This is a genomic window from Ectobacillus ponti (genome assembly GCF_024294785.1).
Lineage (GTDB): Bacteria > Bacillota > Bacilli > Bacillales > Bacillaceae_G > Ectobacillus > Ectobacillus ponti.
This window is the reverse complement of record NZ_JANCLT010000002.1, coordinates 115,343-171,671: the sequence shown is the minus strand read 5'-3', so window position 1 is coordinate 171,671 and position 56,329 is coordinate 115,343. Positions and strand designations below refer to the sequence as shown.

58 protein-coding genes and 1 riboswitch (2 of these 59 cut by a window edge) are annotated in these 56,329 nt (G+C 52.7%); of the genes, 43 read left to right on the top strand and 15 right to left on the bottom strand.

Annotated elements, in window-relative coordinates; translation table 11 throughout:
* The 10 genes from NK662_RS04320 to NK662_RS04275 form a co-directional block, all read left to right on the top strand.
* On the top strand, positions 1-1,185 hold the 3' portion of the coding sequence (locus NK662_RS04320) for a cache domain-containing sensor histidine kinase (protein WP_254757681.1). Its footprint begins 597 nt before the window's first position; only the last 1,185 of its 1,782 coding nucleotides appear in the window; the start codon falls outside the window, past its left edge; it ends in the stop codon at positions 1,183-1,185.
* Positions 1,175-2,260 carry a helix-turn-helix domain-containing protein gene (locus tag NK662_RS04315; protein ID WP_254757680.1) on the top strand — a complete coding sequence of 362 codons (1,086 nt, stop codon included), beginning with the start codon at positions 1,175-1,177 and terminating at the stop codon, positions 2,258-2,260. The genes NK662_RS04320 and NK662_RS04315 overlap by 11 nt, the downstream gene beginning before the upstream one ends.
* Before the next feature lie 325 nt (positions 2,261-2,585).
* On the top strand, positions 2,586-4,091 hold the full coding sequence (locus tag NK662_RS04310) for a sugar ABC transporter ATP-binding protein (protein WP_254757679.1): 1,506 nt from the start codon (positions 2,586-2,588) through the stop codon (positions 4,089-4,091).
* Complete coding sequence (locus NK662_RS04305; RefSeq protein WP_254757678.1) at positions 4,084-5,103, top strand: ABC transporter permease; 1,020 nt, start codon at positions 4,084-4,086, stop codon at positions 5,101-5,103. Before NK662_RS04310 ends, NK662_RS04305 begins: the two co-directional genes overlap by 8 nt.
* A gap of 3 nt (positions 5,104-5,106) precedes the next feature.
* Positions 5,107-6,120, top strand: a complete 1,014-nt coding sequence (locus NK662_RS04300; protein ID WP_254757677.1) for an ABC transporter permease — start codon at positions 5,107-5,109, stop codon at positions 6,118-6,120.
* Positions 6,121-6,170: 50 nt separating this feature from the next.
* Entirely contained in the window at positions 6,171-7,229 is a 1,059-nt protein-coding gene (rhaS, locus tag NK662_RS04295; RefSeq protein ID WP_254757676.1) for a rhamnose ABC transporter substrate-binding protein, read from the top strand.
* A gap of 52 nt (positions 7,230-7,281) precedes the next feature.
* On the top strand, positions 7,282-7,596 hold the full coding sequence (gene rhaM, locus NK662_RS04290; RefSeq protein ID WP_254757675.1) for an L-rhamnose mutarotase: 315 nt from the start codon (positions 7,282-7,284) through the stop codon (positions 7,594-7,596).
* 178 nt (positions 7,597-7,774) lie between these two features.
* Positions 7,775-8,392, top strand: coding sequence for a LysE family translocator (locus tag NK662_RS04285; RefSeq protein ID WP_254757674.1), 618 nt, complete (start codon positions 7,775-7,777; stop codon positions 8,390-8,392).
* 252 nt (positions 8,393-8,644) lie between these two features.
* On the top strand, positions 8,645-9,157 hold the full coding sequence (locus tag NK662_RS04280; RefSeq protein WP_254757673.1) for a hypothetical protein: 513 nt from the start codon (positions 8,645-8,647) through the stop codon (positions 9,155-9,157).
* A gap of 1 nt (position 9,158) precedes the next feature.
* Positions 9,159-9,800: a PspA/IM30 family protein gene (locus NK662_RS04275; protein ID WP_254757672.1), complete on the top strand. Its 642-nt coding sequence runs from the start codon at positions 9,159-9,161 to the stop codon at positions 9,798-9,800.
* A 176-nt stretch (positions 9,801-9,976) separates the two neighbouring features.
* On the opposite strand, the gene NK662_RS04270 is transcribed toward NK662_RS04275, so the two are convergent.
* Positions 9,977-11,425 (bottom strand): glycoside hydrolase family 1 protein, encoded by a 1,449-nt coding sequence (locus NK662_RS04270; protein ID WP_254757671.1) that lies wholly within the window; start codon positions 11,423-11,425, stop codon positions 9,977-9,979.
* Between the two features lie 190 nt (positions 11,426-11,615).
* Here NK662_RS04270 and NK662_RS04265 point away from each other — a divergent pair, with 190 nt between their 5' ends.
* Positions 11,616-12,350 (top strand): MurR/RpiR family transcriptional regulator, encoded by a 735-nt coding sequence (locus NK662_RS04265; protein WP_254757670.1) that lies wholly within the window; start codon positions 11,616-11,618, stop codon positions 12,348-12,350.
* 36 nt (positions 12,351-12,386) lie between these two features.
* On the opposite strand, the gene NK662_RS04260 is transcribed toward NK662_RS04265, so the two are convergent.
* Entirely contained in the window at positions 12,387-12,581 is a 195-nt protein-coding gene (locus NK662_RS04260; RefSeq protein ID WP_254757669.1) for a hypothetical protein, read from the bottom strand.
* Positions 12,582-12,844: 263 nt separating this feature from the next.
* Positions 12,845-13,888: a LacI family DNA-binding transcriptional regulator gene (locus tag NK662_RS04255; protein WP_254757668.1), complete on the bottom strand. Its 1,044-nt coding sequence runs from the start codon at positions 13,886-13,888 to the stop codon at positions 12,845-12,847.
* Positions 13,889-14,216: 328 nt separating this feature from the next.
* On the opposite strand from NK662_RS04255, the gene NK662_RS04250 reads away from it, so the two are divergent.
* The 12 genes from NK662_RS04250 (at position 14,217) to NK662_RS04195 (ending at position 27,305) form a co-directional block, all read left to right on the top strand.
* The gene (locus NK662_RS04250) at positions 14,217-15,650 is read left to right on the top strand and encodes an L-fucose/L-arabinose isomerase family protein (RefSeq protein ID WP_254757667.1); all 1,434 of its coding nucleotides are present in this window, start codon (positions 14,217-14,219) and stop codon (positions 15,648-15,650) included.
* A 14-nt stretch (positions 15,651-15,664) separates the two neighbouring features.
* On the top strand, positions 15,665-16,513 hold the full coding sequence (locus NK662_RS04245) for a transketolase (protein WP_254757666.1): 849 nt from the start codon (positions 15,665-15,667) through the stop codon (positions 16,511-16,513).
* A 1-nt stretch (position 16,514) separates the two neighbouring features.
* Positions 16,515-17,459 (top strand): transketolase family protein, encoded by a 945-nt coding sequence (locus NK662_RS04240; protein WP_254757665.1) that lies wholly within the window; start codon positions 16,515-16,517, stop codon positions 17,457-17,459.
* Complete coding sequence (gene glpK / locus NK662_RS04235; RefSeq protein ID WP_254757664.1) at positions 17,456-18,976, top strand: glycerol kinase GlpK; 1,521 nt, start codon at positions 17,456-17,458, stop codon at positions 18,974-18,976. The genes NK662_RS04240 and glpK overlap by 4 nt, the downstream gene beginning before the upstream one ends.
* Positions 18,977-19,092: 116 nt before the next feature.
* Positions 19,093-20,718: a DUF5605 domain-containing protein gene (locus NK662_RS04230; protein WP_438503591.1), complete on the top strand. Its 1,626-nt coding sequence runs from the start codon at positions 19,093-19,095 to the stop codon at positions 20,716-20,718.
* An 89-nt stretch (positions 20,719-20,807) separates the two neighbouring features.
* Entirely contained in the window at positions 20,808-22,106 is a 1,299-nt protein-coding gene (locus NK662_RS04225; RefSeq protein ID WP_254757662.1) for an ABC transporter substrate-binding protein, read from the top strand.
* A gap of 128 nt (positions 22,107-22,234) precedes the next feature.
* Positions 22,235-23,101, top strand: a complete 867-nt coding sequence (locus NK662_RS04220; RefSeq protein WP_254758023.1) for a carbohydrate ABC transporter permease — start codon at positions 22,235-22,237, stop codon at positions 23,099-23,101.
* A gap of 18 nt (positions 23,102-23,119) precedes the next feature.
* A complete protein-coding gene (locus NK662_RS04215; protein ID WP_254757661.1) occupies positions 23,120-23,947 on the top strand; it encodes a carbohydrate ABC transporter permease in 828 nt (275 codons plus the stop codon).
* A 160-nt stretch (positions 23,948-24,107) separates the two neighbouring features.
* A complete protein-coding gene (locus NK662_RS04210) occupies positions 24,108-25,013 on the top strand; it encodes an ROK family protein (RefSeq protein ID WP_254757660.1) in 906 nt (301 codons plus the stop codon).
* Positions 25,014-25,069: 56 nt separating this feature from the next.
* The gene (locus NK662_RS04205) at positions 25,070-25,549 is read left to right on the top strand and encodes a PaaI family thioesterase (protein ID WP_254757659.1); all 480 of its coding nucleotides are present in this window, start codon (positions 25,070-25,072) and stop codon (positions 25,547-25,549) included.
* A gap of 145 nt (positions 25,550-25,694) precedes the next feature.
* Positions 25,695-26,336: a histidine phosphatase family protein gene (locus tag NK662_RS04200; RefSeq protein ID WP_254757658.1), complete on the top strand. Its 642-nt coding sequence runs from the start codon at positions 25,695-25,697 to the stop codon at positions 26,334-26,336.
* A 15-nt stretch (positions 26,337-26,351) separates the two neighbouring features.
* Positions 26,352-27,305 (top strand): AraC family transcriptional regulator, encoded by a 954-nt coding sequence (locus NK662_RS04195; protein WP_254757657.1) that lies wholly within the window; start codon positions 26,352-26,354, stop codon positions 27,303-27,305.
* A 235-nt stretch (positions 27,306-27,540) separates the two neighbouring features.
* Here NK662_RS04195 and NK662_RS04190 read toward each other — a convergent pair whose 3' ends face one another.
* A complete protein-coding gene (locus NK662_RS04190; RefSeq protein WP_254757656.1) occupies positions 27,541-28,518 on the bottom strand; it encodes a LacI family DNA-binding transcriptional regulator in 978 nt (325 codons plus the stop codon).
* 154 nt (positions 28,519-28,672) lie between these two features.
* Here NK662_RS04190 and NK662_RS04185 point away from each other — a divergent pair, with 154 nt between their 5' ends.
* From NK662_RS04185 to rhaA, 4 genes are all read left to right on the top strand, one after another.
* The gene (locus NK662_RS04185) at positions 28,673-29,446 is read left to right on the top strand and encodes a Cof-type HAD-IIB family hydrolase (protein WP_254757655.1); all 774 of its coding nucleotides are present in this window, start codon (positions 28,673-28,675) and stop codon (positions 29,444-29,446) included.
* Positions 29,446-29,589 carry a hypothetical protein gene (locus tag NK662_RS04180; RefSeq protein WP_254757654.1) on the top strand — a complete coding sequence of 48 codons (144 nt, stop codon included), beginning with the start codon at positions 29,446-29,448 and terminating at the stop codon, positions 29,587-29,589. Before NK662_RS04185 ends, NK662_RS04180 begins: the two co-directional genes overlap by 1 nt.
* Positions 29,590-29,716: 127 nt before the next feature.
* Complete coding sequence (gene rhaB / locus NK662_RS04175) at positions 29,717-31,132, top strand: rhamnulokinase (RefSeq protein ID WP_254757653.1); 1,416 nt, start codon at positions 29,717-29,719, stop codon at positions 31,130-31,132.
* Entirely contained in the window at positions 31,129-32,385 is a 1,257-nt protein-coding gene (gene rhaA, locus NK662_RS04170) for an L-rhamnose isomerase (protein WP_254757652.1), read from the top strand. Before rhaB ends, rhaA begins: the two co-directional genes overlap by 4 nt.
* Before the next feature lie 169 nt (positions 32,386-32,554).
* Here the strand turns inward: rhaA and NK662_RS04165 are convergent, their stop codons facing one another.
* Together NK662_RS04165 and rhaD are read right to left on the bottom strand one after the other, a co-directional pair.
* Entirely contained in the window at positions 32,555-33,319 is a 765-nt protein-coding gene (locus NK662_RS04165; protein WP_254757651.1) for a DeoR/GlpR family DNA-binding transcription regulator, read from the bottom strand.
* A gap of 49 nt (positions 33,320-33,368) precedes the next feature.
* A complete protein-coding gene (rhaD, locus tag NK662_RS04160) occupies positions 33,369-34,181 on the bottom strand; it encodes a rhamnulose-1-phosphate aldolase (protein WP_254757650.1) in 813 nt (270 codons plus the stop codon).
* A gap of 155 nt (positions 34,182-34,336) precedes the next feature.
* On the opposite strand from rhaD, the gene NK662_RS04155 reads away from it, so the two are divergent.
* A complete protein-coding gene (locus NK662_RS04155) occupies positions 34,337-34,894 on the top strand; it encodes a sugar O-acetyltransferase (RefSeq protein ID WP_254757649.1) in 558 nt (185 codons plus the stop codon).
* Between the two features lie 33 nt (positions 34,895-34,927).
* Here NK662_RS04155 and NK662_RS04150 read toward each other — a convergent pair whose 3' ends face one another.
* Positions 34,928-35,755 (bottom strand): pentapeptide repeat-containing protein, encoded by an 828-nt coding sequence (locus tag NK662_RS04150; protein ID WP_254757648.1) that lies wholly within the window; start codon positions 35,753-35,755, stop codon positions 34,928-34,930.
* 128 nt (positions 35,756-35,883) lie between these two features.
* Positions 35,884-36,855 (bottom strand): magnesium/cobalt transporter CorA, encoded by a 972-nt coding sequence (gene corA / locus NK662_RS04145; RefSeq protein ID WP_254757647.1) that lies wholly within the window; start codon positions 36,853-36,855, stop codon positions 35,884-35,886.
* A 511-nt stretch (positions 36,856-37,366) separates the two neighbouring features.
* Positions 37,367-37,530: riboswitch (M-box (ykoK) riboswitch) on the bottom strand.
* A gap of 118 nt (positions 37,531-37,648) precedes the next feature.
* Between corA and NK662_RS04140 the strand changes: the two genes are divergently transcribed.
* From NK662_RS04140 to NK662_RS04120, 5 genes are all read left to right on the top strand, one after another.
* Positions 37,649-38,326, top strand: coding sequence for an MgtC/SapB family protein (locus NK662_RS04140; protein ID WP_254757646.1), 678 nt, complete (start codon positions 37,649-37,651; stop codon positions 38,324-38,326).
* 175 nt (positions 38,327-38,501) lie between these two features.
* A complete protein-coding gene (locus NK662_RS04135; RefSeq protein WP_254757645.1) occupies positions 38,502-38,768 on the top strand; it encodes a CD3324 family protein in 267 nt (88 codons plus the stop codon).
* Between the two features lie 93 nt (positions 38,769-38,861).
* Positions 38,862-39,497: a FusB/FusC family EF-G-binding protein gene (locus NK662_RS04130; RefSeq protein WP_254757644.1), complete on the top strand. Its 636-nt coding sequence runs from the start codon at positions 38,862-38,864 to the stop codon at positions 39,495-39,497.
* An 85-nt stretch (positions 39,498-39,582) separates the two neighbouring features.
* A complete protein-coding gene (locus NK662_RS04125; protein ID WP_254757643.1) occupies positions 39,583-40,674 on the top strand; it encodes a DNA polymerase IV in 1,092 nt (363 codons plus the stop codon).
* Between the two features lie 154 nt (positions 40,675-40,828).
* Positions 40,829-41,116, top strand: a complete 288-nt coding sequence (locus NK662_RS04120; protein ID WP_254757642.1) for an ArsR/SmtB family transcription factor — start codon at positions 40,829-40,831, stop codon at positions 41,114-41,116.
* A gap of 97 nt (positions 41,117-41,213) precedes the next feature.
* On the opposite strand, the gene NK662_RS04115 is transcribed toward NK662_RS04120, so the two are convergent.
* On the bottom strand, positions 41,214-42,092 hold the full coding sequence (locus NK662_RS04115; protein ID WP_254757641.1) for a sulfite exporter TauE/SafE family protein: 879 nt from the start codon (positions 42,090-42,092) through the stop codon (positions 41,214-41,216).
* Positions 42,093-42,355: 263 nt separating this feature from the next.
* Between NK662_RS04115 and NK662_RS04110 the strand changes: the two genes are divergently transcribed.
* The 8 genes from NK662_RS04110 to NK662_RS04075 all read left to right on the top strand — a co-directional run bounded on the left by NK662_RS04110 (position 42,356) and on the right by NK662_RS04075 (position 48,628).
* Positions 42,356-43,534 carry an efflux RND transporter periplasmic adaptor subunit gene (locus NK662_RS04110; RefSeq protein WP_254757640.1) on the top strand — a complete coding sequence of 393 codons (1,179 nt, stop codon included), beginning with the start codon at positions 42,356-42,358 and terminating at the stop codon, positions 43,532-43,534.
* On the top strand, positions 43,531-44,223 hold the full coding sequence (locus NK662_RS04105) for an ABC transporter ATP-binding protein (RefSeq protein WP_254757639.1): 693 nt from the start codon (positions 43,531-43,533) through the stop codon (positions 44,221-44,223). The genes NK662_RS04110 and NK662_RS04105 overlap by 4 nt, the downstream gene beginning before the upstream one ends.
* Complete coding sequence (locus NK662_RS04100; RefSeq protein WP_254757638.1) at positions 44,207-45,409, top strand: ABC transporter permease; 1,203 nt, start codon at positions 44,207-44,209, stop codon at positions 45,407-45,409. The genes NK662_RS04105 and NK662_RS04100 overlap by 17 nt, the downstream gene beginning before the upstream one ends.
* 12 nt (positions 45,410-45,421) lie before the next feature.
* A complete protein-coding gene (yknW, locus tag NK662_RS04095) occupies positions 45,422-46,108 on the top strand; it encodes a YknW family membrane protein (RefSeq protein WP_254757637.1) in 687 nt (228 codons plus the stop codon).
* 152 nt (positions 46,109-46,260) lie between these two features.
* Complete coding sequence (locus NK662_RS04090; protein ID WP_254757636.1) at positions 46,261-46,551, top strand: ArsR/SmtB family transcription factor; 291 nt, start codon at positions 46,261-46,263, stop codon at positions 46,549-46,551.
* 67 nt (positions 46,552-46,618) lie between these two features.
* Complete coding sequence (locus NK662_RS04085) at positions 46,619-47,533, top strand: LCP family glycopolymer transferase (RefSeq protein WP_254757635.1); 915 nt, start codon at positions 46,619-46,621, stop codon at positions 47,531-47,533.
* 126 nt (positions 47,534-47,659) lie between these two features.
* Positions 47,660-48,154 carry a DoxX family membrane protein gene (locus tag NK662_RS04080; RefSeq protein WP_254757634.1) on the top strand — a complete coding sequence of 165 codons (495 nt, stop codon included), beginning with the start codon at positions 47,660-47,662 and terminating at the stop codon, positions 48,152-48,154.
* Positions 48,155-48,226: 72 nt separating this feature from the next.
* Positions 48,227-48,628 carry a DUF4359 domain-containing protein gene (locus NK662_RS04075; RefSeq protein WP_254757633.1) on the top strand — a complete coding sequence of 134 codons (402 nt, stop codon included), beginning with the start codon at positions 48,227-48,229 and terminating at the stop codon, positions 48,626-48,628.
* 17 nt (positions 48,629-48,645) lie between these two features.
* Here NK662_RS04075 and NK662_RS04070 read toward each other — a convergent pair whose 3' ends face one another.
* Both NK662_RS04070 and NK662_RS04065 read right to left on the bottom strand, forming a co-directional pair.
* Complete coding sequence (locus tag NK662_RS04070; protein ID WP_254757632.1) at positions 48,646-48,861, bottom strand: DUF2922 domain-containing protein; 216 nt, start codon at positions 48,859-48,861, stop codon at positions 48,646-48,648.
* A gap of 297 nt (positions 48,862-49,158) precedes the next feature.
* Positions 49,159-49,383, bottom strand: coding sequence for a DUF1659 domain-containing protein (locus NK662_RS04065; protein ID WP_254757631.1), 225 nt, complete (start codon positions 49,381-49,383; stop codon positions 49,159-49,161).
* A 226-nt stretch (positions 49,384-49,609) separates the two neighbouring features.
* On the opposite strand from NK662_RS04065, the gene NK662_RS04060 reads away from it, so the two are divergent.
* On the top strand, positions 49,610-50,254 hold the full coding sequence (locus NK662_RS04060; RefSeq protein WP_254757630.1) for a PspA/IM30 family protein: 645 nt from the start codon (positions 49,610-49,612) through the stop codon (positions 50,252-50,254).
* Positions 50,255-50,523: 269 nt separating this feature from the next.
* Positions 50,524-51,003, top strand: coding sequence for a VanZ family protein (locus tag NK662_RS04055; RefSeq protein WP_254757629.1), 480 nt, complete (start codon positions 50,524-50,526; stop codon positions 51,001-51,003).
* Positions 51,004-51,014: 11 nt separating this feature from the next.
* Here NK662_RS04055 and NK662_RS04050 read toward each other — a convergent pair whose 3' ends face one another.
* The 4 genes from NK662_RS04050 to NK662_RS23535 form a co-directional block, all read right to left on the bottom strand.
* Positions 51,015-53,756 (bottom strand): DEAD/DEAH box helicase, encoded by a 2,742-nt coding sequence (locus tag NK662_RS04050; protein ID WP_254757628.1) that lies wholly within the window; start codon positions 53,754-53,756, stop codon positions 51,015-51,017.
* Positions 53,743-55,368, bottom strand: a complete 1,626-nt coding sequence (locus NK662_RS04045; RefSeq protein ID WP_254757627.1) for a hypothetical protein — start codon at positions 55,366-55,368, stop codon at positions 53,743-53,745. The genes NK662_RS04050 and NK662_RS04045 overlap by 14 nt, the downstream gene beginning before the upstream one ends.
* An 87-nt stretch (positions 55,369-55,455) precedes the next feature.
* On the bottom strand, positions 55,456-55,746 hold the full coding sequence (locus NK662_RS04040; protein ID WP_254757626.1) for a DUF3910 family protein: 291 nt from the start codon (positions 55,744-55,746) through the stop codon (positions 55,456-55,458).
* A gap of 91 nt (positions 55,747-55,837) precedes the next feature.
* Positions 55,838-56,329 carry the 3' portion of a 3D domain-containing protein gene (locus NK662_RS23535; RefSeq protein WP_279663557.1) on the bottom strand. Its footprint extends 96 nt past the window's final position, so the window shows 492 of its 588 coding nt (coding positions 97-588); its start codon lies beyond the right edge, outside the window; it ends in the stop codon at positions 55,838-55,840.

The window sequence follows — 56,329 nt, the reverse complement described above, 5'->3', positions numbered from 1 at the left end:
TTTATCGCAGTGGATACAGACTTTATCAAACACGCAGTAGAGAATCTGGAGCAGAAAAACAAGTCGGATATGTGGCTGATGACGGCGGACGGGCACATTCTCTATGATACAAACCCGAAGCTGGTCGGCTCTGTGGATGCTGCGGCCGCCAAGTATCCCAGAATCAATGGGAGCTTCCGGTCTCCGGCTGAGGATAAGCTGATCAGCACCCATACGCTTGCGGGTCTGTCCTGGACCCTGGTCCACAGCGTCAAGGTGGAGCATTTGACGGAAAATACGAATCAGCTGCGCAATGTGCTCGTCATTCTGTTTCTTCTGTTCGTGTGCATCAGCACACTGCTTTGTGTCATCATGGCCTGGAACGTTTCGGATCCCTTGTCCCGCTTGACCAGGCTGATGAAGCGGGTGGAGAAGGGAGAGTTTGATGTGGATTTCTCTGTTGCTTCAAAGGACGAGATTGGTATTTTGGCGCACGGATTCAACTCCATGATCGCAAGGATTAAACAGCTGATCCAGGAAAACTACCAAATTGCCCTGCAGCAAAAGGAGGCGCAGCTGTACGCTCTGCAATCACAAATCAATCCGCACTTCATCTATAACACGCTGGAAACCATTAGTATGGCGGTGGAAACGGGGCAGGACCGTGTGGTGGTCAAAATGGTCACGCTGCTCGGGCGGATGCTCCGCTATTCCATCGGCAACAAATCCTCCTTTGTTCCCATCGCACAGGAGCTGAAGCATACGCAGGACTACTTGACCATCCAGAAAATCCGCTTTGAAGACCGGCTTTCGTTTCAGGTGGCGGCGGAGCTGGATGTCACGAAATACATAGTGCCGAAGTTCATCCTGCAGCCCGTCGTGGAGAATTCCGTGAAGTACGGCCTGGAGCAGGAGGAGGACGTGCACATTGAAATCCGGGTGTACGAGGAGGACGGCGGCATTGTGTTTCACATCCAGGATAACGGCCCCGGCATGGAGGAGGCTGTGCTGCAGCGGCTGCAGGAGGAGCTGGAGCGGGAGCAGCAGGTGAAGCGGGACGGCAGCTTCGGGCTGATGAACGTCCACACAAGAGTCCGGATGACCTTCGGCGCCCCGTACGGCATGCGTGTCACCAGCGGCGGGCAGGGCACGACAGTCCTCATTACAGTTCCGGCACAAAGGGAGGAGGAGCAGTATGCATCATGATGCAATTCGGGTTGCCATTGCCGATGATGAAAGCATGATCCGCAACGGCATTCAGCGGCTCGTGTCCTTGCACGGGGACGGCTGGGACATTGTCGGCAGCTTTAAAAACGGGAAGGAGCTGCTGGAGAGCGGCCTGCAGTTCGACCTGCTGATTACAGATGTGAAAATGCCGCTGATGGACGGGCTGACGCTCATCCGGGAGCTGCGGCGGCAGATGGCGTTTGAGGCCATCGTCATCAGCGGCTTCGACGATTTTCCCTATTTGCAGACGGCCATCCGCGAGGGAGCGGCGGACTATATCCTAAAGCCGATTGATCGTGAGGAGTTCTTCGGCTGCCTGTCCAAGGTGCAGGCGAAGATCAGGGGGGCAAAGAAGCAAGGCTTTGTGATGTGGACGCCAAGCCTTGAGGAGCAGCAGCGCATCCATGCCCGCGGCAATCAGACTGTGCGTGCGGAGGACCTGATGGGGCAGCTACTGCCCGCAGTGGAGCAGGTGGACCGGCAGGCGGCGGAGCGGCTGCTGCAGCGCTTTTTCCAGCAGCTGAATCAAGCTTCTCTGCAAGAAATTGAGAAGTGCATCCAGTCCCTGTATGTGCAGACCGTCTCGCTGCTTGTCAAGGACGGATCCCTGCAGGAGGTGGATGTATCGTGGGATGGCAGCCGCTTGTCCACGCTCGCGCAGGTGCAGGAGTATGCCCGCGTGTGGCTGGGGCACATCATGAACCTGCTGGAGAACCGCTACCGCCAGCGCAAGGCTGACCCGATTGCCCTGGCCAAGCAGTGGATTGCACAGCATTTGCACGAGAGCATCACCATTGAGCGGATTGCCAAAGAGGTATACATGAATACAACCTACCTCTCCGAGCAATTCAAGAGCCAAACAGGAGAAACCGTGCTGGATTACGTCACGCGCCTGCGGCTGCAGAAGGCGAAGGAGCTCCTGCTGCGGTCGGATTTGAAGGTGTACGAAATCTCCCAGCAGGTCGGCTATGCGGATACCAAATACTTCAGCAAGCTCTTCAAAAAGCACTTTGGCGAGCTGCCTTCGCAGTTTAAGGAGAAGCTGCAGCAGTGAGGTGCGGTGAATTGTAGGAAGAGGCGCTTGATTTGCAGGAAAGGTCAGCTGAATTGTAGGAAAGCAGCTGCGACTGTCGGGAAACGAGCTGAATTGTAGAAAGAGGCGCTTGATTTGTAGGAAAAGTCAGCTGAATTGTGGGAAAGTCCGTTTGAATTGCAGGAAAGCGAACGCGACTGTCGGGAAACGAACGGATGAAATATAGAAAGCTTCCGAAGAATGCCCCACCCCAACCGAAGGCTCTCTCCTTTTAGGAGAGGGCCTTTTCTCATAGTATGAATGTAAGCGGATTCAGAAATAGTTGCGTGAGAGTAGGGGTGAGAGAATGTCTGAATTTGTATTGGAGCTGCGGGGGATCACCAAGATCTTTCCTGGTGTCAAAGCGTTGGATGATGTCCACTTCCAGCTGAAGCCGGGTGAGATCCATGCCCTGATGGGGGAGAACGGTGCAGGGAAGTCTACTTTTATCAAAGTCATCACCGGCGTGCATGCGCCCGATGCCGGGGAGATGTATATAAACGGGGAACAGGTGGCGTTCAAGAATCCGAATGAGGCGCAGGATAAGGGAATTGCCGCAATTTATCAGCATGTCACCAATTACCCGGACCTCAGTGTGACAGAGAATATTTTCATGGGGCACGAGAAGCGGACAGAGCGCCTGAAGCGGCTGCGCTGGAAGGAAATGCACGCGGAGGCGAAGCAGATTTTGCAAAGTCTTGGCTCAGATATTGATCCGAAAACCGAAATGGGTGCCCTCAGTGTCGCCCAGCAGCAAATTGTCGAGATTGCCAAGGCCATTTCCACAAACGCTAAAATCATCATCATGGATGAACCAACAGCGGCCCTCACTGCCCGGGAGAGCGAGGAGCTGTACAAGATTGCCGAGGGCCTGCGCGACCAAGGGGCCTCCATCATTTTTATCTCCCACCGCTTCGAGGATATGTACCGTCTCGCCAGCCGGGTCACGGTGTTTCGGGATTCCAAATACATCGGCTCCTGGGGTGTAAAGGACATCTCCAATGAAGACCTCATTGTCGCCATGGTCGGCCGGAAAATTACGCAGGCCTTTCCGCAGCGGAAGAGCGCTGTCGGCGAAGAGGTGCTGCGGGTGGAGGGCCTGGGCCGAACAGGGTACTTCGCCGACATCTCCTTCAGCCTTCATCAAGGGGAGATTCTCGGCCTGACCGGACTCGTCGGCGCGGGGCGGACGGAGGTGTGCCAGGCGCTGTTCGGGATTGAGGGCTTTGACAAGGGCAGTGTGTATTTTAAAGGAAAACAAGTGCGGATCAAGAGTCCGCTGGAGGCCATGGAGCTCGGCATCGGTTATCTGCCGGAGGACCGGCAGCTGCAGGGGCTCGTGCTCGATTGGGGCATTGGCCGAAATATCACGCTGCCGGCGCTGAAGCGTCTGGCGAAAAAAGGCTGGCTGAACGAAAAGGCGGAACATGAGCTGGCCAAAATGCTGGCGGAGAAGGTGGACGTGAAAGCCAACAGCATCTTCGACCTGGCGAGCTCACTCTCAGGCGGCAATCAGCAGAAGGTGGCAGTGGCGAAGCTGCTCACATCGAATCTCGATGTTATCATTCTGGATGAGCCGACAAAGGGCGTGGATGTCGGCGCCAAGTTCGCAATCTATGAAATTATCAATGACCTGGCTGCCCAAGGCTATGGTGTCATCCTCATTTCCTCCGAAATGCCGGAGATCTTGGGGCTCAGCGACCGCATCGTTGTCATGCGGGAGGGCAGAGTCGCCAAGACCTTGGGCAAGCATGAGGCAACACAGGAAAGCATCCTGGAGGCAGCCATGATGGAGGTGAAGCAGCATGCCTGAAACAACGCTGGAAAAATCAATCCCGACGACCTCCTGGCTGGCGGCTGTCGCCAAGTTTCGGGAGCTCGGCCTTCTCGTATTCATTGTCCTGCTTTCCATCATGGTGCAGCTGAGAAATAAAAGCTTTTTGACCGTAGAAAACCTGAACGATATGGTGACCAACACCGCTATTCTCAGCATTCTGGCGGTCGGCATGATGATCGTCCTCATTACACGGGGCATCGATTTATCCATCGGCGCTGTCATCGCGCTGTCCGGCATGATTGCCGCCAAGACCGTCAGCGCCAATCCGGGATTGAATCCGGTTGTGGCCATTCTGCTTGGCATCGCCATCGGCATTGCCTGCGGCATCGTGACCGGTGTGCTGATTGCGAACGTGGGGCTGCTGCCCATCATTGCTTCGCTGGCGATGATGAACATTTTCCGGGGACTTACCTTTACGATCAGCAATGGCAAGTGGATCAGCTCCTATCAGATGTCCGAAAGCTTTGTCGGCATCGCAACCGGCAAGCTGCTCGGCATCAACAATCTGATTGTCATTGCCATTGTCATCTACGCCATCTTTTATTACTTCCTGAACCATACAAGAACCGGCCGGCAGATTTACGCAGTCGGCAGCAATCCCGATTCCGCCAAGGTGAGCGGCATCAGCCAAACAAAGATTCTCCTGTTTGTGTATATCATCATGGGCGGCCTTTCGGGCTTGTCCGGCGTGCTTTGGGTTTCCAAGTTTGCTTCCGCGCAGGGAGATACGGCTTCCGGCTATGAGCTGACCGTTATCGCCGCCTGCATCCTCGGCGGTGTCAGCATCGCCGGCGGCTCCGGCAAAATTTCCGGCGTGATCCTCGGAGCGGTTTTACTCGGCATCCTGAACAATGCACTGCCGCTGTTGAACGTATCGCCGTTCTGGCAGTCCGGCATTCAGGGCGCGATTATCCTCATCGCCGTCATCACGAACGTCCTCGTCAAACGGGGCGTCGAGCGGAACAATCTCTTGAGGAGGAAGATCTAAGCCATGGAACAAAAACCAGTCCTGCAAGAATCGTATACAAAACGCAGCATTGCCGGCAAGCAGGCCTTTTCGGCAAAGGGCTTCTTCCTGCAGTGGGAGTGGATGCTTGTGCTCATCCTGCTCCTGGTCATCGGCATCAACACCAGCCTGTCCCCTTACTTTTTAAGCCCGGGAAGCCTCCGGGACGGGACGATGGCTTTTCTCGATAAAGCCTTTATCGTGTTTCCGATGGCACTTGTCATGATTCTCCGCGATATTGACATCTCGGTCGGCTCGACGGTGGCGCTGTCCTCCGTTGTCATGGCAACGGCCTACAACAAGCTCGGCATTCCAATGGGGGCAGCTCTCCTCATCTGCCTGGCGGTCGGGGCGCTATGTGGCTTCATCAACGGCTACCTCATTGTAAAATTTAAAGAATTGTCCGCGGTTATCATCACGCTCGGCACCATGATCCTCTACCGCGGCATTGCCTATATCATTTTGGAAAACCAGGCCTCCGGCAACTTTCCGGAGTGGTTCAAGCTGTTCGGCTGGGGCTATGTGAATGGCATCCCGCTCATTCTCATCCTGTTTGTCATCGCGGCCGCTGTATACAGCCTGCTGCTGCATAAGACCACGTTCGGCCGGCAGATTTACGCGATCGGAAACAACCCGACCGCGAGCCGCTTTTCCGGTGTGCAGCTTGATAGAATCAAGATTATTGTATTCACCCTGACCGGTCTGATGGCCGCAGTCACCGCCATTTTTCTGGCATCCCGCATGGGCAGCACCCGCCCGAATGTGGCGAATATGTATGAGCTCGACGTCATCGCCATGGCAGCACTTGGCGGCATCAGCACCGCCGGCGGCAAAGGCCGGATGGCCGGCACCATCATCGCCATTTTTATCATCGGCTATTTGCAGTACGGTCTGGGTCTCATCAACATTTCATCGCAGACATTGCTCATCATTATCGGCCTGCTGCTGATTTTCGCGGTGGCGGTTCCGAAGCTGAAGGTAAGGCGCAAAACACGGTAGCCATACAGCCTCAGGCTGTGTGTACATACAATGTAAAAGGGGGAAACAGCGTGAAGAAGTGGTTAGGTATTTTTACAGCTCTTATCATGATGTTCGCTGTGTTGACGGCTTGTAACGTAAGCACGAGCACAAGCACGAAGGAAGAGAAAACGACCAGCTCGACAGACAAGAAGAGCGGGCCGAAAAAGCATGCCATTGTCTTTAAAAACACAGGCAATCCGTACGGCGAGAAAATGATGGAAGGCTTTGAAAAGGCAGTGAAGGAAGCGGGCGGCGAAGCCATCCTGCGTTCTCCGGACCAGCCGACAGCGGAAGGCCAAATCCAAATCATCGAGCAGCTGATTACACAAAAGGTTGACTCCATCACGATTGCGGCCAACGATAAGGATGCACTGGAGCCGGTTTTGAAAAAGGCCATGGACCAAGGCATTAAGGTGCTGTCCGTTGACTCTGCAGTAAACGAAAAGAGCCGCATGGTCCACGTGAACCAGGCAAACCCTGAAGAAATCGGCAAAGGCCAAGTGAAAGCCATTGCGGAAATGATTGGCGGCAAGGGCGAAATCGCCATCCTGAGCGCGACGTCTCAAGCAACAAACCAAAACACTTGGATTGAGTACATGAAGAAGGAACTGGAAAAGCCTGAATACAAGGACATCAAGCTTGTAAAAGTGGCTTACGGTGACGACCTGCGCGACAAGAGCGTATCTGAAGCAGAAGCACTGCTGAAGTCCTATCCGAACCTGCAGGGCATCATTGCGCCGACAACAGTAGGGATTGCTGCTGCGGGCAAGGTCATCACTGACAAAGGCTTGATTGGCAAAGTGAAGCTGACGGGTCTTGGCCTGCCAAGCGAAATGGCCACTTACATTGAAAATGGCGCCTGCCCTTGGATGTTCCTCTGGAACCCGATTGATGTTGGCTATGCAGCCGGCTACACAGCTGCTGCGCTGACAGACGGCAAGATTACAGGCAAGGTCGGCGACAGCTTCGAAGCCGGCAAGATGGGCAAGCAAACGGTAGTAGAGGACGGTAAGGGCACACAAGTGATGCTCGGTGAGCCGTTCAAGTTTGACGCCAAGAACATTGGCGAGTGGAAGAAGGTTTACTAATTCGGTGAGCTTGCGGGTCGTCCCGCAAGCTTTTCCCAATGAGGAGGAGACTATGATACGAAAAGGTTTTATCATGAGCGTATATCCGGATTGCCACGAGGAATATGAAAAACGCCACAATGAAATTTGGCCGGAGATGGTAGAGATGCTGCGGGCACACGGGGCGCACAGCTATTCCATTTTCCTGGAGCCGGCTACAAGCAAGCTGTTCGGCTATTTGGAGATTGCAGACGAAGCGCTTTGGAGCAAGAGCGCCGAGACGGCCATCTGCCGGAAGTGGTGGGATTATATGGGGGATATCATGGAAACGAACCCGGACAACAGCCCGGTGGTGACGGAGCTGGTGGAGGTATTTCACCTGGATTGAAACTGGAACAAAAATCTTTGAAAATGGAACAATCTTTTTCAAAAATGAAACAATTCCTGGAACCAGCTTCTCATGAAGAGGAAATTTTGGCGGATATCTGCAGAAATCCCTTCTCTAAATCTTCCTCTCATCTGGTATGATAGCAAAAAGCCAACTTTTGGGAAGGGAGAGCTTGAACATGTCTCATTATCCTCTTTTTATCGCAATGGCCATGCTGCTTATCATTTTGCCTGGGCCGGATACAGCCCTGGTCACACAAAACACCCTCACGCACAGCAGGAAGGGCGGCTTCCGCACCGCACTGGGCATTTCCACAGGCATCCTCATTCATACGCTTGCGGCTGTCTTGGGCATCTCGGCCATCATTGTGAAGTCAGCAGTATTGTTCTCCATTTTTAAATATGCAGGCGCTGTGTACTTGATTTATTTGGGATGCATGTCTCTCTGGTCCACCAGAAAGAAGGGTGCCACACGCGAAGAAGCCCCCCCATACAAGGGGAAATCAGGGTTTCAGCAGGGATTTCTGACCAACCTGTTAAATCCGAAGGTGGCGGTGTTTTTCCTTACGTTCCTGCCCCAATTCCTTGACGGCGGCAGCAATACGTTCCTGCAGCTGCTGATGATGGGGCTGACCTACGGCGTTCTCACATTTGCCTGGTTTCTCATGTACATTTACCTTGTGGACCGGATCAACGCCTGGATGAAAAAGCCTTCCACCCAGCAGTGGATTGGGGGCGTCAGCGGCCTCGTCCTCATTGGATTTGGCGTGAAGCTTGTGCTGGAAAAACGACAATAACGAATGTGTGCCAAACGGGCATAACCTGACTTTCTTTGTCCACGCTGGCAGTGTGTGCAGGGATGGTCAGGTTTTTTCTTTACGTGGACATGATTTGGAATAATAAGGAAAAGGTGCCGAACAAGGCATCTTTTTTTATGCTTGAAAAAGAGTTAAGAGAATGTTAAGGCATGTCCGGCATAATCAGTCTTGTAAGCAAGAACAACATATACAAAACACACACTGGTTTTCATAAATAAGGAGGAATGACAGATGAAGAAGAATTGGTTATTTTGGCTCCCAGTTGGAGCGGCGGCAGTTTGGGCAGGCTCCCACTTCTTGGGCTTTGGCGGACACGGACATGAAATGATGCAGGGTGCGCAAGGTATGATGCAGGGCGGCCACGGGGCAGCACAAGGAGGAGCTGGCGCAGCACAGGGCCACGGCATGGGACATGGTGGCAGAGGCGGTTTTGGCTTCGGCTGGTCGAAAGCGGTGATCGGCGCAGGGCTTGCGATTCTTGGTATCTCTCTTCGCAAGAGCGCAGGCGAAACAACATGGAAGAAGTGGGCGGGCTACGGCTTATTGGCAGCAGGCCTCGTGGCAATCGCAAAACCAATCCTGCCGGTGTTGGCAATTGGTGCAGGCGCGTACTGGCTGTACAAGAAGAAGGGCTCCTCCAAGAAGGAAGACTTCGTGACAGTGCCAGTTGAAGCAGCGATTGTAAGCAGCAACGCGGCAGCATTGGACGCATGGGAACACAACATCTCTAAGGAGGACAAATAAAATGGGTATCTTCAAACGGATCAGCAGAATGGTTCAGGCAGATGTACATGAATTGTTGGACAAGGCGGAACATCCGATCAGCATGCTGAACCAGTACATGCGGGAGCTGGATGAGCAGGTAAACAAGGCAAAGGACGCGCTGGCACAGCAGCTGTATCTCGAAAAGCGCCAGGAGCAGCTGGTGGCGGAAACAGCGGCAGTGGCGGCAAAGCGTACACGCCAGGCTGAGCTGGCAGTTGCAAAAGGCGAAGATGCAATGGCGAAGCTTGCCCTGCAGGAAAAGCTGCAGGCAGAGACTCGATTAAATCTGTTCAAGGAGCAGCTGGAGGCCATGAAGCAGCAGACTGTTGCAATCAAAGAGCAGATTGATACCTTGCTGGAGAAGTACAGTGAATTGTCCTATAAGCGCCTGGTACTCGTATCCCGCGCTCATGCAGCAAAGGTACAGCAGCAAACGCAAGCAGCCATCGCATCCTTTAACGCGGACAGCGCGGTGAAAGGCTTTAACCGTGTGGAAGACTACGTGCAGAAGCTGGAAGCACAGGCGGCAGCAGGTGCCTACTTCGTGCCGGCGCCTGTTTTGAACCTGGATTTGCAGGAAGCGGTAGAGCGTGAATTGGCGAAGCTGAAGGAAGCAAAATAAGGAATCGCAGACATCCCCTCCCCCTTTGTCTGTTGATATATATGGAAGTCTGGGCAGCCAGGCTTCCTTTTTTATGTTTGAGTTGTGGATTGACCAAGAGAAACAGAATCTCAAGTCTCTATACAAAAGTCAGCTTGTCCGCTAAAAAAGGCGCCCCTCCAAAGGGCGCCTCCTCCTTACAGCTCTTCGCCGTTTGTGGCAATGACGTTCTTATACCAGTCGAAGGATTTCTTCTTCGTTCTGGCCAGTGTGCCGTTGCCGTAATCATCCTGGTCTACGTAGATGAAGCCGTAGCGCTTGGACATCTCGGACGTGCTGGCGGAGATGAGGTCAATGCAGCCCCAGGTTGTGTAGCCCATCAGCTCCACGCCATCGAGAATGGCTTCGCCCATTTGGTCGATATGGGCACGCAGATAGTCGATGCGGTAGTCATCGTTGATGGAGCCGTCCTCTTCCACCTTGTCGTAAGCGCCGAGTCCGTTTTCCACGATGAACAAGGGCACCTGATAGCGGTCATACAGCTTTTTCAGGGTGATGCGCAGGCCCTTCGGATCAATCTGCCAGCCCCAATCGGATGCTTCCAGATACGGATTTTGAATGCCGCTGAAGAAGTTGCCCTTCTCCATGCGCTTGCCCGGCGCGCCGCTTGCCACCATGGTCATGTAGTAGCTGAAGGACAGGAAATCCACAGTATGCTGTCGCAGAATCTCTTCATCGCCCGGAAGCATTTCAATGTGAATATCATTCTCGCGGAAATAGCGGTTCATAAAGCTTGGGTAAGAGCCGCGCACCTGTACGTCAGTGAAGAACAGATTGGATTGGTCGACTTCCAATGCAGCCAGGATATCGTCTGGATTGCAGGTTTCAGGGTATGCTTCCAGACGGGCCAGCATGCAGCCAATTTGGGAACCCGGAATGATTTCATGGCAGGCTTTTACAGCGCGGGCACTTGCGACAAATTGATGGTGAAGCGCCTGATAGATGGCTTGCTCCTTATGTGCCACACGGCCCACAAGAATGCCGCTGCCGATATACGGCGAGAAGGCGGAGATATTGATTTCGTTGAACGTCAGCCAGTATTTCACCTTGTTTTTGTAGCGCTTGAACACCGTTTCTGCATAGTGCACGAAAAACTCTACGAGGCGGCGGTCAGTCCAGCCGTTGTACTTCTGTACGAGGTGAAGCGGAATTTCATAGTGTGACAGGGTGACAAGCGGCTCAATGCCGTATTTCTGCAGTTCATCAAACACTCTGTCGTAGAAAGCTAAGCCTTCTTCGTTCGGTTCCTGCTCGTCGCCATTTGGAAAAATGCGCGGCCAAGAAATGGACAGGCGGAAGGTTTTAAAGCCCATTTCCGCAAACAGCGCGATATCCTCTTGGTAGCGGTGGTAGAAGTCAATGCCGCGGCGTTTCGGGAAATTGCCCTTGCCGCTGTCCGCCAGCAGCTTCTCCAGCTCTTCGTCGCTTCTTACATCCATTTCCACATCATGCTTCCGCTCTTCCTTTGGCACAAATTGCACCATATCGAAAATAGAGAGGCCTTTGCCGCCCTCGTTATAAGCTCCTTCAAATTGGTTGGCCGCAGTCGCGCCGCCCCATAGAAATCCTTCTGGAAAACGTCCCATGTCAGTTCCTCCTCATTTTGTAGCTCTACGAATATAGTAGCCCAATCGGAATGGGCTGCATATAAGCGGGGCGCATTCTGTTCGCTGTGACGGCGAAAGTCATCCGTGACAAGGATGTCACACAGCGTTTCTTTTGGGCGTGCTGTGTTAGAATGGAAACAGACTATGTGGACAGAGGAGAATATCGTATATGTTTTCAAGAGACATCATTGCTTCCTTTAATGAACTGGAAACCTCTATATACAGCTATATTTGCCAAAACGGCGACAAGGTTGCGTACATGCGGATCCGCGAACTGGCGGATGCGACCCATGTTTCCACCGCCACCATTCTGCGCTTTTGCAAAAAGCTGCATTGCGACGGCTTTTCTGAATTCAAGGTGAAGCTGAAAATGCATTTGGGAGAGGGCGAGAAGGAGAAGATCCGGAGTGCCCGGCATTCTGTTATGGAGTTTTTTGAACGGACCCTGCAGGGCGGAATAGAGGAAAAGATTGATGAGGCCGCCAGTCTGATTGCCGAGGCGGACAGCGTCCTGTTCATCGGGATTGGCAGCTCAGGCATTCTGGCTGAATATGGCGCCCGGTATTTTTCAAGTCTTGGAAAATTCTCTGCCTATATCAAGGATTTCTCCTTTCCGCTGCATGCCAAGCTGCGCGACAACAGTGTGACCATTGCCCTGTCTGTCTCGGGGGAGAATCCTTTCACTGTCACCCATCTCCATCAGCTGAAGCAGGAGGGCAGCAAAATCATCAGCATTACCAACGATAAGCTTTGTACGGTTGCCAAAATCTCCGATATTCATATCCCGTATTTTGTGACAGAAGAGTTTCTGGGGCAGACAAACATTACGACGCAGGTGCCGGTGGTGTATATCCTGGAGGCAATGGCACGGGAAATTTATCAGCTGCAGCAAACACAAGGATGATAGAGAGGCACCTCTTCCCCGGAGGTGCCGTTTCTCTTAAAGGCCACGGCAGGCTTTCAGCTTGGCTTCCAGACCTTGCAGGTGCTTGTACACATCCTGCAGCCCCTTGTCCTTCTGCCAGCTCATTCGCTCATATCGGCGGATTTGATTTGCCACCAGTGTCGACAGAAGCAGCAGGTCGCCATCATCGAACGGCTGTGCAGACTTCTTCTGTGTAGGTTCTGTATTCAACTTCCAGGTCCCCCGTTCTAAAAAGAGTATGTATAGAGCCCGTCTTATTCTCCATTGTATACGAGTGCCCCGGCAATGAATAGAAGGGAAATTCATTATATTGAACAAGGCCAGGATTCTTTTTAAAGCGTTGGACATGGAAATGGGGCTTGTATGAGGCCTGGCTGATCCACCGCAGTAGAATATAAGACTATAAAGAACAGCCCTCTGATTCTTGCATTCACAATCGGGGGGCTGTTCATTGTATAGGCATCCTGAACTGTTCAGCGTAAAGGAGATGTACAGGATGCACGTTCAACCAATTCTGTATCAATTAAGGTCTTGGACCTGGAGCCCGCTTTTCCTTCAATAATTTGAATGAGCTGATCCACCGCTACAGAAGCCATCTTTTCCTTATCCACATGAATCGTTGTCAGCTCGGGGCTAATAATCTGTGATTCTGTAATGTTGTCGAATCCAATGACAGAAATCTCAGCCGGCACGTGTATGTCGAGCTCTGACAGCGATTTAATGGTGCTGATTGCCAAGTAATCACATTCGCAGAATAGGGCAGTAGGCAGTTTATCACGCTGCTTGAGCACCTGCTCCTTAAATTTGTCCTGGGAGGTAATGGTATTGGCAGACATACTGAAGCAGTTTTCTTCCGATAACATAAGTCCATGCTCCTCAAGGGCCTGCAGAAATCCCTTCTTTCGCATATCAAAGTTGTAGATTCTAGAATCTGCCTGTACATAGCCGATGTCGCGATGGCCCTGTTCAATTAAATATTGGGCTGCACAGTAAGCGCCGTAGACGTTATTCATATCCACGAAGTTCACATTCAATGTCTCGAAGCAGGTATCCAAAACAACCAGATTCGGCTGAAGCTCAGCGACGTACTTCAGCTGTTCGTATGTCAAATTGGTTCCCAATACAATCATTCCATCGGATGCATTGTTTTTCACAACCCGTTCCATTTCCTCGTAAAACTGGTCGTTCCGCACAGAGGAAAACAAAATGGAATATTCCTTTGAACGAAGGTGTTCTTGAATATAGTGAATTAATTCTGTGAAGAAAGGGCGGTTTTGGTACTGTTCCACTACAATTCCCGAATTGACGCATGCGACAAATTCAATCACTTTTTTAGTTGGGGGATAAGAGGAATCTGGTTTTGGCGCGGGCCGAGAGAAATAACCAGCCTCTTTAGCAATGTTCAGTACCTTTTCTCTAGTATCATTGCTGATCCCCGGCTTATCATTCAAAGCTAAGGAGACTGTAGCTTTTGATACGTTTGCCATTTTGGCAATATCCTCTATTCGGAGCTTCATATACAAACACCTCAGGTTATCTTTTTCTATTCTTTACCAATTTATTTTAAATGAATTACTAACATTATAGCAAATCGAGATAAAAAAAGTAAGTTTACTTTCTGAAAAAAGTTTAGCTATGTTTAGTTTATTTAAGTGATAACTACGATTTTTGAGCGTTATTTTAAAATTTATGGCTTTTTTAGTTGGTTTTTCTAAACTTTTTTATAAAAGTGTTGACTGAATTCTCAGTAAATTGTATGATTTTTTTAAACAAAAACCTAATTTTTAGTAATTTTAGAGGTTGGTTTTATATTTTTGAAGGTACATCCAAATAGGGGGAGCCAGAATGAAAAAGCTGAAGATTGGTTATGCGCCAACGAGACGTTTTGTGTTCAGTGCCGAGGATGCGTTCCGGTACAAGGTCATGATCAGGGAGAAAATTGAGAGCTTTGGTCTGGATATTGAGCTTGTGGATTTAGAAGGTCTCAACAAGGAAGGCTTGTTATATGACGACCATATTAACGCGGATCAAATCGCGAATCGTTTCAAGCAGGAGCACGTGGATGCTGTGTTTTTTCCGCATTGCAACTTCGGTACGGAAGATACTGTTGCCCGCGTCGGGAAAGCATTAGGAAAGCCTGTACTGTTGTGGGGACCACGGGATGAGTCACCTCTGGAAGATGGAATGCGGCTGCGTGATACACAGTGCGGCTTATTCGCAACAGGAAAAGTGCTTCGCCGCTTTAATGTGCCGTTCAGTTACATAACCAACAGCCGTGTAGATGACCCGGTATTTGAAAGAGGCTTCGGGAACTTCGTGTCAGCAGCGAATGTCGTACGGCAATTCCGTAATTTGCGCATTCTGCAAATCGGACCGCGGCCGGCTTCCTTCTGGACCATGATGTGCAATGAGGGGGAACTGCTGGAGCGGTTTGGAATTGAAGTGCATCCTATTACGCTTGTGGATATTCAAAGAGCAGCCAAACGGGTGGCGGCCGGAAACTCTGCAGAGCTGAAGGATGCCATGGACTATATTAAGGAAAAGCTGGACTGGTCGGAGGTAACAGAGGAGGATGTAAGACGCATTGCCGGCCTGAAGGTGGCCATGAAGCAGTATGCAGAGCAAACAGGCAGCACAGCAATCGCGATTCAGTGCTGGTCCGCGCTGCAGGAGGCCATTGGCATTATGCCATGCTTGGCAAATGCGATTTTGACAGATGAACAAATTCCGGTTACTTGCGAAACGGACATTCACGGCGCCATCACCTCTGTTATGATGCAGGCGGCTTCCATGAATCAGGCACCGACCTTCTTTGCCGACTTGACTGTCCGTCATCCTGAAAATCAAAATGGCGAGCTGCTGTTTCATTGTGGGAACTTCCCTGTGTCATTGTCAGTTGAGGAGAGACCGAAGCTGCGCAAGCACTTCCTGTTTGATGACCATGCTCCCGGCACGCATGAAGGACAGATTAAAGGCGGCGGTATGACGCTGGCCCGTTTTGATGGTGACCATGGTGAGTATCAGCTGTTCCTCGGCAAGGCACGGGGCATTGAAGGGCCTTACACCCGCGGTTCCTATGTATGGGTGGAAGTGAATGACTGGCCGTTGTGGGAAGAGAAGCTGGTGAAAGGGCCATATGTCCATCACTCAGTGGGAATTCATGCAAATGTTATTCCGGCATTATATGAAGCCTGCAACTACATTCCCGGCCTAACGCCTGATCCTGTGGATCCGACAGAGCGTGAAATTCAAGCCTGGCTGCGGGGCGCAGGGCTGTAAAGAGGGGGATTCACGTGAGAATCAGAGAACTTGAGACCAAGGCAGTACAGATTCGCATGGATGTACTGAATATGATTCATCAGGCTAAAACAGGCCATACAGGCGGCTCATTAAGCAACACTGATATTTTGACAGCCCTCTACTATCATGTCATGAAGGTAGATGCCCATAACCCAAAATGGGAGGAGCGGGACAGGTTTATTGCGAGTAAAGGCCATTCGGTGGAATCGCTTTGGTGCATCCTGGCAGACCTTGGCTTCTTTCCAAAGGAAGAACTGCAAACCTTCAGCCAGTTTGGCACGCGGCTGATTGGCCATCCGAACAATAAAGTGCCGGGCATTGAAATGAATACCGGCGCACTTGGGCACGGGCTGGCGGTAGGTGTCGGCATGGCGCTTGCAGCCAAGCGGGATCGAAAGGATTATCGGGTGTTTTGCCTGATGGGGGATGGCGAACAGGCGGAAGGCTCCGTCTGGGAAGCCGCAATGGCAGGCGCGCATTACAAGCTTGATAATCTAGTAGGCATTATTGATCGGAACAAACTGCAAATCAGTGGTTCCACTGAGGATGTTATGGGGCTTGAGCCGTTGGAGGAAAAATGGAGTGCCTTTGGCTGGCATGTTGTATCCATCGATGGTCATGATATGAAAGCGCTTGTAGAGGCGCTTGTGGATGCGCCGGAAATCAGCGGCAAACCGACTTTGGTCATGGCTAACACAGTAAAGGGAAAAGGCGTATCCTTTGCTGAGAATGTGCCGCACTGGCATCATCATGTGCCGAATGAGAAGGAGCTGCGGGAAGCGTTGGCTGAACTGTCCTGCAGGCTGGAGCAATTGAAGAGCCAAGAAGGGCAGGTGCACTAGGATGAATCAGGTTGCCAACCGTCAAGTCATTTGCGAAACATTAATGAAGCTTGCAAAAGCGGATCCGGATATCATGGTGGTTACCAGCGACTCCCGCGGATCAGCGGCAATGGGGCCATTCGCCAACACCTTTCCTGAGCAGTTCGTGGAGGTCGGCATCGCGGAGCAAAATATTGTTGGAATCTCCGCGGGACTTGCACACAGCGGGAAAAAACCGTTTGTTACTTCGCCGGCTTGCTTTCTCAGTATGAGAAGCATCGAACAAATTAAAGTGGATGTGGCTTATTCAGGAACAAATGTCAAGCTGGTTGGCATCAGCGGGGGCATCAGCTACGGCGCGCTTGGTATGTCGCATCACTCTGTTCAGGATATCGCGGTGGCCCGGGCCATTCCGGGATTGGCCATTATTCTTCCTGCCGACCGCCATGAGACGAAGAAAATGACCGAGGCGCTGGTCAAGTATGAAGGTGGCGTCTATGTAAGGATTGGCCGCAATCCAGTCGAGGATTCCTATGAATCTGATGCGTACGAATTTCAAATCGGCAAGGCGGTCACGATGAGGGAAGGCTCTGATCTTACAATTATCGCTGCGGGCGAAACGGTGCGTGTGGCTCTAGATGCTCAGGAAGCCCTGCAAAAGGAAGGGATACAGTGCCGTGTGCTGAACATGCACACCATTAAACCGTTGGATGAAGAAGCTGTCATTCGGGCTGCGAAGGAAACAGGCTTCCTGATTACAGTGGAGGAGCACAGCATATATGGCGGGCTCGGTGCAGCTGTGGCGGAAGTGGTCACACAAAACTGCCCGGTTCCCATGAGAATTCTAGGTATCCCGGATGAACCTGCCATTGCCGGCAAGACGGATGAGGTCTTCCGCCATTATGGAATCAGCGCCAAAAATATACAGAATATTGCGTTGAATATGCTGGAGAAGCAAAGAGGATGACTGCTCAGAAGGCGTATATGGTAGCTGTTGATCAGAGTACTTCCGGCACAAAAGCCATTCTTGTGGACCGTTCCGGGCGCATGGCCGCCCGGGCCTCCCTGGAGCATAAGCAATACTATCCGCAAGCGGGATGGGTGGAGCACGATCCAGCGGAAATTTATGAGAACGTGAAGCAAGCCATTCAAACAGTTTTAAGGGAAGCTGCTGTTGAGCCGGCACAGCTGGCGGCACTTACCATTACAAACCAACGTGAAACAGCGGTCATTTGGGACCGTACAACGGGCGAACCCATTTTTCATGCCATTGTCTGGCAATGTCAGCGGACAGCGGCATTGTGCCGGTCCTATCAGCTTGCAGGATATGAACCAATGGTGCAGACCAAAACAGGTCTGATGCTGGACCCATACTTCTCTGCCTCCAAATTCCAGTGGATTTTGGATCACGTGGAGGGTGCCCGCGAGAAAGCGGCCGAAGGGAGGCTGTTAGCCGGAACAATCGACAGTTGGCTCATATGGAAGCTGACTGGCGGAAGCGTCCATAAAACAGATTACACAAATGCAAGCCGTACCTCTTTGTTCAATATTCATACGCTTACGTGGGACCGGGAGCTGTGCGAGCTCTTTCATATCCCGATCAGCATGCTTCCTGAAGTGGAGTTTTCAGATGCTATATTTGGCTTTACAAATGACAAGGCATTATGCTCTGAGCAAATTCCAATCTCCGGTGTAATTGGAGATTCTCAGGCTGCCTTGTTCGGAAATGGCTGCTTCCATACTGGTATGGCCAAAGCAACCTATGGCACCGGTACATCTGTGCTGATGAATGTGGGAAATAAGCCGGTATTTGCCGGCAATAAGCTGGTGGCTGCCATTGCATGGGGCATGAACGGGACAGTGACCTACGCGCTGGAGGCTGTTATACGGACCTCCGGTGACAGCATTAAATGGGTGCGCGACAATCTTGGCTTGTTTCAAACCTTCCAAGAGATGGAGCAGCTGTTGGCAGAGGTATCAGGAAACGAAGGTGTGTATCTTGTCCCTGCATTTGTCGGGCTCGGCGCCCCTTATTGGGATCCGGATGCCCGGGCTTCCATTACCGGGATGAACAGAGGAACAAGAAAAGCGCACGTGATTCGGGCGGCTATTGAGAGCATTGCCTATCAGGTGCGTGACGCAGTGGAGCTCATGCAAGCTGAATCAGGTGTACAGCTGAAGGAGCTGCGCGCTGATGGCGGGGCATCTGATAATGCCGCATTGATGCAATTCCAAGCAGATGTGCTGGCCAAAACAGTTATGAAATCACATGTAACGGAGCTTTCCGCAATGGGGTCTGTATACATAGGCGGCTTTGGAAGCGGCTTTTGGGAGTCGCTCAGTGAAATTGAAGCGCAGCGTATGCCGTACGAAGTCTATGAACCGCTGATGCCGGAAGCTGAGAGGGAGCAAAACTATCAAGGCTGGAAGCGTGCGGTGGCATCTGTATTGAAGCAAAAATCACTAGGGGGACTGAACTCTTGAACTTCACAACTGAAACAAGATTAGGCAATGTTTTGGCGAATCAGGAAGCCGCAGCTATATTGAAAGTGCATATTCCGCAAGTGTTCTCTCTGCTGCTGGACCCAAGCCTGGGTACGATGATCAAAGCCTCGACCCTGCCGCAGTTGGCTGCGTTTTTTCCAGAGGTATCGGCAAATGCAGAAGTAGTGGAAGTGTTGCAAAAGGATCTGAGAGGGGTACCGGAGCAGGCGGAGCAGGAGATACTGCCTTCTGCTGACTACGAGGAGAGCACCGTGCCTGTCGGTTCAGCTGCCGTCTCGTTCCCGGACAAAGCGGGAAAATGGAGTATTTTCGAGCTGGAGCTGCAGGGGCCAAGCCATGGAAACCCGTTTGTGGATGTGGCTCTTGGCGCCTCGTTCACCTTGCATGGCCGGGACGTGGCAGTATCGGGCTTCTATGATGGAAACGGCGTGTACCGTGTGCGCTTCATGCCGGACGAAGAAGGGGTATGGAGCTTCAAGACAACAAGCTCAGCCCGGTCGCTGGACGGAGTTGAAGGCCGGTTTGTATGTGAAGCGCCCCTGGAGGGAAATCATGGCCCTGTCCGTGTGAAAAACACCTTCCATTTTGCTTATGAGGACGGCACATTGTATATTCCGGTGGGCACAACCTGCTATGCATGGACAAACCAGCCGGATGAGCTGGTGGCCCAAACACTGGAAACGCTGAAAACAGCGCCATTTAATAAAATGCGCATGTGTGTCTTTCCAAAGGCCTATGCGTTTAATACGAATGAGCCGCCGCATTATGCGTTTGAAGGGTCCCTCGAGGAAGGCTGGGATTTCACCCGGTTTAACCCGGCATTCTTTCAGCAATTGGAAAAAAGAATTGAAGCGCTTGGCGAACTTGGCATAGAGGCGGATCTCATTTTATTCCACCCCTATGACCGCTGGGGATTCGCTGATATGAGCAAGGCTGCGGATGACCGTTATTTGCGGTATATCGTATCCCGCTTGTCCGCCTACCGCAATGTCTGGTGGTCCTTGGCAAATGAGTACGATCTCATGTGGGCGAAGGAGCTGGAGGACTGGGAACGCTTTGCCCGCATTACGGCAGAACATGATCCGTATCACCATCTCATTTCCATCCATAACTGCCTGCAGTTTTACGATTACAGCCGTCCATGGATTACACATTGCAGTATACAGCGGATTGATGTGTATAAAACGGCGGAGAGCACAGATGAATGGCGGAAGCAGTGGAATAAGCCGATCGTCATCGATGAATGCGCTTATGAAGGGGACATTGACCAGGGCTGGGGCAACATTTCAGGGGAAGAAATGACGCGCCGCTTCTGGGAGGGCGCCGTCCGGGGAGGCTATGTCGGACATGGGGAAACCTATCTGCGCGATGATGAGGTGCTGTGGTGGTCGAAGGGCGGCCAGCTGCATGGCAGCAGCCCGGCCCGGATTTCTTTCTTGAGAAGAATCATGGAAGAGGGTCCGCAGGAAGGGCTGAATCCGATGCAGCTATCTTGGGATGTACCGTCAGCAGTAGTCCCGGATGAATATTACCTGTTTTATTACGGGTTTAATCAGCCGAAATTCCGGGAGTATCGCATGAAGCCGGGGACGCTCTATAAGGTGGAAATCATTGATACATGGAATATGACAATTGAAGAAGCTGCAGGCAATCATGAAGGTGTGTTTCGAATTGAACTTCCAGGCAGACCGTACATGGCAGTCAGAATGACCAAGGCCTGACAGCGCCAGCAGCCCTGAAAGGGGGGATTTTGCCGGCCAAAACCGGCTGGCAATCAGGCTTGTAAAATGATAACACAGGGGGAATCGGGATGAAAAAGAAATTACTTGCTGGTGTATCCGGCATGATGTTGTTCGCGGGGCTTTTGTCCGGTTGCAGTTCCAGCTCTACCAGCAGTTCCAGCTCCAGCAGCAGTGCAACTGATGCTGGTAAGGATGGGAAAGTAAAAATTACATTGTGGGATATAAAGGATCAAAATGACCCGTATATTGCACCGATTGTTAAAGATTTCATGAAAGAAAATCCGGACATCCAAGTGGAAATTACGCCGTATGCTGTTGATCCGCTGAAGGAGGCACTGAAGGTGGCCGCTTCCTCCAACACGATGCCGGATGCTTGGTTTACTTGGGGCGGCACGCTTGGATCCTTCTATCCGGAGAACGGCTTGGCAGCCGATCTGACACAGGTGTCAAAGGATGACAAATGGGCTGAGAAGTTCAATAAGGCTGCCATTGACTTAAGCAGCTACAGCGGCAAGGTATATGGCGTTCCATATCACCTGAATAGTGTAGGGATGTTTTATAATAAAAACGTTTATCAAAAGGCAGGATTGACGGCAGCTCCAAAAACATTTGCAGAATTTGAAGAGCAGATGCAAAAGGTGAAGGATGCCGGCTCTGTGCCCCTGGCAGTCGGAGGCAAAAATGGCTGGATGCTGATGCGTTTTACAGAGCAGCTGATTGAACATTACGGTGGACCGGACCTGCATGACAAACTGAATAGCATGAAAGCTTCCTGGGACGACCCGGCCGTTGTAAAGACATTTGCCAAGTTGAAGGAATGGTCCGATAAGGGCTATTTCCAAAAGGGCTTTATCTCAATGGACCCGGAAGAGGCAGAAACGATTACTTATCAGGACAAAGGAGCGCTTGTACTGGAAGGCTCCTGGTACGATGGTACTCTGATTGCAAAGGGCTACAAGCCGGAAAATTTCCAATTCTTCCCGTTCACAACGGAACAGACACCAACACGTATGTCCAGCTTTGTTGAAATGTTCCAGGTGAAGGCCGGTTTGGACAAGGAAAAGCAGGCTGCAGTTGTAAAACTGCTGGAATACTTGACTGATAAAGAGGTAGTCAATAAGTATGCAGACAAGTATGGCGCAGCAGCCACTCTTGGTGTCACATACCCGGCCAGCACACCGCACATTAAGGAAATGGGCGAAGCGGTGGCAAAAGGAAACTTCCTGATTGCCGACCAGGCACTGCCGCAGGAGGTTGTACAAAAGCTGTTTGAAGCACAGGACAAAGTGGTGCTGGGAGAGTTCTCACCGGAACAGGCCGCCAAGTCTATTCAAGAGGCTGTCAAGAGCTATAAGGATAGTAAATAAGCAATCAGAGAGGGCGGGGAAAGGCTTCCCTGCCCTCTAAAAAAGGAGGGCTTACAGTGGAGGTAGTAACGAAGCGGGCGAAGGTTCTTCCAGAGGCACGCAGAACACCGATTAAGCTGCGGGGGCAAATGAAGCCTTGGCTGTTTTTATTGCCGGCTTTAGCGATCTATATTATGACAATTGTGTTGCCGGGGTTGTATACGCTGTATCTCAGCTTTTTCAAGTGGAACGGTGTAGCGCCGCAAAAGAAATTTGTCGGGCTGAGTAATTATATCAATCTATTTACAAAGGATAAGACCTTTCTATTAGCATTGAGAAACAATGTATTTTGGACCGTGGCCTCAATGGTCATCATGATCGGGCTGGGATTGATGCTCGCAGTCATTCTGAACCGCTCTCTGAAGGGACGGGTTTTCTTTCGCGGAGTATTCTATTTCCCTTATGTTCTGTCCAATGTTGTAGTTGCCTTAATTTGGGGCTGGCTGTTCCACCCGACGATGGGATTGATTAATAGCATTCTTGGCAAGCTTGGATTGGAAAGTCTGCAGCATGCATGGCTCTCGGAGCCAAAGACAGCATTATCCGCCGTGTTCATCGCAGCCACCTGGCAAGGGGTGGGTATGCCAATGATTTTATTCCTGGCAGGGCTGCAGAGCATCTCCAAAGAATCTTATGAGGCTGCCGTGATTGATGGTGCAAAGCCGTATCAAATGTTCTGGTACTTGACCATTCCCATGCTCAGTGAAACCTTCATTATTGTATTTGCCACGACCATGATTGCGTCCATGAAGGTGTATGACATTATTTACGCCATGACAGGCGGCGGACCTGCTGAAAGCACACAGGTTCTCTCCTCTTGGATGTACTACCAAACCTTTAAGTTTGCAAATGTGGGAATTGGTTCTGCTATCTCCTGGGTTATGGTGCTGATCACCATGATGTTTATCGTCCCGTATGTATCCTATATGACTAAAAATTCACACGTGGATTCGTAGAGCGAGGAGGAGGAAAGAATGGAACAGCACCGCGGGCCTGCCGCTTCTATTTTGCTGTATGCATTTCTGATTGCATTGGTTCTGCTTTTTATCATCCCGATTATTTTTATCACATCAACATCCTTAAAGACGAGCACGGAGCTGCTCGGCAATTCCTTGCTCACAATGCCGAAGCACTATAATTGGGAAAATTATATAAATGCCTGGAAGCAAATTAAACCTTACTTTATGAACAGTTTGTGGATTTCGCTTATGAAGGTGCCGATTGGCATCTTTGTAGAGGCTTTGGCTGCCTATGCTTTGACACGGATGAATATGAAATGGAGCAATGTGATCTTTGCCTTTTTCCTCATTGGGATGATGATTCCCATGCAGGCGACGCTTGTTCCCTTAAATATTATTCTGACAAAGCTGCAACTGACCAATACTTACTTCGGCATCATCCTCATCTACATCGGCTTTGGCGTGCCATTTGGCATCCTGATTTTGCGCGGCTTCTTCCGCACCATTCCAAAGGCTTTGGATGAAGCGGCGATTATGGACGGCTGCGGCGATTGGATGAAGCTGATTAAAATTATTCTGCCCCTGTCAGTGCCGGCCTTGGCCACTCTGATGATTCTGGACTTTATCAGCACCTGGAATGAATTTGTACTGGCGCAGATTTTCATTACAAAGGATACCATGCGTACCGTAACAACGGGATTGTTATCCTTTAAAGGGGAGCACTCCACAGACTACACTCTGATGAATGCAGCGGTTATGATTTCTGTGGTCCCGCAGCTTATCATCTACCTCATTTTCCAGAAGTACTTTATTTCGGGAATGGCTGGTTCTGTGAAAGGTTAATAGAAAGAGCGAAGCCCTGTAGGACCATAGGTATATGCTTATGGTTTTCTCTATTTTCTTCAGGGAAGTATGCCAAGAGAAGCGGCGCAGGCTGCCCTGGAAGGAGAGCCGGTTTTGATCGAGACTTTGCAATAAGCTGTGAAGAAGGCGGGGGATAAAGATGTATATAGTACTGGATATTGGCGGAACATTTGTGAAATATGCAGTGATGGATGGTGAAGGCCATATTGCTGAAAAGGGAAAGAAGCCCTCCGGCACAGATTTATCCTCATTTCAAGAGGTGCTCTTTTCCATTGTGGAAGCGCAGAATCTGGACGTGATCCAGGGCATTGCAATCAGCTGTCCGGGAACCATTGATACGGAAACAGGAACAGTATATCACGGCGGCAGCTTCCCATTTTTGCATGAAGTCAATCTCGGACGCATGCTGGAGGAACGGTACGGAAAGCCTGCCGCCATTGAGAATGATGGAAAATGTGCGGCACTGGCTGAGCTGTGGCTCGGCAGCCTCCAGGAGGCTAAGGATGGGGTCGTGCTTGTGCTTGGCAGCGGTGTCGGCGGCGGCATCATTATTGATCGGAAGCTGCACCGCGGTGTTCATCTTTCTGCCGGAGAGGTGAGCTATGTGATGTCGCAGGTGAATCTGAAGACGCGGGAGGCCCATCATGCCGGAATGGACTGCTCTGCCGTCCGTATGGTGCAGCGGATTGCTGAACTGAAGGGACTTGCAGACAAGCATGATGGAGAAGCAGTGTTTGCCTTGATTCAGCGTGATGAGGAGGCGGCGGCAATTTTTGATGAGTACTGCCTGCAGTTGGCAGTCCAGATTTACAATCTGCAATACGTCCTGGATCCGGAAGTGTTTGCAATCGGGGGCGGCATCAGTGCACAGCCGCTTGTGCTGGAGCGCATTCAGTGGGCGTTGGCAGAGTTGCGGGCGGCAAATCCGTTGCTGCGCACAGCAGATCCCAAGGTGGTTTCCTGCACATTCAGAAATGATGCGAACCTGTACGGGGCACTCTATCACCTGCTGCAGAGCAGCTGTGCATGCATTTCCCGGCCCTGAAGGATTTCCCTCTTTCCCCCGCGAATATCTCTATTCAACCAAAGGGGGGGATATAGATGGAACAGCTTGTTACAAAAGCCATTCAAGATGAATATCCGGACGATTTTGCCTGGTGCTACGGGTGCGGCCGCCTGAACGAGAGCGGGCATCACTTCCGGACAGGCTGGCAGGGAGACCAAACGGTTACACTATTCACACCAGAACCGGAGCATACTGCGATTCCGGGCTTCGTCTATGGCGGGGTGATGGCCTCGCTGATCGACTGCCACGGCACGGGTTCGGCCGCGCTTGCGCTGCACCGCAAGAATGGACATGAGGTTGGCGATGGCTCCGAGCCGCCGCGCTTTGTCACTGCCTCGCTCCACGTTGATTTTCTGAAGCCGACGCCGCAGGGCATCGAGCTGAAGGCTGTGGGCAAGATAACAGAAATTCATCCGAAGAAATGGCAGGTTGACACAGAGGTATACGCCGGCGACACACTCTGCGCCCGCGGCCAGGTGGTCGCCGTTGTGATGCCAAGCACATTCAAGGCGTAGTGCAGCTGCAATTTCACATTCGCAGTCTGCAGGCAAGAGCCAAGTCTCCAAGAGGGATCTTGGCTCTTTTTCTATGCGTCCACCCGCTTCCTTTTATCTTTCCCGGCTGCTTGTATAGTATATTGAGAGTACAGGGGGAATGGACATGGAGAACAAAATCAGCTTGTATCTTGTCAGACACGGGGAAACGTATTTGAACCGCTATAAAAGAATGCAGGGGTGGGCGGACAGTCCGCTTACGGAAGAGGGGAAGATGGTTGCGGCCGAAACAGGAAGCCGGCTGGGCGATCTTGCGTTTGACCGGGTGTATACGAGTGACTCGGGGAGAACCGTGGAGACAGCGGAAATCATCCTGCGGCAGAACCAGCATGAAGTCCCAACCATTACGAGAATGAAGGCTTTTCGGGAAACCTTTTTCGGCAGCTTTGAGGGGGAATATTCAGAGGTGGCCTGGGGCAAGGTGGCACAGGACAAAGGCTACCCGGATTTTCATACGCTGATCCGCAGCTGTACACCGCAGGAGGTTGTGGATGCCATGAAGCAGTCGGATCCGCTGCAGCATGCGGAAGGCTATGAGGAGATGTGGGCGCGCATTGAAACCGGTCTGCAGGAAGTGATTGCTGCCGGCGGCGGGAATGTGCTGATTGTGACCCATGGCAACGTCATCCGCACCTTGCTGAAGCAGTTTTCGGAGGAATTCGATCCGACTGTGGATATTAAAAATGCCAGTGTTTCGCGCTTGGAGCACTGCAACCAGGCTTTTCGGGTTGTATCCTACAACCAATGACAGGAGGTGCCGCGGGTGGATTTGCTTCAGGAGCTTATGCAAATCACGGAAGAAGAGCAAGCCATCCTGCAGAAACAGGAAGTGAAGCAGGAGCTGTATACCAGCAAGGAGCAGTTCATCATTGAAATTGACAAGCTCCTCAGCCGGGATCAGATGATTATGGTCCGCAAGCACACACGCTTTGTGGACTTCCCGCTGCATAAGCATGATTACATTGAACTCAACTACGTCTATCACGGGCAGCTGCATCAGACCGTGGGAGGGAAGCAGATCACGCTGCAGCAGGGCGAGCTTTTGCTGCTCAATCAGCATATCGAGCATGAAATTGAGGCCTGTGCCAATGAGGATATTATCATTAACTTCCTCATCCGGATGGAGTTTTTCGATTTCATTTTTTCGTATATTGCCGCCGAAAATATAGTGAGCAATTTTCTGCTGAACAGTCTTTACAACCATACGCATAATGGGCAGTTTCTGTATTTCAAGGTGGCTGAGGTAACAGAGATTCAGGAGCTGCTGCATAAGATGATCCGGGAAATTCTGCAGCCGTCCTTGTTCTCGGAATCTGCCATCAAGCTGTATATGGGACTGTTCATGATTGAGCTGATCAAGCATACAGACAAGCTGCAGCATCAAGGCGAGCTGTCGCGGCGGCACACGCTGGTGGTGGAGACGTTTCAGTATATTGAGGAGCATTTCCGGGAGGCATCGCTGTCGGAGCTGGCCCGGCAGCTGAATCAGACGCACTATGGCCTCAGCAAGCAGATTAAAAAGGCGACGGGGCATACGTTCAAGGAGCTGCTGCAGGAAAAGCGCCTTGACAAGGCGAAGGAACTGCTCGAAGGGACAAATCTCCCGATTGCTTCTGTTGCCGAGCAAACCGGCTATGACAACATCAGCTACTTTTACCGGATTTTCAAAAGCAAATACGGACAAACGCCGAAGGAACTGCGGGACCATGCCAAGTAGCATGGTCTTTATATATCTAAACCCCTCTCTTTGCCGTGTATCTGCATCTCTTTTTCACGCACCTTCATTGGAGAACCTGACAAGTTTTGAAAGTAACCGGTCAAGTTTAGAAAATAACCCGACAAGTTTCTGCGAGAACCCGACAAGCTTGTTACAAGCAGCAATTCGAACCCGACAGTTGTTCGGATTTCCCGACATATATGTTCTGAACCTGACATCTGCCAGCTTTGTAGTTCTACACAGTCATCCGCTCCACAAGCCGAAAAGCCAGCTCCCGCCGGACAATATCCAGGGACGGATCTTCAATTCGTTCATGCAGCGCCTGAAATGCCTGTCTTCCCAGCTCCACAAGCGGATGGGCGATGGTTGTCAGATCAAGGGCACGGGCAATCGGCTGGTCATCAAAACCGAGCACAGCCAAGTCCTCCGGCACACGCAAGCCCTGCCGTCTTGCTTCGGCCAGCAATCCGGCGGCCACTTGGTCGCTTGAAGCAAACAGGGCAGTCGGGCGGGAAGGCAGCTGCAGCAGGTGCCGCATAGCTTGTTCGCCGTCCTCCACTGAATAGCAATCATGGAGCATCCAGTCCTCCCGCACGTCCTCCCCGATGGCAGCCAGCGCATCCCGGTAGGCCTGCTCGCGGCTGCGGGAGTTGAAGCTGTTGCGGCGGGCCATGCAATAGCCGATGTGACGGTGCTCCTTTTGGATGAGATATTGCATCCCCATGGAGAAGCCCTCGTAATGGTTCATATGTACACTGGAAATAGCGTAGGGTGCGGTGTTCTCGCAGGCAAGGACGGCATGCTGGCCGGCATAGGGTTCCATTTGATCCCATGAGCTGGCGGCGGAACATACAATGACCCCGTCGAACTGCCGCATCTTCAGCATCTCAAATACCTTCATTTCCTCCTGCCTGTCATAGTTGGTCTGGCAGAGCGTCAGCCGGTAGCCTGACTCCAATGCTGCAGCCGCAATTCCTTCTATCATCATGTTGAAGTACGGCAGATTGGCAAACGGAAGCATGACCCCAATTGTATAGGTCCGGCCCTTCAAGAGATGAATGGCATTTAAATTTTGCGAGTAGTCCAGTTCGTCAATAATGCGCTGTACAGCTTGCCGTTTTTCCTCGCTGACATATGGGTGATTGTTCAGCACCCGGGAGACAGTTGAAATGGAGACACCTGCACGTGCAGCAATCTCTTTAATGTTGGCCAATGCTTCTCACCTCGTTATCAGTATAGCGTATATAGAAAAATTCTCCCAACAGGTATTGACGTGAAAAGCATTTCATATTTTACGCTTTTTCTAAGGGAAATTCCGCGTGACTCCAGAAGGCGTTAGGAGTTTCCCCGAAAAGGAGGAGAGTCAGATGAATCAGAAGATTGTCTTTTTTGATATTGATGGAACGCTGCTGGATGAAGAAAAGCAAATTCCGGATTCCACAAGGAAAGCTGTGCGGCAGCTGCAGGAGGCCGGCATTTACACCGCAATTGCAACGGGACGGACACCGGCCATGTTTGATTGGGTGCGGGAGGAGCTTGGCATCCATTCGTATGTGTCCATCAATGGACAGTATGTCGTGTTTGAGGGAGAGGAAATCCACAGCAATCCCATGTCCCCTGACGCTCTGGGCGAGCTGGTGGATGCGGCAGGCCGGAATGGGCATCCCGTGGCCTTCCACAATCATGACAGCATCTATGTGACAGAGAAGGACCACCCCTTCATCCGCAGCGGATATCAGAGCCTGCTGATGGAGCACCCGGAATGGGACGCTGAATTTTATAAGCATTCCCCAGTGCATCAGGGTATTCTCTTTTGTGAGGAAGGACAGGAGCAGCAGTATATGGAGCAATATCCGCATTTCTCCTTCATCCGCTGGCATCCGTTGGCGGTCGATGTGCTGCCGCAGGGCTGCTCGAAGGCGATGGGCATTCAGCAATTTTTGGCGAAGGCTGGATTGCGGCGGGAGCATTCCTATGCGTTTGGCGACGGATTGAATGATATAGAAATGCTTTCCTTTGTCGGAACGGGTGTGGCGATGGGAAATGCGGTGCCGGCCTTGAAGCGGCAGGCGAAGCATGTGACCACCGCATGCGATGAGGATGGCATTTGGAACGGGCTTGTGGCACTGGGGCTATTGTGATGAAAGAAGAAATGCGGCAGCTCGAGGAGATTATCGAGAAAGCCGAGCGGCAGCTGGAGCAGGCATTCCTGAGAAGCATCGCGGAGGCGGAGAAGCAACAAGGCTTTTGGAAGCGATTTTTACGTAAAATACGGAAGCCCTGACGGGAAGGAGGTCAGGGTTTTTTGGCGTGCAAATCAGGACAATAAAAAGGCGATTTGCGTTATAGGATTGCCGGTTGTTTTTCCGTATGATGAAAGCAGATGAAACGCTTTCAATGGGGTGATGGGGATGGGCAAATACAGAATAGCAGTGGATATTGGCGCCTCCAGCGGCAGGCTGATGGCAGGACGGCTGGCGAACGGCAAGCTGGAGCTGCGGGAGGTGTACCGCTTTGAAAACCAGCTTGTGCAGCGGGGCGGCCATTTTTGCTGGGACGTGGCGGCGCTGTTTGCGGAAGTGAAGCAGGGACTGCATGCCTGCCGTGATTTGGGCATTCAGCCGGAGAGCATCGGCATTGATACATGGGCTGTCGATTTTGTGCTGTTGGGTGAGAACGATGAGCTGCTGACAGAGGCGGTGGCATACCGCGACCCGCGCACGGATGGCATGATGGAGGAGGTATTCGAAATCATCTCCAAGGAACGCCTGTATCTGGAGACGGGCATTCAGTTCCAGAAGTTCAACACCATCTATCAGCTGTACGCCTTGAAAAAGAGCCACCCTGATATTCTGGCGCGGGCCAAAACCTTTTTAATGATCCCGGATTACCTCAATTATCTGCTGACAGGCAAGAAGGCAAATGAGTATACAAACGCGACGTCCACGCAGCTGGTGAACGCTTTTACGAAAAAGTGGGACCTGGATTTGCTGGAGAAGCTCGGAATTCCGGCGGAGATGTTCGGAGAGATTCACGCGCCAAAGACGGTGTTGGGCAGCCTGAAGCAGGAGCTGGCGGAGGAGCTTGGGTTTGATCTGCAGGTGATATTGCCGGCCACGCATGACACCGGCTCAGCTGTCATTGCCGTCCCAGAGCTGCAGGACACGATTTATATCAGCTCCGGCACCTGGTCCTTAATCGGGGTGGAAAATCATTTTCCGATCTGTGTGACCAAGGCGTTGGATTATAATTTTACAAATGAGGGCGGCCTGGATTACCGCTACCGCTTCCTGAAAAATATCATGGGGCTGTGGATGATCCAGGAGGTGCGCCGCAATTATGACAGTGTGTATTCCTTTGCACAGCTGGTGGAGCTGGCAAAGCAGGCGGAATTCGACTCGATTGTGAATGTGGACGATGCCAGATTTCTGAAGCCGGACCATATGGTGACAGCCATCCAGCAATATTGCCAGGAGACAAACCAGCCGCTGCCGCACACGCCGGGCGAGGTCGCAAAATGTGTATTTGATAGTCTCGTAGTCAGCTATCAAAAGGCAATTGGCGAGATTGAGGAGATTTTTGAACAGAAATTCCCGAAAGTGAATGTCATCGGGGGAGGCTGCCAGAATGAGCTGCTGAATCAGCTCCTTGCGGACGCGACCGGCAAGGAAGTAGTGGCGGGGCCGGTTGAGGCAACCGCCATTGGCAATCTGGTTGCGCAGCTGATGGCAGCAGGAGAGATCGCAGGCTTGGAGGAAGCAAGAACACTCATTCAGCATTCATTTGCGGTAAAAACATTTACAGGTACAAGGGGGAGCAGAGTATGACAATCCGGGAGGGCTATGAGTTCGCGAAACAAGAATATGAGAAATGGGGCATTGGGGTGGATGATGTGCTGGAGCAGTTGTCCCGTCTGCCGATCTCCATTCACTGTTGGCAGGGTGATGATGTGGGCGGCTTTGAGGTCAACAGAGGAGAGCTGTCCGGCGGGATTGATGTAACAGGAAACTATCCAGGTAAGGCACGGACGCCTGAGGAGCTGCGGCAGGATTTGGAGAAGGCGCTGTCCTTGATTCCGGGCAAGCATCGTGTGAACCTGCACGCCATCTATGCAGAAACAAACGGCGAAGTGGTGGAGCGGAACGAGCTGGAGCCGAAGCATTTTGCAGGCTGGGTGGAATGGGCGAAGCAGAACGGCGTCGGCTTGGACTTCAATCCTACACTGTTTTCCCATGACAAAGCGGCAGACGGCCTGACGTTGGCGCATCCGGATGAGGAAATCCGCAAATTCTGGATTGAACACTGCATCGCCAGCCGAAAAATCGGGGCGTACTTTGGACAGGAGCTGGGCACGCCTTGCTTAACGAACATTTGGATTCCGGACGGCTACAAGGATACACCGAGTGACCGCCTGACGCCGCGCCAGCGCCTGAAGGATTCCCTGGATCAAATTTTTGCTGTGCCGGTGGATGAGAACCATAACGTGGATGCGGTGGAAAGCAAGCTGTTCGGCATCGGCTCTGAGTCCTATGTTGTCGGCTCCCATGAATTTTATATGGGCTATGCTTTGAAGAATAACAAGCTATGTCTCTTGGACACAGGCCACTACCATCCGACGGAAACCGTGTCGAATAAGATTTCTTCCATGCTGCTGTTCAGTGATCAGGTGGCGCTGCACGTCTCCCGTCCGGTGCGCTGGGACAGCGACCACGTAGTGACGCTGGATGATGAGCTGCGGGAAATCGCCCATGAAATCGTACGAAACGATGCCCTGGACCGTGTCATGATCGGTCTGGATTTCTTTGATGCCAGCATCAACCGGGTGGCTGCGTGGACTATTGGCACGCGCAACATGATCAAGGCCATGCTGTATGCGCTGCTGACGCCGCACGCATACCTGAAGCAGCTGCAGGAGGAAGGCAATTTCACGGAGCGCCTGGCCTTGCAGGAGGAGTTCAAGACATATCCGTTCGGTGCCATCTGGAATTACTACTGCGAAAAGATGGGCGTGCCGGCGAAGGAAGCTTGGCTGGAGGAAGTGAAGGCGTACGAGCGGGAAGTGCTGAGTAAGCGGGGATAGGGGATGTTTGCTTAAATTCGAATTGTAGGAAAGTTCGTTTGAATTGTAGGAAAGCAACCGCGAATTGTAGGAAAGTTCGTTTAAATTGTAGGAAAGCGTGTGTGATTGTCGGGAAACGAGCGGAATTGTGGAAACTAAGCAGGGGGCTGACCTAGGTCAGCCCCCTTTCTTATACGCCCGCCATTGTCACCTGCAGCCCGCGTTCCTGCAGCTCCTGCCGCACATGCGGCTGCAGTCCGTCATCGGTGATGATGCGCTGTACTTTATGAATCGGCGCAATATGGGCGAAGGTCCGCACGCCAAACTTGCTGGAGTCCGCCATCAGAATGGTCATATCGGCAGCCTCCATCATGCGCCTTTTTAAGAGCGCCTGCAGCTCGTGGGAATCGCTTAAGCCGCTCTCCAAGTGGACGCCCTGGCAGGAGAGAAAGAGCTTGTTGACATGATAATGCTTCAGGGAGCGCTCCGCCAGCGGCCCCGCATAGGAAAGGGAGGCCGGCAGCAGATTGCCTCCGAGGGAGATGACCTGGACATGCTCCTTCTTGCTCAGCTCAATGGCCACCTGAATGGAATTCGTGATAACCGTCAGCGGCATGTCGGGAATGGCTTTGGCCACGTACCAGGCTGTGGAGCTGGCATCGAGAATGATGCGGTCGCCGGGCTCAATCAGAGAGACAGCCTGATAGGCAATTGCCTTCTTTTCGTGTACACTCGTAATCTCCCGCTGCGAAAACTCCACCTCTCTGCTTTCCTGCTGCAGGCTGACCGCGCCGCCGTGGCTGCGCTGCAGCCGCCCGTCCTTCTCCAGCTTCTCCAGATCACGCCGGATTGTTTCCTCGGTGACCGAGAACAGCCTGCTGAGCTCGGAGACGCGCACGCTCATCTGCCGGTTCACCAGCTCTATAATTTTTTGATGTCTTTCTGCCATCAGCATAGCGAAATACCCCTCTACAAATGTCTGTTTTTTATCCTAGCATACACCATTACAAAATTCCTGCCAAAGGCTTGACCCCGAAGGCTGCCGCCAGCTCGGCCAACTGCTTGTCGGTGATTACCTGCTTGATGCCGTCCCGATGGGAGCTGATCAGTGTGTAAATCTGCGCTGCTTTTTCTGCTGTCTCGATGAGACCAAAGGCTTCATCCACCGTTGTGCCGGCGCCGAAAATGCCGTGATGCGGCCAGACGACGAGGCGGTGCCGCTGCATTTTCAAGGCAGTTTGTTCGCCAATTTCATCTGTGCCTGGCACCATCCAAGGCAGCATGCCGACACCGTCAGGAAAGACGACAATGCACTCCGTACACATCTGCCAGAGCGTTTTTGTAAATTTCCGTTCGTCCAACTCATGGGTAAAGGTCATGGCGATCATATTTGTGGCATGGTTGTGCAGGATGACCCGATGGTTCGGATCCTGCTGCAAGCGGACAATATGGCTTTTAAAATGCGCCGGCAGCTCGCTTGTCGGCCTGCCATCATTGTCGAGGCCCCACAGCACATCAATGGCAGTGCCATCGCCATTCACCCGGATGATGCCCAGGGAGTCGCTTGGGTTGTCTTTTACATTTTTAAAATATTTTCCGGAGCCGGTTACGATGAAATACCGGCCGGCCAGCCCCGGAACGGGACATTCCATTGGAATCGACCGTGTGATGTGCGAAAGATCCAAATAGGGTAGGAGCTCCTCCTCCTGCAGCAGGCAGCTGACGTTGCCGCCGTTGCGCTCATCCCAGCCAAAGCGCCACATGTTATAGGTCGTATGCATAACCTCTTGCAGAAATGGGGCCTGTACAATATCCATAACAGCTTCCTCCTACATCGGTGATATCTTTATTTTACGAAGATAAAACAACGTAATCAATCATAATCAAAAATAAAGTAATTGTTTTTGTTGGGTTTGTGACAATGTGTATTGTGATAAAATGTAAGGGATTGCAGCGAAAGGGGTTTGGGCATATGACAACAGAAAAAGAAAAGATGATAAGCGGGGAATTGTACTTTCCGGCAGACCAGGAGTTGACCAAGGACCGGGAACGGGCAAGAAGACTGGTCCGCAAGTTCAACAACACAGACGAAACCGATTATGAGGCGCGTACAGCCTTATTGAAGGAAATGTTCGGCTCTACAGGGGAACGCATTTACATTGAGTCCGATTTCCGCTGTGACTATGGCTACAACATCCATGTCGGGGAGAATTTCTACGCGAACTTCGATTGCACGATTCTGGACGGCGGCAAGGTGACCATCGGGAAGAACTGCATGATGGCGCCGGGCGTACATATTTACACGAACACGCATCCTGTACAAGCACACGAGCGCATTACGGAAATTGAGTATACGAAGCCGGTGACAATCGGTGACAACGTGTGGATCGGGGGACGGGCGGTCATCAATCCCGGCGTGACCATTGGAGAAAATGCGGTGATTGCGTCTGGAGCTGTTGTGGTCAAGGATGTTCCGGCAAATGTAGTGGTTGGGGGAAATCCGGCGCGAGTGATAAAAGAGATCGTATAAATACAGCCCTTTCCGCACAGGAAAGGGCTGTGTTTATTGCCAGTGCCGCGGCAGCTGCAGGGCAGGAGGCAGCTTCGTTTGCCTGCTGCCTTTGGCGGCGTTGATTTGCACCTGAGTCAGGAAGAGGCAGCCGCGTAAGTCGGCTCCGCTGAGGTCGGCATCCCGCAAATCCGCCCCGATCAAGTCAGCCACTCGCAGGTCGGCATCGCGCAGGTCAGCAGCAATGAGCAGCGCCCCGCGGAAGCTGTGCGCCCGGAGGTCCGCCCCGCGCAGTTTGGCGCCAAGCAGCTCCAGGCCCCGGCCGACTTTTCGCGGCTTTCCTTTCGGCGCCTGCGCCCGCACCTCTTCGCTTGCCTGTCCCAGCAGGCCGCCTACAACAGCGCGGTGTGCCGGTACGTCCAGCTGCAGCATTTCCACCGGCTGCAGGAGTGTCAGCTTTTCGGTGTCTGCATAGGCTTGCTCAAGCTTGGCCAAAAGCGGCTGGGATGCAGCAATGCTCATGGCTTCGTGCAGGTAATACAGCATTTCGTGAAGCTGCTGCATGATGGGAAACACATCGAACATTTCGCGCGCAGAGGCCGGGTTGCTTCTCCAATCCACGCCCCCATAGGTTGTCTGCGACACCTTTTGCCCGGCGCCGAAGCACTCGTAGACGGTGCAGCCCTTGAAGCCTTTTTCTCTCAGGCTTTGGTGAATGCTGCAGCGGTAGTCCTCCTGCAGGTTGCGGCAAGGGGTGCCGCTGTCTTTGTCAAAAGCGAAGTCTGCTGTTTTGGCGTACGGCAGGGCCACGCAGCACAGGCCGAAGCAGCTTCCGCAGTCAGCATGCAAATGCTGCCTCATCTCTTTTGTTTGTACGTGCATCTAACTCCATCCTTTACGAAAGCATCATTCACATATTTTAGCAGAAATTTCACGTTGGCAGGTCGTTCGTTTTCCATTTTATTGATAAAATACGAAAAAGGCCCATCACATGCGAATGGGCCGCTTTGCTACATCAACTCATGCTTCTTAAAATACCGCCACATGCCATAGGTCATGGCGATGAGACCAATGAAAATCACAATGGTTGTAATGGGTGATTTTTCAAAAGGCAGCGGCACGTTCATGCCGAAAAAGCCGGTGATAAAGGTCAATGGCAGCATGATGGTGGAGATGATGGTCAATACATTCAGCTTTTCGCTCGACTTGGCGCTGATAATAGAATAGTAGGTATCCAGGGCGCTGTTTGCCAGGTCGCGGTAGGTTTCGGTAGAGTCCACGATGCGTTCAATATGGTCAATCAGGTCGGTGTAGAACGGAATGTTGTCCTCTTGAATCTGGAATTTCCAGCGTCCGTTCGTGGTCAGGAAGATGCGCCGCTGCGGCAGGATGACCCGGCGGATGAGAATGATCGTCCGTTTCAGGGCCAGGAACTCCTCCGTTACCTCTTTCACGCCTTCCTGATACATTTCGTCCTCCAGCTCGTCAATCCGCACGCCGATGCGGTCGAGAATCGGGAAGTATTCGTCGGTGATGCCGTCAATGAGCGTATACAGCAGGAAATCAGCGCCGCGGCTCAAGTATTTCGGACTCACGCAGCACACCGCATCCATCTGGCCAAGCCAGCGCAGCTTATGCTTGTGAATGGTGACGACATAGTTGGGCCCAAGAAACACATTGAGCTCCAGCGTCGTAATCTCATTATCGCTCTCCTCGTTATAGCGGAGGGCATGAAACACGAAAAATTTATAATCCTCATAGTCATCCACCTTGGCGCGCGGGCTGTCATGCAGGCAGTCCTCAATCGCCAGGGGGTGGAAGTCGAAGGCTTTGGCAATGGTATACAGCTCATCCGCCTTCACATCGTACAGATCAATCCAAAGCAGGTTGTCCGGCTGCTCCAGATGAGCGTGAATATCCTGCAGGGAAACGTTGGACTGTACGCGCTTCATGGCTTCGTCATACAAATACATTTTGATCATCGTATTCACCTCTCCGTTTTCACGCGAGGCGTTCAGGGCCCTTTCCCCTCAGAGGGAGAGCAGGAACCGCCTTGCCCCGCTGTTTTCGCCTGTGTATCTCATCCGAACGTGGATAATCCGGGTCCATGCCCTCACCTCCCATTATTAAAAGCGCAAGCGGCTCGTTCGGCTCACCGAAGGGAGGTTCCGACCGCTAAAAGGCGCATTTTGCCTTTTATGCGGTTGGGTTCTCCCTGGCAGTGAGCCAGCCGCTGGAGCTGGATATCAAACCAAAAAGCGCAAGCGGCTCGTTCGGCTCACCGAAGGGAGGTTCCGACCGCTAAAAGGCGCATTTTGCCTTTTATGTGGCCGGGTTCTCCCTGGCAGTGAGCCAGCCGGCGGAGCTGGATATGCAACCAAAAAACGTAACACCCTATTCAAAAAAGCCTTCACCACGGGGGCGAAGGCTTTGACAATGTGCATACGCAAGAATGAACTGCCTATTCCAAAGCAGTCCTCAAGCGTCCCAGTCATTCCTCTCCCTCGTCGAGCTTTAGCACTGTATGGCTTAGGCAAATGCCAGCTGCGTTAAGAAAGACCTTCATGCCGATCGTTCCTGTTGACCCATTGGCGTCTCTCGACATTTTTGGGCAGCAGCGTATATCCATACAGGAGCCTCACCTAACAGAGATTCCATTCTAAATTGTAACACTGCCCCGCATATGCGTCAACGCATGCTGGGAATGAAAGTCCATTGTGGCGGGCGCCCTCCTTTGGTAGAATAGCAGTATTTATACATGGGGGGAGAGCGGGTATGAGTTTAACCTTTTTAGTAAAATTAAGTGTCTCGTTATTTGTCGGTTTAATGATTGGATTGGACCGCCAGCTGAAAAATAAGCCGCTTGGCGTGAAAACGAGCATGGTCATCTCCGTGGCCAGCTGTCTCATCACGATTGTGTCCATTCAGTCTGTTCATAAATATTCCTTGCCCGGGCATACCAATATGGACCCGATGCGTCTGGCTGCCCAAATTGTGAGCGGCGTCGGTTTTCTCGGGGCCGGGGTGATTTTGCGCCGGAACAATGATGTCATTTCTGGATTGACCACAGCGTCCATGGTGTGGGCGGCCTCTGCTTTAGGAATTGCCATCGGCGCCGGCTTTTATGCAGAAGCGCTCGTGGCCATGGTGTTTGTCATCCTGGCAATCAATGTGTTTCCGTATTTGGTGAAGCGCCTGGGGCCGGCTGCGCTGAAGCAGCAGGACCTTGCGGTGAAAATGATCGTGGGCGACCACACAGAGCTGAATGCGATTTTTAAGGAAATCAAGCAGCTCCGCATGCAGGTGAAGCGGGTGAAGGTGAAGGATTTGGATGCTGACCGCCAGCAGGTGGAGATGATTGTCCTGGCGCCGGAGAAGCTGTATACCACAGACCTGTACAGCTCGCTGAAGCGCATTCAGCATGTTTTATCAGTGGAAGTGGAAAGCCGTTGAGTATATAATATGGAAGAAAAAGGGGGTGGGGGAATGGCACGCACACTGCCTCATACTGCAGCGACTCATGCAAAGCCGGAGGCGGCGATTCTTTGCATGGGGTGTAAGAAGTAAAATCGCCTTCCATGTCCGGCTTTGCGCCTTATTTGCAATCTAAAATAAGGAGCTGGCAGACATGAAATATGTGAAAGCGGCGGCCGTGCTGCCGGAGAGCTTGCTTGCTGAAATCCAAAAATATGTGCAGGGCGAGATGCTGTATATTCCAAAGCCGCAGGAGGCCCATCAAAAGTGGGGCACCAAATCAGGCGGACGAAAGCTGCTTGAGGAGCGGAACGCGGACATCCGGTGCGCCTTCCAAAACGGCAGAAGCATTGCCGATTTGGCACAGGACTATTTTCTTTCAGCAGAGACCATCAAGCGGATTGTATACAAGAAATCGTAGGTTCCCGTATGGCGAGTTTGCTTCTAAACGAAAGTGCACCTGGTTGAAGGGGCGGCACTTGCCATACAATAGATAGGGAACGAGGTGATAGAAATGGAACCATTTATAAGAAGTGAGCACTATAATTTTATCAAGTCGCAGGTGCAGGTGCTGATCAACGGCCACGCCTCCGCAAACGACCGGAATGTACTGGCAGCGCTGCGGGCGGTCACGTGGGAAAAGGTGGCGGAGCTGTTCGGCGGGCTGGACGGGGAGCGGGCTGACCTGCTTGGGCCAATTGTTGCTATTCGGAGCAAGGAGGATGCCGAGCCGTTTCTGGCAGGCGTGAAGCCATATGTGATTCCGTTTCCGGCGGTTACGGAGGGCGTGGTGAAGAAGCTGTTCCCGAAGGCGAAGAAGCTGAAGGCGCCGTCTCTTGAGGGCTTGGATTTGCGGGAATTCCCGTATATGGGCTGGGACGACAAGGGCTCTGGCCGCAAGTATATCGTGACAGCATATAAGGGCAAGCTGACAGGCATCCACGGCACCTTCAGCACAATGCACAAAAAAAGCGTCTGCGCCCTGTGCAACCGCCACGGCGAGGTCGGGCTGTTCATGTCGGAGAAAAAAGGCTCCACGCAGGATGCTTTCGTACGAAAAGGAAATTACATTTGCCGGGACAGCCATGCCTGCGCCCGCCAGCTGACCACGCTGGAACGGCTGCATGACTTGATTGAGCGGCTGAGCTGAGGGGCGGATTTGCAAATCTGCTCCTTTTTTGTTTTGCTAAAGCTTCTCCGATGTTTGCATACTAAGCAAAAAAGGAGGGAGCTGTATGGGCAGAGTCATTTTACACGTGGATTGCGACGCCTTCTATGCCGGAGTGGAGCAGGCCCATCATCCCGAGCTGCGCGGCAAGCCGCTGGCGATTGTCGGCAATAAACGGAAGGGGTTTGTCATTACAGCTTCCTACGAAGCGAGGGCAAAGGGCATCCACACGCTGATGTTCATCGAGCAGGCCCGCCGCCTCTGTCCGGACCTCATCATCAAAACTCCGGATTTTCCCCTGTATAAGCAGGAATCCCGCCGCATTTTCTCCTTTCTCGGCAGCATCACACCGCTGATTGAGGTCGCCAGCATTGATGAATGCTATATGGATGTCAGTGACGTGTACGAAGCATATGGAGGTGTGCCTGCTTTAGTGCGCCATATTCAACAGCGGGTGGAGGAGGAGATCGGCACCACCTTATCCATCGGGATTGCCCCGTGCAAGTTTCTTGCCAAGATGGCGAGCGGATTCCAAAAGCCAAGAGGCATTACGGTACTGCGCCGGCGCGATATTCAGGAGAAGCTGTGGCCGCTTCCCATCCTGCGCACACATGGAATCGGGGAGAAGTCCGCTGCCCTGCTGGAGGCGCATGGCATTCACACAATCGGCGGCTTCGCCAAGGCGGACACGGGTGAGGTGAAGCGGCTGCTTGGCAACCGCGGCCTGAGCATGCAGGCCTATGTGAACGGCCATGATAACCGCCCGGTGGATCCGAGTACGGCGGATCAGGTGCGGACACTGAGCAAGTATCGGACGTTCCTCACAGACACAGATCAAGAGCCGTTCATTTTAGATGAGCTGCTGGCGATTTGCCAGGATATGAGCGGTCGGCTGCAGGCGAAGGGCGTGTTGACACAGAATGTGCATCTGACCATCCGATATGCGGACCGGGAACGGACAACCCTGACGCGCAGCCGCAAGCTTGGGCAGCCCATTATGGAGGGGGAGGAGCTGTTTCAGGCAGCCGTGCGGCTTTGGCGGCACAACTGGGCGGGGGACATCATCCGCCTCATTGGAATAACCGTTTCTGATATAGTGGAAAAGGAAAGAGCCTATAAGCAATTAGACTTATTTTCTTATCAAAAAGATAAAATTTAGTATATAAAGTTAAATCAATATTGAATATTCTGGAAAGTGCATTTATAATGGAATGTATAAGGGTATTCTTACCAGTCAACCAGTGCTTCTATTGCTTCCTTATGCTTGGTGAGGAGTTCATGATGAAACAAGAATGAGGTAGGGAGGAAGAGGAATGATGGAGGAGTATTATGCTGCAGAAATACAATATGTAGAGGGTGCTGACATTTTAAAAGCGCTGGGCCACCCCATCCGCTTGCATTTGGTGAACCTGCTGTTGAAGGAGGGGAAGGCAAACGTAAAAACCCTCCACACCAAGCTGGACTTGCCGCAGTCGACAGTAAGTCTCCACTTGGCGAAGCTGCGGTATCATAACCTTGTCAAAGGAACGAGAAGCGGGCTGGAGATGTATTATGAAATAGCCGATGAGCGCATCAGCAAAATCATAAAGAGTATAGGGTAACAACAAAAGCGCCCGGCAGACCAGTGCCGGGCGCTGTTCTATTTACTTATGGAAGGTTTGGATGTTGGGATTCCAGCCATCAGGACCCCATGGAAAGTTAAAGCCTTTCGGAGAGGCTTGCCGCCCTTTGCCGGCGGACTGTAAGCAGAAGCGCCAATGCCCACAGAACAAAAAGACTGATGTAAGCCGGCGTGTGCCAGTCCTTGGGGAAGGACCATGCCTGCAGGAGCGTCCGGATGTTTGTCAGGATAATCAGCCCGCCTACAAGCACACCGAGCAGATGGGCGGGAATGATGCGGACCAGCCAGGCTGCGATGGGAGCAGCCGCAAGTCCGCCAAGCATCAGGGTGAGCACCCAATACCAGTTGACCTGCTCCCAGCCGAGCGAGATCAGGAAGCCCAGTGTGGCCGCGGAAGCAACAGCGAATTCTGCTGTATCCACTGTGCCGATAACCTTTCTTGCTTCAAGCTGCTTGCGCGCCAGCAGCACCGGCGTGGCAATGGGCCCCCAGCCGCCGCCGCCCGTGGCATCAAAAAAGCCGGCGATGAGCCCGAGGGGAATCAGCTGCTTATTGGGCAGCGCTTTGGACGCCGTCTGGCGATGGAAGTGCTGCGGAAACAGGAAGCGGTACATAATATAGAGTCCAAGCGCCAGCAGAAACAGAGATACATAGGGCTTGATGAGCTGGCCGGGCAGATTGCTGAGGAAGCATGCACCGATGAAGGCCCCGGCAGCCCCCGGCAGTACAAGCCGTTTCACCATCCCCTGATCCACGTTGCCAAATTTGATATGGGAAGCCCCGGAAGCCGCTGTAGTGACAACTTCCGCCAGATGTACAGAGGCGGAAGCCACTGCCGGCGCAATGCCGAATGTCAGCAGCAGCGTGGTGGAGGTGACTCCATAGGCCATGCCGAGTGACCCGTCAATCAGTTGGGCTGTAAAGCCGATTAAAATGAATACAAGCAGCTTTTTCATCGTCTCTCTCCTTTGCGGACCATAAAAAAAAGGCACGGCGCTGCCTGAGCAGTGCGGTGCCTTCAGTTTGTCTGATCAGCTTTTTATATGATTTTTTCTACTATAAACCATATTATTCTTAGTTGTAAAGTATGAATTTAACATTGGAAATAAGAATCAACAACTATGTCCATAATTGGAAAAAACTATGGATTTTATTGTATATATTTGTCAGTGGATATATAATGGGATAATACTAGAATCATAAAAAAGGAGCTACAACGATGCAAACGGAAACAGTGCGTTCTCCCAAAAAGAAGAAGTGGATCATAGCAGGCATCGCCGCAGCTGTCCTGCTCATTGCGGGCGTGAATGTAGCCGTGCTGCAGAGCAAGAAAAAGGCGGAAACCGGCGGCATGGCCTTCACCTCACTGAGCGAGAAAACCTTAAACAATACGAAGCTTGTATCCGGGCGGGTGTCTTCCGGTGAAATTACATCGCTGTATCCGGATGCGGCGAAGGGGAAGCTGAAGGAGCTGCTCGTCAAGAAAGGGGACGAGGTGCAGGCGGGACAAAAGCTGTATACATATGAAAGCGCGGATTTGACGCTGCAGCTGAAGCAGCTGGAGATGGATGAGAAAATCACGTCTCTGCGCTACAGCCAGACAAAGGATAAGGTGAAGAGCCTGAAGGCTGACATACAAAAGGCGAAGGATGCAAGCGCGCCGGCAGAGGTGCTGAATCCGCTGCAGGCGCAGCTGGGCGAGCTGGAGGTCACCCAGAAAACGACAGAGCTGGAGATGGAGCGGAATAAGCTGCAGCGGGAGCAGCTGGTGCAAAAGCAGGCTGAGCTGACGGTGACAAGCCCTGTGGCCGGCATCGTGCAGCAGGTGGATGAGCAGGCTGTGCAGGCGGGGGCAGGGATGGCGGCAGGTGCAAAGGCCATTCTGCAGATTGCGCCGAAAGCACCGTTTGTTGTGGAGGGCAGCCTGAACGAGCTGCAAAAGGCCCAGGTGCAGCCGGGACAGGAGGTATCCCTGACCTCCAAGGCCGTGCCGAATAAGACGTGGAAGGGAAAGATTACCGAGGTCAGCTCCTATCCGAACACAGCAGAGGCTGGCCAATTGACGGCAGCTGCCGGACAGGATGCGGGCACGATTTCCTATTACGCTTATAAAGCATCGCTGGATACGCAGGATGGACTGGCGCCGGGCTATCATGTTTCCCTGCAGGTGAATATTACGTCCAAGACGATCCAGGCAATTCCGCGCAGCAGCCTTGTGGAGAAGGGTGATTCTCCATTCGTGTATGTGGCTGAAAACGGCAAGCTGAAGGAGCAGAAGGTCACAACGGGCCTCAGCGATGGAGAGTGGATTGAGATTATCGAGGGCCTGAAGCCGGAGCAGAAGGTCGTCAAAAGCCCGACTGACAAGCTGTATGCCGGAATGGAAGTGAAACCATGATCAGCCTCGGCGGTGTGGAAAAGACATATAAGCAGGGCACGCTTTCTGTCCCCGTTCTATATGAGATCAGCCTTGAAATTGAAGACGGCGAGTTTGCCGCCATTATGGGGCCGTCCGGCTCAGGGAAGTCCACTTTGATGAACATCATCGGCTGCCTCGACCGCCCGACAAGTGGCACATATGTGCTGAATGGCGTAAGCATTCCAGAGGCGGATGAAGCCCATCTGGCCAAGGTGCGCAACGAATATATCGGCTTTGTCTTTCAGCATTTCCATCTCCTGCCGCGCCTGAGCGCGGTGGAGAATGTGGAGCTGCCGCTTGTGTACGGCGGCCTCGGCAAGAAGGAGCGGCGTGAGCGGGCACTCGAGGCGCTGGGGAAGGTCGGCTTGTCTGACCGGGTCCACCATCTGCCCAACCAGCTGTCCGGCGGACAAAAGCAGCGCGTCGCCATCGCCAGAGCCATTGCCAATCGTCCCGCCTTCATCCTCGCAGATGAGCCGACCGGCGCCTTGGATTCCAAGTCCGGCGAGCAGGTGATGGAGATTTTTACGCAGCTGAATCAGGAGGGGACGACCATTATTATGGTCACGCACGAGGATGAGGTGGCAGCCTACGCCCGGCGCCGCATCATGATCCGCGACGGCCGCATCACAGAGGATCGGAGGAATACGCATGAGCTTGCTCGATAGCATGAAAATCGCGATTTCCTCCATTCTCGCGCACAAGCTGCGCTCTGCGCTGACCATGCTCGGCATCATTATCGGCGTCGGCTCCATCATTACGGTTGTGGCAATCGGCCAAGGCGGGGAAGCCATGCTGAAGTCCTCCATCATCGGAGACGGCAACAACACCGTGCAGCTCATGTTCAAGCCGGAGGAGCAGGATATGTTCGCAATGCCCTTTGATCAAACGCCGACCTTCTCCCAAGAGGACCTGCTGCTGATCGGCCAAATTCCGGAGGTCGCCCATGTCATCACGGTGAACTCCTCCTCCGACAGCATCACGGCGGGGGACAAAACCGTGCATCCGCAGCTGGATGGGGTGACAGCGGACTATTTTATCGTGAACAAGCTGAAGACCACAGCGGGCAGACAGCTGAATCAAACGGATGTGGAGCAGGGCAGCAACGTCATCATGCTGAACGAGAAGGCCGCAGAAGAGCTGTTCGGCAAGGAGAAGGCTGTGGGCCGGATTGTGGAGCTGAAGGGGCAGCCGTTTCAGGTTATCGGTGTCTATAAGCTCGCGGATGACTTATTCGGTGCCCTGAGCTATCCGCAGGTGCTGATTCCGCTGCCGCTGTGGCCGGTGCTGTACGGCACGGACAATATTCAGAACGTCACCATTCAGGCGAAGGATGTGGACAGCATGCAGACTGCCGGCAAGAAGGCGGCGGCCCTGCTGAATGACCGCAAGCCGGAGGAGCTGAAGGGCAAATACGAAGTGCTGAACATTGAAGAAATTCAAAAGAGCATTTCCAAGGTCACAGGCATTATGACGAGCATCATCGGCGGCATTGCCGGCATTTCCTTGCTGGTCGGCGGCATCGGGGTGATGAACATCATGCTCGTATCCGTGACGGAGCGGACGCGTGAAATCGGCATCCGCAAGGCGCTCGGAGCAACGCGCGGCAAAATTCTGCTGCAGTTTCTGATTGAAGCGGTCATGCTGACGATGCTTGGCGGTATCATCGGCATCGGCCTTGGCGTCGGCGGGGCCTATGTGGTCTCATCCTTTGCGAATTGGCCACCGCTCGTATCACCGCAGGTTGTCATCGGCGGTGTGCTGTTCTCAATGACACTCGGGATTATTTTTGGTCTCATCCCAGCCAACAAAGCAGCGAAGCTCGACCCGATCGAGGCTTTGCGTTACGAATAAGGAGGAACACAAATGGAAGTACAAATGGAAAAAGTTAAGCTGCCAAAGCCCTCTCTGGCAGGCATGCTGCTGTCGCCGGCAGTGCAATTCGAGAGGATGCGCCGCAACCCGCGCGTGCTCGGCCCGATGTTCATCATGGCCATCCTGCTCAGTGTGATGCTTGGGGCCTTCATGTATCTCATTGTCAATGATGCGTTAATCGCCCAAATCAAATCGGCTGTGCCTGATCAGACGATTGATAAAGCAACCTTTCAAACTATCATGGGCGTTACAGGGGCGGTCATCGGCCTCATTGCGTCTCCCATCATCTTTCTGATTGGCGGGGCCATCCTGAAGATTTGCACGACTCTCGCGGGAAGTGACGCGACCTATAAGCAAATGCTGTCCCTCACGATTTATTCCAGCACGGTCGTGATTGTGTATTACGCGGTGAACAATATCCTCTTCGCAGTTGTAGGCTACCGGGAGGGCATGACAAGCTTTACAAGCCTCGGAAGCCTGTTCCCGTCCGGCAGCATGCTGGCTGGGCTCGGGTCTGTGTTTGATATTTTCTATCTGTGGTCCTTCTACCTGCTGTTTGCGGGCCTGCAGACTGTTGCCGGCCTGAAGCGGAAGGGCGCATGGATTGTGGTCGGCATTTTATTCGGCATTACAGTGCTTGTCTCGGTTGGAAGCACACTGGCACAATCTGCCGCTTGATGGAGGAACTTGGCTCTTAGGAGCCGGGTTTTTTCTTTTTCATCCAAAAATTCGAATATGAGATAAATAAATTCTTTACATTCGATGTTTATGTACTTTATATTTTAAATATAAATAGAAAATACTGTTAAATGCATAGTCAGGAGGCAAATATGCATACATATCAACAAATAGATGAAAAGGGAGCGTCCCAGTATGCAGAGCTTCTGAAGCTGATTGCCCATCCCGTCAGACTCCGGATGCTGGAACTCGTGATGCAGTGCGGCTCCATTTCAGTGAAGGAGATGTGCGAGGCTCTGGGGCTGCCGCAGCCTGTCATCAGCCAGCATACCACGAAGATGAAGAAGAGCCGCGTCCTGAAAGCGGAACGGAAGCAGCTGGAGGTATTGTACCAGGTGGAGGACCCGCGCGTGAGACAGATTATAGCGCTGATGCAGTCTTAATCCTTGGAATGGTTTGCCGCTGCCAAGGAAACACTATGCCCATTCCAGATGAGAAGGGGCGATTTCTATGAGCAGGCGCAAACAGATTCTGGGCTGGACGTTCGGCGTTCTGGGGGCGGCACTTGCTGCAACCGGTCTCTATACGTATCATGTCTACTCTGCAATGGAACAGACACTTCATTCCGTTCATCAGCCCGTGAAGCGGCAGGCTGCCGAACAGGTGCGGCCCGAGCCGGTTGTGATGCAGCGGCAGGACCCGATTTCTGTGCTGGTGCTGGGGGTGGACAAGCGGAGCGGCGACAAGGGCCGTTCAGATTCCATGCTGCTCGTGACGGTGAATCCGGCAAAAGCCACAACGAAGGTCGTGAGCATACCGCGCGATTCCTATGCGGAAATTGCCGGACAAGGACGGCGGGACAAAATCAACCATGCCTATGCGTATGGTGGTGTGGCCGCCGCAATGAGCACAGTTGAGAAGTTTTTGAATGTGCCCATTGATTATTATGTGGAGATGAATATGGACGGCTTTCGTGATGTGGTGGATGCCGTCGGCGGCATCACGGTGGATAATCTATTTCCATTCAGCTATGAGGGCTCGACCTTCCAAAAGGGGAGCATTCAGCTGAACGGCGAAGAGGCCCTGCGCTATGCGCGCATGCGCAAGGAAGATCCAAATGGCGACTTTGGCCGTCAGGAACGGCAGCGCAAGGTACTGGAGGCAGTGGTTCGCAAGGGTGCCGATTTCTCTTCCTTTGCCAATATTGACGAGGTGCTGGCAGCCGTGCAGAAGAACGTGCGCACCAATTTAACTGCAGCCGATATGTACACTCTGCAACGGGATTACCGGCAGGCGGCAGACAACATTGAACAGGTGCAAATGCCGGGAGATGGCCGCATGCTTGGGCATGTCTGGTATTACATGGTGCCGGAGGAAACGCGCCGGCAGGTGTCCCGCCAGCTGCGGGAGCATCTGCAAATGTAGTTCCCCAGCGGAAAAGCAATACGCAGACAGCTCATTGTTTGCGTATTTTTTGTACAGGCGGTTGACTTGGATACACTTTCCTCCTACCATGAAATGAGAAGGTCAAGCAGTTGGGGGGAGCAGACTTTGTTCACAGAGTTCTTAATACGAAACGGAAAAATTAAATTTATTCTCTTTATTGTTCGTTTATATGTAGGCTGGGTCTGGTTTTCCCATGGCTTCAATAAAATTATGAGCAAAAATTTTGATGCGACGCAGTTTCTGCAGCATGCGGTGGCGCAGGCTGATGCCGCCAATCCGACAGTGCGCAGCTGGTGGGCTTTTATTGTAAAATATGCATTTCTGCCGAATGTGGAAATTCTGAACTATGTGATTCCGGTGGCGGAGCTGCTGATTGGGATCTTGATTCTGGCCGCGCTGTTTACGAATCACGCAATCTACTTTGCGCTGTTCCTGAATTTTGTGTACCTGCTGAGCGGTTCGCTGGACGTCAATCCACAGCTCATTCTATGGTCTATTCTTCTCTTGGCATCCAAGGAGAATGCCAGCCGCATTGGGCTGGACGGCATGCTGCGCCGGACGCTGAAGAAGCCGGCCGCCCCTGTCAAACCGCCCATGTAAAACAAGCAGCTTTCCGGCTGCTTGTTTTATTTTTTGAGAATGGGACATAAGGATGTAATAGAGGTGAGGAAGATGAAATGGAAATATGTTTGGTTGGCGCTCTTGATCGGCATCCTTGTATATTTGGCAAAAACAAACCCGGACAAAGCGGAATATAATGCATGGGCATCCAAGCAATTTGTGCAGCGGACGGAGGTGCATGAGGCGATGGCCAGAACGGAGGCTGAAAGCCCGGATAGTCTGTGGGGGGAGCTGGCGAGCCTGGGGAAGAAGCTGACGGAGAAATATGTGCAGCCGCAGGTGGGGCTTATTATTGATGAGCATACGAGCAAGAAGGATTACATCTTCTTTTCGCTCTATAACACAAGCATGCAGCTTGGCAGCGACAAATATGAATATATCACGCTGGGGGCAGCTGAGCACTTTTGGCTGCTGCAGGCGCCGGAGGATACAAAAAAGGAGTCGCGCCAATAAGCGGACTCCTTTTCCCGTTACATATTCAAGCCGACATCAGTGACGTTGCGCTCCACAACACGGGCGCCCTTTTTCCGGGAGCCCGCATCCAGGCCGACAAAAATGCCGGCAGCAAGGATACGGTCCATTGCTTCGCTGACTGCCTGCTCATCCACCGGCAGCTTCGGGTTTTCCACGCTGACGGTAAAGGTCTTTCCGTCAGTTTTCCAAAATTGCAGCTCCAACACTTGCATGTGTCATCCTCCTTTTTGATGGAGTCAGGCTTGGGGCCTGACTCCGCTTTTCTCTTGTCCAGCTCCAGCAGCCAGCCATCTGCCAGGGAAGAACCTGGCCCGACAAAGGCAAGGAGCGCCTTTGCGTGCCAGAACCGTTCCCTTCGGATGGCTAATCGGGCTGCTTCCGCTTCTCTTGATGTCCAGCTGCACCGGCTAGCTCACTGCCAGGGAGAACCTGCCCGCATAAAAGCAAAGAGCGCCTTTTAACGGTCAGAACCTCCCTTCTGTGAGCTGAACGAGCCGGTTCCGCTTTTCTTAGGCCTTCGTCAAGTCTACTGCGCTTGTCATGTAGACTGCCTGCAGCACGTCTGTCTGCAGCGATGCGATGGCTGCCGCCGCATCGTACATGCCTTCCGGATTCGCATCCAGCTTGACAAAGCGGTACAGCTTGTTGCGTGTGATGGCCTTGCCGTTTGCATCGCGGCCTCCAGAGAAGCTGAGGCGAAGGCCGATGTCGGTTGTCAGTGTTCGGATTGCCATGTCTCTCACCCCCTTTCGCCCTATATATAAAGGCAAAGCAGGGAAAGTGGGAAAGACTGCAAAACTTTTTTTGCGTTAAGAGAAAGTTAAGCCTTGTCCGGCATAATGGGTCTTGTAGCAAGGGAGGTGATAGAAGCATCATTCCAGTCTACAGCAGCAAGATCACTTACAAGCAGATTCATATAAGCAGCAAAGAAACAAGACATTTGTAAGGAGGACAAGTAAAATGGGTATCTTAAAGCGAATCAGCACGATGGTCAAGGCAGATGTGCACGAATTACTGGACAAGGCGGAGAATCCGATCAGCCTGTTGAACCAGTATATGCGTGAGCTGGAGGAGCAGGTCGGCAAGGCGAAGGATGCGCTGGGACAGCAGCTGTATCTGGAAAGACGCCAGGAGCAGCTGGTGGCGGAAGCGGCAGCAGTTGTAGCAAAACGCGCACGCCAGGCAGAGCTGGCAGTGGCGAAGAACGACGATGCCATCGCCAAAATCGCACTGCAGGAAAAGCTGCAGCAGGAAGCGAAGCTGAAGCTGTATGAAGAGCAGTATGCAGCGATGAAGCAGCAAACAGCAGCGCTGAAGGAGCAGATTGACATCTTGCTCGAGAAGTACAATGAGCTGGCCAACAAGCGCTTTGTGCTCCTGTCCCGCGCACATGCGGCCAAAGCACAGCAGCAAAACCAGGCTGTATTGGCAACCTTCGATGCCGATGGTGCCGTGAAAGGCTTCAACCGTGTGGAAGAGTATGTGCAGAAGCTGGAAGCGCAAGCGGCAGCAGGCGCCTACTTTGTGCCGGCCGCACCAGCAGCCAGCCATGAGCTGCAGGAAGCGGTTGAGCGCGAGCTGGCAAAGTTGAAGGAAAGCAAGTAGGTTTTCCCCCTCCCCATAGATTGAGAAGCCCGGACTGGTGCCGGGCTTCTTTTTTTGCGGCGGGAAGCAATACAGTGGCTGATGAAACATAAAAGGGAGGGATGAAACAATGCCGCCAGCGAGATTGGAAGCAGTGGAACAATCATCTCGAAAAATGAAACAATCATTTCAAAAAGTGAAATAATTCTTGTAGGAGCTTGCTACAAAAGCTGTGATTCCCCCCTGTTTCGTTCTCTGCTACAATGAAACAAGACAGGAGGAAGAATAAAATGAAGAAGTTTGTATGGCTTTGGCTGCCTGTTTTGCTGTGGATCAGCATGATTTTCTACTCATCCTCGCAGCCCTATCAAAAACAGGATGTGCGTCCGGAGCTGAGTAAGTATATCAATCTGGAGTGGGTAAGGGCACACCTGTCAGGGATCAAGTTTGACTACGCCAACTATGAAGTGAGCATTGCCCATATGGGGGCAGCGGGCTTCTTGGAATTTTTCATTCGTAAGGGAGCACATGTCCTCGTGTTCTGTATGCTGGGGATTTTGTTGTATCGGGCCTTGTCGCATGTCATCAGCCGGGGACGCGCCGCTGTCGGTGCATGGCTGATGACGGCTTTGTATGCAGGACTGGATGAAGTGCATCAATCCTTCACCGGCAACCGGACCCCGCTTTGGCAGGATTCGGCGCTCGACAGTATGAGTGCGTTCATTGGCATCTCTCTCTTCTATTTGCGGCAACGCAAAAAGGGTGCATAGGCACCCTTTTCTTATACACCAAGCAGCTCCTGCAATTCCTCCATACTCAACTCCGACATCCAGTTATCACTGGTGATGATGGCGTTATTGAGCGACTGCTTGCGCTCAAGCATTTCATCAATTTTCTCCTCAAGCGTTCCCGTCGTGATGAGCTTATGCACGTGGACAAAGCGCTTTTGACCAATTCGATAGGCGCGGTCTGTCGCCTGGTTCTCGACAGCGGGATTCCACCAACGGTCAAAGTGGATGACATGGTTGGCCGCCGTCAGGTTGAGGCCGGTGCCGCCCGCCTTGATGGACAGAATGAAAATTTTGTAGCGCCCGCTTTGGAACTGCTCAATCATCGCGTCCCGCTCCTGCTTGCGGACACTGCCGTTTAAGAACAGGACAGGTTCGCCGGTTTTCTCCTCCAGCACCTGCTTCAGCATGTCGCCCATGCGGATATACTGGGTGAAAATGAGGCAGCTCTCATCCCGGTCGCGGATGGTCTCCATCAAATCCAGCAGCTTTTCCATTTTCAGCGAGCGCCCGGTCACGTCCTTCGGTTCTGCTTCCTTCAGATAGAGGGCAGGGTGGTCACAGATTTGCTTGAGCTTGTTCAGCATCATGAGAATAAAGCCGCGCCGCTCGATGCCGCTCAAGCCGGCCACGTTCGCCAGCGTATCTTGTACGAGCTGCTCGTACAGGGAGGCCTGTTCGGCGGTAAGCGCACAAAATTCCTTCTGCTCCTGCTTATCCGGCAGATTGAGGGCGACGTCCGGATCCTGCTTGGTGCGCCGCAGCAGGAACGGGGCAATGAGCCGTTGAATCTGCTCAATGCGTTCCTTGTCGTGATCCTTCTCAATCGGGGCAACGAAGCGGCGTTGAAACTGTGACAGGCTGCCGAGGTAGCCGCGGTTCAGGAAATCGAAAATGGCCCACAGCTCCGTAAGCCTGTTTTCCATCGGTGTGCCGGTCAGCGCCAGCTTATGCTGCGCCCGCAAACCGCGGACGGCCCGCGACTGCTTCGTCTGCGCGTTCTTAATGTTCTGCGCTTCATCCAGAATGACTGCGTTCCACAGATAGGAGGATAGCTCCTCCTCATCCAGGTGCGCGAGCGTGTAAGAGGTCAGGATGACATCCTGGTTTTGGACAAATGGCAGGAACTCCTCTCCCTTCGGCCGGCTGCCGCCGTAGTAGAGAGCGACGCGCAAATCAGGGGCAAACCGCTCGAACTCCCGCTGCCAGTTGCCGAGGACGGAAGTGGGCGCCACAATGAGCGCCGGTTTGCCGGAGCCTTCATGCGCTTTCATATACGCCAGATACGCAATGGTCTGCAGGGTTTTGCCAAGCCCCATATCATCAGCCAGCAGCGCGCCAAAGCCAAGCTCCCGCAGATGCAGCAGCCACTCCACGCCGAGCTGCTGGTACGGGCGCAGCTCGGCATGCAGCGTTTCCGGCACCTCGCGCTTGGGCACCCGGCCGATCTCCGTCAAACGGTGCAGCAAGCCCTCGTAATAGGAGTCCAGCTCAATTTCAATTTCATTGAATACGTTGTCCTCTTCCACATGCTCCTGCTCATCCGCCGTGCGCAACAGCTCCCGCTGCAGCAAGTCCTTCATTTCCAAGCCCTGCCGCTCTGCCTTGTCCATCAGCTTTTTCACTTGGGCGATAAATTCCGGATCCAGCTTGATCCATTGGCCGTTGATGTTGATAAGGCGGCGGTTTTGCTCGACGAGCGAGCGGAATTCCGCTTCGGAGAGGTCCACGCCTTCCGTGGAAATGCGCCAGTCGAAGCTGACGATGGTATGCATGCCGAAGAAGGCTTGCCCGCGCGCACTGTCTCCCTTGACCTTCGCCCGGAGCGACAGCCTGTGCTGCTTCAGCGCCTGCCACCAGGAAGGAAGCAGAATGTCCACCCCCGCAGTCAGCAGCTCATTGCTTGCCTCTGTCAAGAAGCGCCATGCTTCCTGTTCGTACAGCTCCTGCCGCAGCCGTCCATCCTCCATCAGCCAGGGCACAAGCATTTCCCAGCCGGCATACGTTTCCAGAATCCGCTCATGATGGGCTTTCCAGCGCTTGGGCAGGGAAGCCTCATCGGTGTATACATACGTCCGCGCCGCGCCGCGCTTTGGCATCAGGATGGTCTCCAGCTTCCAAGACGCAAACTCCTCCTGCGGCTCCAGGAGACGCAATCCAATCGTAAACGGCATATCATCTTCGGTATACCCGATTTTGCGCAGCCAATCCGTTTCCGAGACAGACATCTCCCGCTGGCGCCGGACAAACTCACGATTTTCATACAAGCGCTGCGCCCGTTCCCATTCCCCGGAAGACGGCGGGTGGCGGAGCGTTTCCGTCACAGCATCGGCAAACAGCCGGGCTGTAAAATTATCTGCCAGCTCCGTGCTTGCCGGCTTCCACAGCCGGCCGCTGCCCCAGCCTTCCATGTCGGGGAGGAAGGAGCCCTGCCCGTAATCCTGCCAGGCCGCGGCGAGCGGCTCCTGGACGTCATGAAACTCTGTGCTGAGGCGGAGCCCGGCGAAGGAGCTGGCCGGCTGCTTCGCCAAATACTCCAGTGCCTGCAGGGCATTCAGCCGCAGCCCTGTCTTCCATTCCTCCAGCATCGTCCCATAATAAGAGGAGGCATGCCAAACAAAGGCATCACCGAGCCATTGGCTTGGCGGGACGGATGTGCCAAGCTCATCCTCCGCCCAGATGAACAGTCCATCCTCCAACGGCTCCATCCGAATTGTTACTTCACTTTGTATCATCTAGCAGCTTCCCCTTCTGTAGTTCTTCCTGAAAGGCCCGCAGGCGCGAAAAATTGGCCGAGAGCCGTTGTATGTACAGGTCCCATTCCTGGGTGCGCTTCAGCTTCTTGTAATGTGTCCGCAGCTTTTTTAAATAGCGGACCGCCAGCTTGTACGCCGGCCTGTTCTTCATTTGGATCGCCTTTGTCACCGCCCGGTGGTACAGCGGCAGCACGGCTTCCCGATCTTCCTTCTCCACCAGCTTCAGGCTGTCCTTCAAGCCCTCGAGCTCTGTGCCAAAGCCCATGAACAAGTGCAGCTCCGTCCACGTCCGGTACTGCTTCTTCGCAAGCAAATAGTCATCATATTCCCAGAAGCTGTATGGCAGCAAATCCTGCAGCAGCATTTCGTAGCCGGCGGTTTCCTGCTGCTGCCCGGCATACCGCTTGTAGGCGGTGAGGAAGTGACGCACCGCATCCCGCTTGAAGTATTGGGAGGCATCCTCGCTCCTCAGGCAGCGCTGCAGCAGCTGATACAGAAATGTCAGCCAACGGGAGACACGGTCCCATTGCCCGCGCGCCTCAAACCCGAATACCCAGTCATAATACAGGCCGATGAGATCCTCCGGCTCCTGCTCCAGCAGGGCGATGGCAGCTTCATCGTTGCCCGCTATCACTTGAAGATGCGCTTCGGCCAGCACCTTCAGCAGCGGCAGCTCCTCCTTCGCCACACGCTCCTTCTCCTCCTGCAGCCATTCCGGCCGGGCAAGCAGCTGCTCCCAGAGAAGGCGGTAGGTGAAGAAGCGCTCCTCCAGCGCCTTTTCAGACGTGACGAACAGCAGCCCGTGCAGGGTTTGCCCTGTTCGCTGCAGCAGACCGTCATAGGGAAGCGGAAGAGTCAGGCTCATCAGCTTGCGGTGGAAAATTTCAATCTCGTCCAAGAAGCGCTCCGCCACTGTTTCCGCCTTGAAATAGGAGTAGGTCCGCTGCTCCTCCCAGGCCTTGGCTGCCTCAATCAAACGGGCAAAGCAGAAGAAGGCGGCATTCAATTCGAAGATTTCACGCAGTCCCTCCGTCCGCGGCGCTTTGCGGAGCAGCAGCGTGTAGAAGTCTTCAAAAATGCTCATGAGAAAATACATTTCCCGGTATTTATGCTTTCTTTGCTCTGTATGAAATTTGTCATATTCCTTTGTAAAATAGCCGATCCAGCTGTCATAGTCATCCTCGGTAAACACGGAAGCCTGCAGCAGCTGCTTCGCCGTCTTCACGGCAGGCAAAGCGGGCTTGCCTTTGTTTTTGAAGCGCTTCATAATTTCCCCGACAATGCCGAAGCTGGAGCCGGCATACAGCAGCACGGCCGCCAAATGCTCGCAGGAGCCCGGCTGGAAGCACTCACAATAGCTCTGGGACACATCTGTCATCGGCATGGAGGTGCTGAAAATTCTTCCGCCGTCCTCCACGGTCCCCTCCAGTGTGTAGCCGTCAAAGGAGACATTGTATACGCGCCCTTCCCGGTACAGCTGCAGTCCGCTTGCCATGCGTGTCCGATCGTGTTCTGACTGCGGATTGAGCGTGTCAATGAATGCATCTGCCATCCGCAGCAGTTCTTCTTTTCCGATTGAATGCTGAAGCATATGTACCTCCGTTCAAAAAAATCCTTATTTTGTCTATTATAGCGGAAAGCGGAGCAAACTGCATCCAACAGAAAAAGCTGCTCTGCATCAGAACAGCCCCTTGTAGTTTCTCTGCGCGAGCACAGCCCGTACATACGGGTCCGCGAAAATGGCCGAAATGGCCGGCGGCAGGCTTTCCCCGGGCACGAACGAAGTGCCGCGCAGGGAAGGCTTCGGTGCGCCCGGCTTTACCTCGTATGCTTTAATTTCCAATTGATGACCGTCTGCGATGAGCTTATAACGGCCATCGTCATGGGGCAAAGTAAAATCAACCATAAACTGCGTCTCTCCCGGCACGCGGGGGGTGCCGATCCAGTCCGGTGTTTCCTGCAGATTCATGCGTTTCACTCCTTTCCTGCTCCTGTGCCTATTATCCGACATTTGGCGGAGTTACACAAAAAACCCGCTTCGGCGGGAAGCGGGTTTTTTCTTACAGGATGCGCACCTTTACGTGCTTGCGGCCCCATTTAAAGGCCTCTCTCTTTGTCGGCAGCAGGATATCAATGCGCTTTCCTTTAATCGCGCCGCCGGTGTCGCCGGCGATGGCCTCACCATAGCCTTCCACCCATACCTTCGTGCCGAGCGGAATGATACGCGGATCCACTGCAATCAGTTTCATCTTTGGATTCCTCTTGATGTTGAAGCCCATTGCAGTGATCCCGCGTGTGGACTCAAACGGTGTGTAGGAGGTTGCTTCTACAGTAATTGTCTTTGGAACAACCGATACAATATGCGCTTTACTGGTATATCCAGTCTTGCCCTTATAGCTGATTTGCAGCCAGCCGTTTCTCATATCCTTCTTTACAGCCACTGCTTGTCCGCGGCTCAGCTTGCCCATAACTTTGTGCTTTGTCGTCATGCCCGTACGCACATTCAGCGTCGTAGACTTTACATAATGCTTTGTAACCGCAGGTTTTGCGGA

Bases quoted from the DNA above. Each gene is read 5' to 3' on its own strand.
- NK662_RS04315 (WP_254757680.1), top strand. From the start codon at position 1,175: ATGCATCATGATGCAATTCGGGTTGCCATTGCCGATGATGAAAGCATG.
- NK662_RS04310 (WP_254757679.1), top strand. From the start codon at position 2,586: ATGTCTGAATTTGTATTGGAGCTGCGGGGGATCACCAAGATCTTTCCT.
- NK662_RS04305 (WP_254757678.1), top strand. From the start codon at position 4,084: ATGCCTGAAACAACGCTGGAAAAATCAATCCCGACGACCTCCTGGCTG.
- NK662_RS04300 (WP_254757677.1), top strand. From the start codon at position 5,107: ATGGAACAAAAACCAGTCCTGCAAGAATCGTATACAAAACGCAGCATT.
- rhaM (WP_254757675.1), top strand. From the start codon at position 7,282: ATGATACGAAAAGGTTTTATCATGAGCGTATATCCGGATTGCCACGAG.
- NK662_RS04285 (WP_254757674.1), top strand. From the start codon at position 7,775: ATGTCTCATTATCCTCTTTTTATCGCAATGGCCATGCTGCTTATCATT.
- NK662_RS04280 (WP_254757673.1), top strand. From the start codon at position 8,645: ATGAAGAAGAATTGGTTATTTTGGCTCCCAGTTGGAGCGGCGGCAGTT.
- NK662_RS04275 (WP_254757672.1), top strand. From the start codon at position 9,159: ATGGGTATCTTCAAACGGATCAGCAGAATGGTTCAGGCAGATGTACAT.
- NK662_RS04270 (WP_254757671.1), bottom strand. From the start codon at position 11,425: ATGGGACGTTTTCCAGAAGGATTTCTATGGGGCGGCGCGACTGCGGCC.
- NK662_RS04265 (WP_254757670.1), top strand. From the start codon at position 11,616: ATGTTTTCAAGAGACATCATTGCTTCCTTTAATGAACTGGAAACCTCT.
- NK662_RS04255 (WP_254757668.1), bottom strand. From the start codon at position 13,888: ATGAAGCTCCGAATAGAGGATATTGCCAAAATGGCAAACGTATCAAAA.
- NK662_RS04250 (WP_254757667.1), top strand. From the start codon at position 14,217: ATGAAAAAGCTGAAGATTGGTTATGCGCCAACGAGACGTTTTGTGTTC.
- NK662_RS04240 (WP_254757665.1), top strand. From the start codon at position 16,515: ATGAATCAGGTTGCCAACCGTCAAGTCATTTGCGAAACATTAATGAAG.
- glpK (WP_254757664.1), top strand. From the start codon at position 17,456: ATGACTGCTCAGAAGGCGTATATGGTAGCTGTTGATCAGAGTACTTCC.
- NK662_RS04230 (WP_438503591.1), top strand. From the start codon at position 19,093: ATGATCAAAGCCTCGACCCTGCCGCAGTTGGCTGCGTTTTTTCCAGAG.
- NK662_RS04225 (WP_254757662.1), top strand. From the start codon at position 20,808: ATGAAAAAGAAATTACTTGCTGGTGTATCCGGCATGATGTTGTTCGCG.
- NK662_RS04220 (WP_254758023.1), top strand. From the start codon at position 22,235: ATGAAGCCTTGGCTGTTTTTATTGCCGGCTTTAGCGATCTATATTATG.
- NK662_RS04215 (WP_254757661.1), top strand. From the start codon at position 23,120: ATGGAACAGCACCGCGGGCCTGCCGCTTCTATTTTGCTGTATGCATTT.
- NK662_RS04210 (WP_254757660.1), top strand. From the start codon at position 24,108: ATGTATATAGTACTGGATATTGGCGGAACATTTGTGAAATATGCAGTG.
- NK662_RS04205 (WP_254757659.1), top strand. From the start codon at position 25,070: ATGGAACAGCTTGTTACAAAAGCCATTCAAGATGAATATCCGGACGAT.
- NK662_RS04200 (WP_254757658.1), top strand. From the start codon at position 25,695: ATGGAGAACAAAATCAGCTTGTATCTTGTCAGACACGGGGAAACGTAT.
- NK662_RS04185 (WP_254757655.1), top strand. From the start codon at position 28,673: ATGAATCAGAAGATTGTCTTTTTTGATATTGATGGAACGCTGCTGGAT.
- NK662_RS04180 (WP_254757654.1), top strand. From the start codon at position 29,446: ATGAAAGAAGAAATGCGGCAGCTCGAGGAGATTATCGAGAAAGCCGAG.
- rhaB (WP_254757653.1), top strand. From the start codon at position 29,717: ATGGGCAAATACAGAATAGCAGTGGATATTGGCGCCTCCAGCGGCAGG.
- rhaA (WP_254757652.1), top strand. From the start codon at position 31,129: ATGACAATCCGGGAGGGCTATGAGTTCGCGAAACAAGAATATGAGAAA.
- NK662_RS04165 (WP_254757651.1), bottom strand. From the start codon at position 33,319: ATGCTGATGGCAGAAAGACATCAAAAAATTATAGAGCTGGTGAACCGG.
- rhaD (WP_254757650.1), bottom strand. From the start codon at position 34,181: ATGGATATTGTACAGGCCCCATTTCTGCAAGAGGTTATGCATACGACC.
- NK662_RS04155 (WP_254757649.1), top strand. From the start codon at position 34,337: ATGACAACAGAAAAAGAAAAGATGATAAGCGGGGAATTGTACTTTCCG.
- NK662_RS04150 (WP_254757648.1), bottom strand. From the start codon at position 35,755: ATGCACGTACAAACAAAAGAGATGAGGCAGCATTTGCATGCTGACTGC.
- corA (WP_254757647.1), bottom strand. From the start codon at position 36,855: ATGATCAAAATGTATTTGTATGACGAAGCCATGAAGCGCGTACAGTCC.
- NK662_RS04140 (WP_254757646.1), top strand. From the start codon at position 37,649: ATGAGTTTAACCTTTTTAGTAAAATTAAGTGTCTCGTTATTTGTCGGT.
- NK662_RS04135 (WP_254757645.1), top strand. From the start codon at position 38,502: ATGAAATATGTGAAAGCGGCGGCCGTGCTGCCGGAGAGCTTGCTTGCT.
- NK662_RS04130 (WP_254757644.1), top strand. From the start codon at position 38,862: ATGGAACCATTTATAAGAAGTGAGCACTATAATTTTATCAAGTCGCAG.
- NK662_RS04125 (WP_254757643.1), top strand. From the start codon at position 39,583: ATGGGCAGAGTCATTTTACACGTGGATTGCGACGCCTTCTATGCCGGA.
- NK662_RS04120 (WP_254757642.1), top strand. From the start codon at position 40,829: ATGATGGAGGAGTATTATGCTGCAGAAATACAATATGTAGAGGGTGCT.
- NK662_RS04115 (WP_254757641.1), bottom strand. From the start codon at position 42,092: ATGAAAAAGCTGCTTGTATTCATTTTAATCGGCTTTACAGCCCAACTG.
- NK662_RS04110 (WP_254757640.1), top strand. From the start codon at position 42,356: ATGCAAACGGAAACAGTGCGTTCTCCCAAAAAGAAGAAGTGGATCATA.
- NK662_RS04105 (WP_254757639.1), top strand. From the start codon at position 43,531: ATGATCAGCCTCGGCGGTGTGGAAAAGACATATAAGCAGGGCACGCTT.
- NK662_RS04100 (WP_254757638.1), top strand. From the start codon at position 44,207: ATGAGCTTGCTCGATAGCATGAAAATCGCGATTTCCTCCATTCTCGCG.
- yknW (WP_254757637.1), top strand. From the start codon at position 45,422: ATGGAAGTACAAATGGAAAAAGTTAAGCTGCCAAAGCCCTCTCTGGCA.
- NK662_RS04090 (WP_254757636.1), top strand. From the start codon at position 46,261: ATGCATACATATCAACAAATAGATGAAAAGGGAGCGTCCCAGTATGCA.
- NK662_RS04085 (WP_254757635.1), top strand. From the start codon at position 46,619: ATGAGCAGGCGCAAACAGATTCTGGGCTGGACGTTCGGCGTTCTGGGG.
- NK662_RS04075 (WP_254757633.1), top strand. From the start codon at position 48,227: ATGAAATGGAAATATGTTTGGTTGGCGCTCTTGATCGGCATCCTTGTA.
- NK662_RS04070 (WP_254757632.1), bottom strand. From the start codon at position 48,861: ATGCAAGTGTTGGAGCTGCAATTTTGGAAAACTGACGGAAAGACCTTT.
- NK662_RS04065 (WP_254757631.1), bottom strand. From the start codon at position 49,383: ATGGCAATCCGAACACTGACAACCGACATCGGCCTTCGCCTCAGCTTC.
- NK662_RS04060 (WP_254757630.1), top strand. From the start codon at position 49,610: ATGGGTATCTTAAAGCGAATCAGCACGATGGTCAAGGCAGATGTGCAC.
- NK662_RS04055 (WP_254757629.1), top strand. From the start codon at position 50,524: ATGAAGAAGTTTGTATGGCTTTGGCTGCCTGTTTTGCTGTGGATCAGC.
- NK662_RS04050 (WP_254757628.1), bottom strand. From the start codon at position 53,756: ATGATACAAAGTGAAGTAACAATTCGGATGGAGCCGTTGGAGGATGGA.
- NK662_RS04045 (WP_254757627.1), bottom strand. From the start codon at position 55,368: ATGCTTCAGCATTCAATCGGAAAAGAAGAACTGCTGCGGATGGCAGAT.
- NK662_RS04040 (WP_254757626.1), bottom strand. From the start codon at position 55,746: ATGAATCTGCAGGAAACACCGGACTGGATCGGCACCCCCCGCGTGCCG.